61 protein-coding genes and 1 other RNA gene (1 of these 62 running past the window's edge) are annotated in these 57,671 nt (G+C 36.6%); 55 read left to right on the forward strand and 7 right to left on the reverse strand.

Annotated features, from left to right (window positions below):
- Positions 1 to 306: 306 nt before the first annotated feature.
- From BM350_RS09500 to BM350_RS09625, 25 genes are all read left to right on the forward strand, one after another.
- Complete coding sequence (locus BM350_RS09500; RefSeq protein ID WP_090912578.1) at positions 307 to 510, forward strand: DUF2768 domain-containing protein; 204 nt, start codon at positions 307 to 309, stop codon at positions 508 to 510.
- A 21-nt stretch (positions 511 to 531) separates the two neighbouring features.
- Entirely contained in the window at positions 532 to 1,242 is a 711-nt protein-coding gene (locus tag BM350_RS09505) for a hypothetical protein (protein WP_090912576.1), read from the forward strand.
- Positions 1,243 to 1,433: 191 nt separating this feature from the next.
- Positions 1,434 to 2,912 (forward strand): stage IV sporulation protein A, encoded by a 1,479-nt coding sequence (spoIVA, locus tag BM350_RS09510; protein ID WP_090912574.1) that lies wholly within the window; start codon positions 1,434 to 1,436, stop codon positions 2,910 to 2,912.
- Between the two features lie 287 nt (positions 2,913 to 3,199).
- Positions 3,200 to 3,472, forward strand: a complete 273-nt coding sequence (locus BM350_RS09515; protein ID WP_001043860.1) for an HU family DNA-binding protein — start codon at positions 3,200 to 3,202, stop codon at positions 3,470 to 3,472.
- A 123-nt stretch (positions 3,473 to 3,595) separates the two neighbouring features.
- Positions 3,596 to 4,165, forward strand: coding sequence for a GTP cyclohydrolase I FolE (gene folE, locus BM350_RS09520; protein WP_090912572.1), 570 nt, complete (start codon positions 3,596 to 3,598; stop codon positions 4,163 to 4,165).
- 221 nt (positions 4,166 to 4,386) lie between these two features.
- Entirely contained in the window at positions 4,387 to 5,130 is a 744-nt protein-coding gene (locus tag BM350_RS09525; RefSeq protein WP_090912570.1) for a heptaprenyl diphosphate synthase component 1, read from the forward strand.
- A 35-nt stretch (positions 5,131 to 5,165) separates the two neighbouring features.
- Positions 5,166 to 5,873, forward strand: coding sequence for a demethylmenaquinone methyltransferase (locus BM350_RS09530; protein ID WP_090912568.1), 708 nt, complete (start codon positions 5,166 to 5,168; stop codon positions 5,871 to 5,873).
- Positions 5,874 to 6,040: 167 nt separating this feature from the next.
- Positions 6,041 to 7,003: a heptaprenyl diphosphate synthase component II gene (hepT, locus tag BM350_RS09535; RefSeq protein WP_090912566.1), complete on the forward strand. Its 963-nt coding sequence runs from the start codon at positions 6,041 to 6,043 to the stop codon at positions 7,001 to 7,003.
- A gap of 122 nt (positions 7,004 to 7,125) precedes the next feature.
- A complete protein-coding gene (gene ndk, locus BM350_RS09540) occupies positions 7,126 to 7,572 on the forward strand; it encodes a nucleoside-diphosphate kinase (RefSeq protein ID WP_090912563.1) in 447 nt (148 codons plus the stop codon).
- Between the two features lie 724 nt (positions 7,573 to 8,296).
- Positions 8,297 to 9,469, forward strand: coding sequence for a chorismate synthase (gene aroC, locus BM350_RS09550; RefSeq protein ID WP_090912559.1), 1,173 nt, complete (start codon positions 8,297 to 8,299; stop codon positions 9,467 to 9,469).
- A complete protein-coding gene (aroB, locus tag BM350_RS09555; RefSeq protein WP_090912557.1) occupies positions 9,469 to 10,560 on the forward strand; it encodes a 3-dehydroquinate synthase in 1,092 nt (363 codons plus the stop codon). Before aroC ends, aroB begins: the two co-directional genes overlap by 1 nt.
- Entirely contained in the window at positions 10,557 to 10,913 is a 357-nt protein-coding gene (aroH, locus tag BM350_RS09560) for a chorismate mutase (RefSeq protein WP_090912555.1), read from the forward strand. Before aroB ends, aroH begins: the two co-directional genes overlap by 4 nt.
- Positions 10,914 to 10,933: 20 nt before the next feature.
- Entirely contained in the window at positions 10,934 to 12,046 is a 1,113-nt protein-coding gene (gene hisC, locus BM350_RS09565; protein WP_090912552.1) for a histidinol-phosphate transaminase, read from the forward strand.
- A gap of 113 nt (positions 12,047 to 12,159) precedes the next feature.
- A complete protein-coding gene (gene aroA, locus BM350_RS09570; RefSeq protein WP_090912659.1) occupies positions 12,160 to 13,449 on the forward strand; it encodes a 3-phosphoshikimate 1-carboxyvinyltransferase in 1,290 nt (429 codons plus the stop codon).
- Between the two features lie 110 nt (positions 13,450 to 13,559).
- Positions 13,560 to 14,822, forward strand: coding sequence for a tetratricopeptide repeat protein (locus BM350_RS09575; RefSeq protein WP_090912550.1), 1,263 nt, complete (start codon positions 13,560 to 13,562; stop codon positions 14,820 to 14,822).
- 72 nt (positions 14,823 to 14,894) lie between these two features.
- The gene (locus tag BM350_RS09580; protein ID WP_090912547.1) at positions 14,895 to 15,431 is read left to right on the forward strand and encodes a ReoY family proteolytic degradation factor; all 537 of its coding nucleotides are present in this window, start codon (positions 14,895 to 14,897) and stop codon (positions 15,429 to 15,431) included.
- 213 nt (positions 15,432 to 15,644) lie between these two features.
- The gene (locus BM350_RS09585; protein WP_090912545.1) at positions 15,645 to 16,103 is read left to right on the forward strand and encodes a YpiF family protein; all 459 of its coding nucleotides are present in this window, start codon (positions 15,645 to 15,647) and stop codon (positions 16,101 to 16,103) included.
- A gap of 140 nt (positions 16,104 to 16,243) precedes the next feature.
- The gene (gene qcrA / locus BM350_RS09590; protein WP_090912543.1) at positions 16,244 to 16,756 is read left to right on the forward strand and encodes a menaquinol-cytochrome c reductase iron-sulfur subunit; all 513 of its coding nucleotides are present in this window, start codon (positions 16,244 to 16,246) and stop codon (positions 16,754 to 16,756) included.
- On the forward strand, positions 16,757 to 17,431 hold the full coding sequence (qcrB, locus tag BM350_RS09595; RefSeq protein WP_020059592.1) for a menaquinol-cytochrome c reductase cytochrome b subunit: 675 nt from the start codon (positions 16,757 to 16,759) through the stop codon (positions 17,429 to 17,431).
- Positions 17,432 to 17,482: 51 nt separating this feature from the next.
- The gene (locus tag BM350_RS09600) at positions 17,483 to 18,250 is read left to right on the forward strand and encodes a menaquinol-cytochrome c reductase cytochrome b/c subunit (RefSeq protein ID WP_090912541.1); all 768 of its coding nucleotides are present in this window, start codon (positions 17,483 to 17,485) and stop codon (positions 18,248 to 18,250) included.
- Between the two features lie 204 nt (positions 18,251 to 18,454).
- Positions 18,455 to 19,045, forward strand: a complete 591-nt coding sequence (locus BM350_RS09605; protein WP_090912539.1) for a lipoprotein heptaprenylglyceryl N-acetyltransferase LhaT — start codon at positions 18,455 to 18,457, stop codon at positions 19,043 to 19,045.
- A 180-nt stretch (positions 19,046 to 19,225) separates the two neighbouring features.
- On the forward strand, positions 19,226 to 19,912 hold the full coding sequence (locus BM350_RS09610) for a lipoprotein intramolecular transacylase Lit (protein ID WP_090912537.1): 687 nt from the start codon (positions 19,226 to 19,228) through the stop codon (positions 19,910 to 19,912).
- A 146-nt stretch (positions 19,913 to 20,058) separates the two neighbouring features.
- Positions 20,059 to 20,841, forward strand: a complete 783-nt coding sequence (gene ypjB / locus BM350_RS09615; RefSeq protein WP_090912535.1) for a sporulation protein YpjB — start codon at positions 20,059 to 20,061, stop codon at positions 20,839 to 20,841.
- A 120-nt stretch (positions 20,842 to 20,961) separates the two neighbouring features.
- Positions 20,962 to 21,645 (forward strand): zinc metallopeptidase, encoded by a 684-nt coding sequence (locus tag BM350_RS09620; RefSeq protein ID WP_090912533.1) that lies wholly within the window; start codon positions 20,962 to 20,964, stop codon positions 21,643 to 21,645.
- A 97-nt stretch (positions 21,646 to 21,742) separates the two neighbouring features.
- Positions 21,743 to 22,375 carry a uracil-DNA glycosylase gene (locus BM350_RS09625; RefSeq protein WP_170857674.1) on the forward strand — a complete coding sequence of 211 codons (633 nt, stop codon included), beginning with the start codon at positions 21,743 to 21,745 and terminating at the stop codon, positions 22,373 to 22,375.
- A gap of 221 nt (positions 22,376 to 22,596) precedes the next feature.
- Here the strand turns inward: BM350_RS09625 and BM350_RS09630 are convergent, their stop codons facing one another.
- The 3 genes from BM350_RS09630 to BM350_RS09640 form a co-directional block, all read right to left on the reverse strand.
- Positions 22,597 to 23,391: a hypothetical protein gene (locus BM350_RS09630; protein WP_090912531.1), complete on the reverse strand. Its 795-nt coding sequence runs from the start codon at positions 23,389 to 23,391 to the stop codon at positions 22,597 to 22,599.
- A gap of 285 nt (positions 23,392 to 23,676) precedes the next feature.
- Positions 23,677 to 24,327: a hypothetical protein gene (locus tag BM350_RS09635; protein WP_090912529.1), complete on the reverse strand. Its 651-nt coding sequence runs from the start codon at positions 24,325 to 24,327 to the stop codon at positions 23,677 to 23,679.
- A 439-nt stretch (positions 24,328 to 24,766) separates the two neighbouring features.
- Positions 24,767 to 25,648, reverse strand: coding sequence for a YitT family protein (locus tag BM350_RS09640; RefSeq protein WP_090912527.1), 882 nt, complete (start codon positions 25,646 to 25,648; stop codon positions 24,767 to 24,769).
- A 236-nt stretch (positions 25,649 to 25,884) separates the two neighbouring features.
- On the opposite strand from BM350_RS09640, the gene BM350_RS09650 reads away from it, so the two are divergent.
- The 17 genes from BM350_RS09650 (at position 25,885) to BM350_RS09730 (ending at position 41,051) form a co-directional block, all read left to right on the forward strand.
- On the forward strand, positions 25,885 to 26,229 hold the full coding sequence (locus BM350_RS09650; protein ID WP_090912523.1) for a nucleotide pyrophosphohydrolase: 345 nt from the start codon (positions 25,885 to 25,887) through the stop codon (positions 26,227 to 26,229).
- Positions 26,226 to 27,026, forward strand: coding sequence for a 4-hydroxy-tetrahydrodipicolinate reductase (gene dapB, locus BM350_RS09655; protein WP_090912522.1), 801 nt, complete (start codon positions 26,226 to 26,228; stop codon positions 27,024 to 27,026). The genes BM350_RS09650 and dapB overlap by 4 nt, the downstream gene beginning before the upstream one ends.
- Before the next feature lie 14 nt (positions 27,027 to 27,040).
- Entirely contained in the window at positions 27,041 to 27,436 is a 396-nt protein-coding gene (gene mgsA / locus BM350_RS09660) for a methylglyoxal synthase (RefSeq protein ID WP_090912520.1), read from the forward strand.
- Between the two features lie 10 nt (positions 27,437 to 27,446).
- Positions 27,447 to 28,151 (forward strand): bacillithiol biosynthesis deacetylase BshB1, encoded by a 705-nt coding sequence (gene bshB1, locus BM350_RS09665; protein WP_090912518.1) that lies wholly within the window; start codon positions 27,447 to 27,449, stop codon positions 28,149 to 28,151.
- Complete coding sequence (gene bshA, locus BM350_RS09670) at positions 28,148 to 29,293, forward strand: N-acetyl-alpha-D-glucosaminyl L-malate synthase BshA (protein WP_090912516.1); 1,146 nt, start codon at positions 28,148 to 28,150, stop codon at positions 29,291 to 29,293. The genes bshB1 and bshA overlap by 4 nt, the downstream gene beginning before the upstream one ends.
- Positions 29,280 to 30,473 (forward strand): CCA tRNA nucleotidyltransferase, encoded by a 1,194-nt coding sequence (locus BM350_RS09675; RefSeq protein WP_090912514.1) that lies wholly within the window; start codon positions 29,280 to 29,282, stop codon positions 30,471 to 30,473. Before bshA ends, BM350_RS09675 begins: the two co-directional genes overlap by 14 nt.
- Positions 30,458 to 31,438, forward strand: coding sequence for a biotin--[acetyl-CoA-carboxylase] ligase (locus BM350_RS09680; protein ID WP_090912512.1), 981 nt, complete (start codon positions 30,458 to 30,460; stop codon positions 31,436 to 31,438). Before BM350_RS09675 ends, BM350_RS09680 begins: the two co-directional genes overlap by 16 nt.
- A gap of 399 nt (positions 31,439 to 31,837) precedes the next feature.
- Complete coding sequence (gene panB, locus BM350_RS09685) at positions 31,838 to 32,674, forward strand: 3-methyl-2-oxobutanoate hydroxymethyltransferase (protein ID WP_090912510.1); 837 nt, start codon at positions 31,838 to 31,840, stop codon at positions 32,672 to 32,674.
- Positions 32,674 to 33,522: a pantoate--beta-alanine ligase gene (gene panC / locus BM350_RS09690; protein ID WP_090912508.1), complete on the forward strand. Its 849-nt coding sequence runs from the start codon at positions 32,674 to 32,676 to the stop codon at positions 33,520 to 33,522. Before panB ends, panC begins: the two co-directional genes overlap by 1 nt.
- A gap of 12 nt (positions 33,523 to 33,534) precedes the next feature.
- Positions 33,535 to 33,918, forward strand: a complete 384-nt coding sequence (panD, locus tag BM350_RS09695) for an aspartate 1-decarboxylase (RefSeq protein ID WP_090912506.1) — start codon at positions 33,535 to 33,537, stop codon at positions 33,916 to 33,918.
- Positions 33,919 to 34,076: 158 nt separating this feature from the next.
- The gene (dinG, locus tag BM350_RS09700) at positions 34,077 to 36,866 is read left to right on the forward strand and encodes an ATP-dependent DNA helicase DinG (RefSeq protein ID WP_090912504.1); all 2,790 of its coding nucleotides are present in this window, start codon (positions 34,077 to 34,079) and stop codon (positions 36,864 to 36,866) included.
- A 272-nt stretch (positions 36,867 to 37,138) separates the two neighbouring features.
- On the forward strand, positions 37,139 to 37,309 hold the full coding sequence (locus tag BM350_RS09705; protein WP_081904925.1) for a YpmA family protein: 171 nt from the start codon (positions 37,139 to 37,141) through the stop codon (positions 37,307 to 37,309).
- Positions 37,310 to 37,316: 7 nt separating this feature from the next.
- A complete protein-coding gene (locus BM350_RS09710; RefSeq protein WP_090912502.1) occupies positions 37,317 to 37,793 on the forward strand; it encodes a cell wall elongation regulator TseB-like domain-containing protein in 477 nt (158 codons plus the stop codon).
- Positions 37,794 to 37,811: 18 nt separating this feature from the next.
- On the forward strand, positions 37,812 to 38,999 hold the full coding sequence (locus BM350_RS09715; RefSeq protein WP_090912500.1) for a pyridoxal phosphate-dependent aminotransferase: 1,188 nt from the start codon (positions 37,812 to 37,814) through the stop codon (positions 38,997 to 38,999).
- 157 nt (positions 39,000 to 39,156) lie between these two features.
- Positions 39,157 to 39,864, forward strand: coding sequence for a DNA replication protein DnaD (gene dnaD / locus BM350_RS09720; protein WP_090912498.1), 708 nt, complete (start codon positions 39,157 to 39,159; stop codon positions 39,862 to 39,864).
- Positions 39,865 to 39,879: 15 nt separating this feature from the next.
- Positions 39,880 to 40,536, forward strand: coding sequence for an endonuclease III (gene nth, locus BM350_RS09725; RefSeq protein WP_090912496.1), 657 nt, complete (start codon positions 39,880 to 39,882; stop codon positions 40,534 to 40,536).
- Positions 40,533 to 41,051, forward strand: coding sequence for a YpoC family protein (locus BM350_RS09730; RefSeq protein ID WP_090912494.1), 519 nt, complete (start codon positions 40,533 to 40,535; stop codon positions 41,049 to 41,051). Before nth ends, BM350_RS09730 begins: the two co-directional genes overlap by 4 nt.
- A gap of 20 nt (positions 41,052 to 41,071) precedes the next feature.
- Here BM350_RS09730 and BM350_RS09735 read toward each other — a convergent pair whose 3' ends face one another.
- Both BM350_RS09735 and recU read right to left on the reverse strand, forming a co-directional pair.
- Complete coding sequence (locus BM350_RS09735; RefSeq protein ID WP_090912492.1) at positions 41,072 to 43,642, reverse strand: penicillin-binding protein 1A; 2,571 nt, start codon at positions 43,640 to 43,642, stop codon at positions 41,072 to 41,074.
- Positions 43,643 to 43,707: 65 nt separating this feature from the next.
- Positions 43,708 to 44,313, reverse strand: coding sequence for a Holliday junction resolvase RecU (recU, locus tag BM350_RS09740; protein ID WP_090912490.1), 606 nt, complete (start codon positions 44,311 to 44,313; stop codon positions 43,708 to 43,710).
- Positions 44,314 to 44,416: 103 nt separating this feature from the next.
- Here recU and BM350_RS09745 point away from each other — a divergent pair, with 103 nt between their 5' ends.
- The 3 genes from BM350_RS09745 (at position 44,417) to BM350_RS09755 (ending at position 46,517) form a co-directional block, all read left to right on the forward strand.
- On the forward strand, positions 44,417 to 45,418 hold the full coding sequence (locus tag BM350_RS09745) for a DUF2515 domain-containing protein (RefSeq protein ID WP_090912488.1): 1,002 nt from the start codon (positions 44,417 to 44,419) through the stop codon (positions 45,416 to 45,418).
- Between the two features lie 492 nt (positions 45,419 to 45,910).
- Positions 45,911 to 46,153, forward strand: a complete 243-nt coding sequence (locus tag BM350_RS09750; RefSeq protein WP_090912486.1) for a hypothetical protein — start codon at positions 45,911 to 45,913, stop codon at positions 46,151 to 46,153.
- A 13-nt stretch (positions 46,154 to 46,166) separates the two neighbouring features.
- A complete protein-coding gene (locus BM350_RS09755; RefSeq protein WP_090912484.1) occupies positions 46,167 to 46,517 on the forward strand; it encodes a YppE family protein in 351 nt (116 codons plus the stop codon).
- A 25-nt stretch (positions 46,518 to 46,542) separates the two neighbouring features.
- On the opposite strand, the gene BM350_RS09760 is transcribed toward BM350_RS09755, so the two are convergent.
- The gene (locus BM350_RS09760) at positions 46,543 to 46,752 is read right to left on the reverse strand and encodes a YppF family protein (protein ID WP_090912482.1); all 210 of its coding nucleotides are present in this window, start codon (positions 46,750 to 46,752) and stop codon (positions 46,543 to 46,545) included.
- 315 nt (positions 46,753 to 47,067) lie between these two features.
- Between BM350_RS09760 and BM350_RS09765 the strand changes: the two genes are divergently transcribed.
- From BM350_RS09765 to BM350_RS09810, 10 genes are all read left to right on the forward strand, one after another.
- A complete protein-coding gene (locus BM350_RS09765) occupies positions 47,068 to 47,487 on the forward strand; it encodes a YppG family protein (protein WP_090912480.1) in 420 nt (139 codons plus the stop codon).
- A gap of 448 nt (positions 47,488 to 47,935) precedes the next feature.
- Entirely contained in the window at positions 47,936 to 48,409 is a 474-nt protein-coding gene (locus BM350_RS09770; protein WP_090912478.1) for a CotD family spore coat protein, read from the forward strand.
- Between the two features lie 63 nt (positions 48,410 to 48,472).
- Positions 48,473 to 49,027: an SLOG family protein gene (locus BM350_RS09775; protein WP_090912476.1), complete on the forward strand. Its 555-nt coding sequence runs from the start codon at positions 48,473 to 48,475 to the stop codon at positions 49,025 to 49,027.
- 72 nt (positions 49,028 to 49,099) lie between these two features.
- Positions 49,100 to 49,441, forward strand: coding sequence for a cell division regulator GpsB (gene gpsB, locus BM350_RS09780; RefSeq protein ID WP_090912474.1), 342 nt, complete (start codon positions 49,100 to 49,102; stop codon positions 49,439 to 49,441).
- 87 nt (positions 49,442 to 49,528) lie between these two features.
- Positions 49,529 to 49,917, forward strand: an RNA gene (gene rnpB / locus BM350_RS09785) — RNase P RNA component class B.
- 235 nt (positions 49,918 to 50,152) lie between these two features.
- Entirely contained in the window at positions 50,153 to 51,289 is a 1,137-nt protein-coding gene (locus BM350_RS09790) for a THUMP domain-containing class I SAM-dependent RNA methyltransferase (RefSeq protein ID WP_090912472.1), read from the forward strand.
- 63 nt (positions 51,290 to 51,352) lie between these two features.
- Positions 51,353 to 51,538 carry a DUF3921 family protein gene (locus tag BM350_RS09795; protein WP_090912470.1) on the forward strand — a complete coding sequence of 62 codons (186 nt, stop codon included), beginning with the start codon at positions 51,353 to 51,355 and terminating at the stop codon, positions 51,536 to 51,538.
- Positions 51,539 to 51,669: 131 nt separating this feature from the next.
- A complete protein-coding gene (locus BM350_RS09800) occupies positions 51,670 to 53,607 on the forward strand; it encodes an ATP-dependent DNA helicase (protein WP_090912468.1) in 1,938 nt (645 codons plus the stop codon).
- A 93-nt stretch (positions 53,608 to 53,700) separates the two neighbouring features.
- Positions 53,701 to 55,218, forward strand: coding sequence for a carboxypeptidase M32 (locus BM350_RS09805; RefSeq protein ID WP_090912466.1), 1,518 nt, complete (start codon positions 53,701 to 53,703; stop codon positions 55,216 to 55,218).
- A gap of 261 nt (positions 55,219 to 55,479) precedes the next feature.
- The gene (locus BM350_RS09810) at positions 55,480 to 56,313 is read left to right on the forward strand and encodes a DUF2262 domain-containing protein (protein ID WP_090912655.1); all 834 of its coding nucleotides are present in this window, start codon (positions 55,480 to 55,482) and stop codon (positions 56,311 to 56,313) included.
- A 200-nt stretch (positions 56,314 to 56,513) separates the two neighbouring features.
- Here the strand turns inward: BM350_RS09810 and BM350_RS09815 are convergent, their stop codons facing one another.
- Positions 56,514 to 57,671, reverse strand: partial view of a b(o/a)3-type cytochrome-c oxidase subunit 1 gene (locus BM350_RS09815; RefSeq protein ID WP_090912464.1) — the 3' portion only. The gene runs 492 nt beyond the window's last position; the window shows 1,158 of its 1,650 coding nt (coding positions 493-1,650); its start codon lies off the right edge, out of view; the stop codon is at positions 56,514 to 56,516.

The following is a 57,671-nucleotide window of genomic DNA, read 5'->3' on the forward strand; positions in this document are numbered from 1 at the left end:
AAAAAGCGCCTCTATGTCAGAAGCTCCATCCCCCTCTTGTTCTGAGCGAGCCGCTTCCGCTTTTCTTTATAAGTCGCTGTTATGCAGAATACAACATGACCGCTACTTGCTTTCTCTTTTTGTTTTAAACTTTGCATGTGGTAGGAAAAGGCCCTGACCGTTTCTATGCGCAGCTAGATGCTCTTGTCCACCCTAAAAGAAAGGGGTTTTTAACTTGTATATATATAAATGGAATATTTCTATTTGTTTAAAAGTTATAATTTGTTAAAATAATAGAAAAATATATTAAGATAAAGGGGGGTATATATGTCTGTTGGACTTATAAAGATGTGGTTTGCTTTGGGCGCAATGGTTCTTATGTTTATTTCTGTTGTTTTCATTTTGCTAAGTCGCCATAAAATAAAGAATGCATTTTTGAAAGGGTTTACAGCTTTGTTTGCATATGCATGTATGATTGTATCAGGACTTATTATTTTTCTTGTTGTATTTAGCGGACCGATTGAACAATAGAAACTAAAGGACGGATTTTTGATGAAGAAAACGCTACTGATTTTCGTATTGTGTTGTACGAGTATATTATCTGGGTGTCTATACCCGAAAGAAAAGATGCAACAACACGTCATACCATATGAAGACCAATTACAAGCGGTGCAAACAGCAGTTAATACATATAGAGAACAAAATGGTCATATATTGCCTATTAAAACACGTGATATGAATACACCAATCTATCAAAAATATCCGATTGATTTTCAAAAAATTACCCCTAGACTGATGCAAGAACCTCCTGGAAATGCTTTTGAAAGCGGAGGCATTTATCAATATGTATTAGTTGATGTAGAAACAAATCCCACTGTGAAATTAATCGATGTTCGAATAGCTGAGCGAGTTCAAGATTTAAAGTTAAAACTAAAAATCTATCGTGATGAGCATCAATATCCACCGTTTAAAAAAGTAATTACAGATGGTGTGTATGAGCTTGATTATACTAAAATGGGATATAAAGAAATTCCTCAAGTGGAAAGCCCCTATTCTGGTAAAAACTTACCTTTTGTTGTTGATGAGAAAGGTGAGGTGTATATTGATTATCGTATTGATTTATACGATATGTTACAAAAATATGGTGATGAGGTAAAAGAAGGAGAAGATATTCGTCAGTTGCTTGTGAAACATACTCCATTTGTACCGGCATATTCTTTGCCGTATACAGTGAAGAATAAAGAACCAATTTTTTTTAAGTGATAAGTCATGAACCTTTCTTTTAGCGAATAAGTTCTAGAAGAAGGGTTTTTTACTTCTTGAAATATTTGCATCGCAAATAAAAAGTTTTTTTAAAATAGTCATATGAAATTGGGACAAAATCATATGCTGTATTGTCCAAACTACAAGAATAATCATGATTTATTCCCAAAAATTTTGAGGGAGGGAATCACTTGGAAAAGGTTGATATTTTTAAAGATATTGCTGAGCGCACAGGCGGTGATATTTATCTTGGGGTTGTAGGGGCTGTTCGGACAGGGAAATCTACTTTTATTAAGAAATTTATGGAGCTAGTTGTTATTCCAAACATTGAAAATGATTCAGATCGCCAGCGCGCACAAGATGAACTGCCGCAAAGCGCAGCAGGGCGTACAATTATGACGACAGAACCAAAGTTTGTTCCAAACCAAGCGGTTTCTATCCATGTTGAAGAAGGGCTTGATGTAAATATTCGCTTAGTAGATTGTGTAGGCTATACTGTTCCAGGAGCGAAAGGGTATGAAGATGAAAATGGGCCACGCATGATTAATACACCGTGGTATGAAGAACCGATTCCATTTCATGAAGCAGCGGAAATTGGAACGCGCAAAGTAATTCAAGAGCATTCTACAATTGGGGTAGTTATTACAACTGATGGAACAATTGGAGAAATTCCACGCCGCGATTATATTGAAGCAGAGGGACGGGTTGTAAATGAATTAAAAGAAGTAGGAAAACCATTTATTATGATCATTAATACAGTACAGCCATATCATCCCGATACAGAACAACTTCGTCAAAGTTTAGTAGAAGAATATGATATTCCAGTGTTGGCAATGAGTGTAGAAGGATTAAGAGAAGGTGATGTATATAACGTATTACGAGAGGCGTTATATGAATTCCCGGTTCTCGAAGTAAATGTAAATCTCCCAAGTTGGGTAATGGTGTTACATGACAACCACTGGCTTCGTCAAAGCTATCAAGAGGCTGTTCAAGAAACAGTGAAAGATATTAAACGTCTTCGTGATGTTGATCGCGTTGTATGGCAATTTAGTCAATATGAATTCATCGATCGTGCAAGTCTTGCAGGGATTGATATGGGGCAAGGTGTTGCTGAGATTGATTTATATGCACCGGATGAATTGTACGATCAAATTTTAAAAGAAGTGGTAGGTGTTGAAATTCGGGGCCGAGATCATTTGTTAAAATTAATGCTCGACTTAGCTCATGCGAAAACGGAATATGATCAAGTTGCGGATGCACTAAAAATGGTAAAACAAACAGGATACGGTGTTGCAGCACCAGCCCTAGCAGATATGAGCTTGGATGAACCGGAAATTATTCGTCATGGGTCACGATTTGGTGTGAAATTGAAAGCTGTCGCCCCGTCAATTCATATGATTAAAGTTGATGTAGAATCAACATTTGAACCGATTATTGGAACGGAAAAGCAAAGTGAGGAGCTTGTTCGCTATTTAATGCAAGATTTTGAAGACGATCCACTTTCTATTTGGAATTCCGATATTTTTGGGCGGTCACTTAGCTCTATCGTTCGAGAAGGAATTCAGGCAAAATTATCATTAATGCCAGAAAATGCTCGCTATAAATTAAAAGAAACGTTAGAACGAATTATAAATGAAGGATCAGGCGGTTTAATAGCAATTATTTTATAATCAAAAGACTCCTTATTTTGGGGTCTTTTTTCATTTTTCATAGAAAAACAAAATGTCATTATCTAATACTTTATAGTCGATTGTCAAGTTTTATCAGTTTTTCGTATTTTCATGGCAACATTTTCTTTAAAAATATTGAATTATAAAGGAGAATCGTATAATATAGGCCTTGATAATGATTTATCTACATCTTTGTAGTATAGAATTTGTAAAAATTGCCTACAAATGAAGGTAAGACTCATTTTATGATCATTATACAGTCGTATCTTTGGGAGGAGGTGAATGGCATGAACAAAACAGATTTAATCAATGCTGTTGCAGAAGCAAGTTCCCTTTCTAAAAAGGACGCAACAAAAGCAGTTGACGCTGTTTTTGATTCCATCTTAGAAGCTTTAAAGCAAGGTGATAAAGTACAACTTATCGGATTTGGTAACTTCGAAGTTCGTGAGCGTGCGGCTCGTAAAGGACGTAACCCACAAACTGGTGAGGAAATTGAAATCGCGGCAAGCAAAGTACCTGCATTCAAACCTGGTAAAGCGCTAAAAGATGCGGTTAAATAATCCTTACATATTACGGGGAAGAAGAGTTTCCTTACTTGGAAACTCTTCTTTTTGCTTTTAAAAACATATATATGCTAGAATGTGTTCGTAGCATTTTTAGGTTTTATTCGGGAGGGCTAGTGGATGGCAAATGTAAACTTAGAGCAAATCGAACATGCAGTACGCCTTATTTTAGAAGCAATTGGGGACAATCCAAAGCGCGAAGGCGTATTAGATACACCAAAACGTGTTGCGAAGATGTATGCAGAAGTATTTTCTGGTATGCATGAAGATCCGAAAGAACATTTACATAAAGTGTTTGGTGAAGATCATGAAGAACTTGTATTGGTAAAGGACATTCCGTTCTTTTCTATGTGTGAGCATCATCTCGTTCCATTTTATGGCGTTGCTCATGTTGCATATATTCCACGTGGTGGAAAAGTAACTGGATTAAGTAAATTGGCACGTACAGTAGATACAGTCGCACGTCGACCACAACTACAAGAACGAATTACATCAACAGTAGCAGATTCTATTATGGAAGTGTTAGAGCCGCATGGTGTAATGGTTGTTGTAGAAGCGGAACATATGTGTATGACAATGCGCGGTGTGAAAAAACCTGGTGCAAAAACTGTAACAACTGCAGTGCGTGGTACGCTCGAAGCAGACGCAGCAGCACGTGCGGAAATTTTATCTTTTATTAAAACGAATTAGTAGGAAAGCAGGAAACTGCTTTTCTTTTTTTATCTCGCTACTTTAAGAGTAGCAAGACCTCCACTGATGGAAGTTTCACTTTGTAATGATTTTATGCTCAAGATAAGGTGAATGAAAGGTCAATTTTTCACTTTGGTTTGTTTCGTCAAGTTTTTTTTTATAGAAAAATGAATGAATGTGTTATAATAGGTTTTATGAATTAGAGAACAAGGGTGATTTTTGTGGGTGAAATCTACGGAGGGTTTACGGATATAAAAGAGCAGCTATATAAAAAACTACGCCATCCTTATTTTATAAAATATATTGAAGAACCAGTTGTTGATGAAAAAAAAATAGCGTTCTTATATTCCATTTTAAAAAGTGCAAACTTACATAGAAAAGAAATTGAACATTACGTAGTAACGATTATGCTTGTACAAATTGCTTTGGACACGCATGAAAAAGTATCAAATAAAGAGGAGACCGATGCGTTTCATAAGCGGCGCCAATTAACAGTATTGGCAGGGGATTATTACAGCGGATTATATTATTATTTACTTTCAATGAATCATGATATCACATTGATTCGTGCCCTAGCAGAAGGTATTAAAGAGATTAATGAACAAAAAATTATGCTATATCAGCAAACGTATGAAACGATAGAAGAAATGTTAAACAGTGTAGGAATGATTGAATCGGCTCTTTTACAGAAAACGTGTGACCATTTTCAAGTGACGCATGTAAAGTCTGCAATTACTAACATGTTAACAATAGATCGTTTGCAAACTGAGTATCAAATATACATGAAGAAAGAATTGTCACCTGTGTTTGCTGCATTTCAAAAGATTTTATCTTATGATGATGAAATAAAAGTAGAAAACGTATACAGTGAATTGATAAGGAAAATGAGAAGTCAGATCAATACTTTGATCCAAAATAATACAGGGATTGAAACGTTTTTTTCCACATTGAAAGAAGCCACTTGAACATTTTGAATTTACAGTTGGAAGAAGGGTAAAGCATGCAACAATCAAAAGAAGAAAGAGTACATGACGTATTTGAGAAGATATACAATAAATACGATGTAATGAATTCGGTTATTAGCTTTCAAAGACATAAAGCATGGCGCAAAGAAACAATGCGAATTATGGATGTTCAACCGGGCAGCATAGCGCTTGATGTATGTTGTGGAACGGCTGACTGGACGATTGGGCTTGCTGAGGCAGTCGGTTCTAATGGGAAAGTATATGGATTAGATTTTAGTAAAAATATGCTTTCTGTTGGAAAAGAGAAAGTGGCAGCTTTACAATTAGATCAAGTAGAATTACTTCATGGTAATGCAATGGAATTGCCATTTGAGGATAATACGTTTGATTATGTCACAATTGGATTTGGACTCCGAAATGTGCCAGATTATATGCACGTATTAAAAGAAATGACACGTGTTGTAAAACCGGGTGGAAAGGTCATTTGTTTAGAAACATCTCAGCCGACAACGATTGGAATTCGGCAAGGTTACATGATATATTTTAAATATATCATGCCGTTATTTGGAAAGTTATTTGCGAAAAGTTACAAAGAATATTCATGGTTACAAGAATCTGCGAGTACATTTCCAGGGATGAAAGAATTGGCTCGTATGTTTGAAAAAGCTGGATTAGAACAAGTGCGAGTAAAGCCATTTACTTTTGGAGTAGCAGCAATGCACTTAGGATATAAACCGAAGTAAACGAGGGAATGTATTCTTTGTTGATGGAAAGCCCTCAGCAATCGGGCGCACACTAGAAGTTATCTCCCACTTATCTTTTTTATTTTCTTATAATTTTGAGGTGGGAGTCTTATTATTCGTTAGAGCGGGATAAAATAGAAAAGAAGTTTTAGGTTAAGGTGAACGATATGAAGTTACAACTTATGTATTCTTTTTTACGATCGGATATTGATAAAATTGAGAAAGAACTAAAAATAGTTGTTGCTTCTGAGCAACAATTGCTGGAAGAAGCAGCGTTGCAATTGATTGAGGCCGGTGGAAAACGAATTCGACCTGTTTTCGTTCTGCTTGCAGGGAAATTTGGCGATTATAAGCTTGATGTGATTAAGCATGTTGCGGTTGCGTTAGAGCTTATCCATATGGCTTCTCTTGTGCATGATGATGTAATTGATGCCGCTCTTTTAAGAAGAGGAAGTGCGACTGTAAATGCCAATTGGGGTGATCGCATTGCAATGTATACAGGTGACTATCTATTTGCAAAGTCTCTGGAATGCATTACAAATTTAGAAAATCCAGAAGTACATAAAGCATTATCAAATACAATTCTTGAAGTGTGTAAAGGTGAAATTGAGCAAATTAAAGATAAGTATGATTTTGGACAAAATTTACGAACGTATTTACGCCGTATTAAACGGAAAACGGCATTGTTAATTGCAGCTAGCTGTCAATTGGGTGCAATTGCATCTGGAGCTTGCCGTGATACTGTAAATCGTTTGTTTTGGTATGGGTACTTTGTCGGTATGTCATATCAAATTATTGATGATATTTTAGATTTTGTGTCCACAGAAGAAAAGCTTGGAAAGCCAGCGGGTGGAGATTTATTACAAGGTAATATCACACTTCCTGTTTTATATGCAATGGAAGATCGTAAACTTCGTGAGAGAATTGTTTGCGTAAATGAAAATACGTCTTCAGATGAAATGAAAGAAATTATTGAAGCAGTCAAAAATAGTGATGCAATTGATCGAGCTTTTGCATTTAGCGAAAGATATTTACATAAGGCATTAGAAGTTATTAAGCCGTTGCCTCGTGGACAGGCAAAACTGGCGTTGCAAAATGTTGCGAAGTATATTGGAAAACGTAAATTTTAAATGTTTTTCGAAAAAAATAATAATCTCTCCATTTCAAAACTATTGCACAATTCTGATAAGGGTGATACTATGTGTTTGGGGATATACAATCATATACATAATGAGAAGTGGAGAGATTTATTATGGAAAAAACGTTCTTAATGGTAAAACCAGATGGTGTACAGCGTGCAATCATTGGGGAGGTTGTTGCTAGATTTGAAAGAAAGGGCTTTCAATTAGTTGGTGCTAAGCTTATGCAAATCACACCAGAGATTGCTGGAGAGCACTACGCTGAACATAAAGAAAAACCATTCTTCGGCGAATTAGTAGATTTCATTACATCTGGACCTGTTTTTGCAATGGTATGGCAAGGTGAAGGTGTTGTTGAAACAGCTCGTAATATGATGGGAAAAACAAAACCAAGTGAAGCTGCACCTGGTACAATTCGCGGTGATTTTGGACTAACAGTTGGAAAAAATATTATTCACGGTTCAGATTCTCTTGAAAGTGCAGAACGTGAAATTGGTATTTTCTTTAAAAAAGAAGAGCTAATTGAGTACTCTAGAGTAATGAATGAGTGGATTTACTAATTATTTTGAAATAATTTGTAATCGCTTTAAAAATAGTAGCTATAATGGAAAAGGCGCAAGAAAGGATGGTCACATTCCTTCTTGCGCTTTTTTATTTCATTTTGATGTTTCAATATCTTTGTTTAGCTCTGCCTCCTAAGCCCTCATATCTAAGAACCTTCCACACGAGAAGATAAAAAGCACCTTCTGTGTGAAAGAACCTTAGCCAAGGGGCCTAAACAGTCAGCTCCGCTTTTCTTTATAATCCAGCTCCAGCGGCTAGAACAGTCGGTGGCTTCGCGTCTTCCGCCGAGGCAAAAAGCGCCTCTATGTCAGAAGCTCCATCCCCCTCTTGTTCTGAGCGAGCCGCTTCCGCTTTTCTTTATGATCCAGCTCCAGCGGCTAGAACAGTCGGTGGCTTCGCGTCTTCCGCCGAGGCAAAAAGCGCCTCTATGTCAGAAGCTCCATCCCCCTCTTGTTCTGAGCGAGCCGCTTCCGCTTTTCTTTATAAGCCACTGCCATGCAGAACAAAAAGGAACTTGCACTTGTTTTTTCTCTTTTTTTTTAACCTCGCATGTGGCAGAAAAAGGTCATGACCGCTTCTATGCATGGCCAGATGCTCTCGTCCTCCCTAAGAAGAAAGAGAGTTTTTAGGTCGTTTCTTCAATTCGTACTTATATAGTTACGAAACAATAAAGGTTATGATATAGTGTTACATAAATACTGAAGTAAAGGGGAGTAACCGATGCGATATATAACAGCTGGTGAATCTCACGGACCACAACTAACGACAATATTAGAGGGGATTCCGGCAGGTTTATCTTTAGTAGCAAATGATATTAATACGGAGTTAGAAAGAAGACAAAAAGGCTACGGACGTGGACGCCGCATGCAAATTGAAAAAGATCAAGTTCAAATTTTAAGCGGTGTTCGCCATGGATATACAATTGGTGCACCCATTACGCTTGTTGTCGAAAATCGTGATTTTGCACATTGGACAAAAATTATGGGCGCAGAACCGTTAACAGATGAAGAATCAAAAGAAATAAAACGGCAAATTACACGACCACGTCCAGGACATGCAGATTTAAACGGGGCAATTAAATATGGACATCGTGATATGCGAAATGTATTAGAGAGATCTTCTGCTAGAGAAACGACGGTTCGTGTTGCTGCTGGAGCTGTTGCAAAGCGTATTTTAGAAGAATTAGGGATAAAAGTAGCAGGACATGTCATTGAAATTGGAGGAGTAAAAGCAGAAAAGCAGTCGTATACCTCTATTGAAGAACTACAAACGATTACAGAGGCATCTTCTGTTCGTTGTTTAGATGAAGATGCAGGAAAGAAAATGATGCAAGCAATTGATGATGCGAAAGCAAACGGGGATTCTATCGGAGGAATCGTTGAAGTTGTTGTCGAAGGGATGCCGATTGGTGTCGGAAGTTATGTGCATTACGACTGTAAATTAGATGCAAAACTTGCAGCTGCGATCATGAGTATTAATGCATTTAAAGGTGTGGAGATTGGAATTGGTTTTGAAGCAGCTCATAAGCCTGGAAGCCTTGTTCATGACGAGATTTTATGGGACAAGGATCATGGGTATACAAGACGTACAAATAACGCAGGTGGATTAGAGGGCGGTATGACGACTGGGATGCCAGTTATTGTTCGCGGGGTTATGAAACCAATTCCAACTTTGTATAAACCGTTGCAAAGTATAGATATTGATACGAAAGAAGTGTTTCAAGCAAGTATTGAACGTTCAGATAGCTGTGCAGTGCCAGCAGCTAGTGTTGTAGCAGAGGCCGTTGTAGCTTGGGAACTTGCAGCAGCTGTAATCAAACAATTTGGAACGGATCGCATCGATTTAATTCGTGAAAATATAAAGAAACATAACGAATATGCGAGGGAGTTTTAATGGAGACAATACAGATTCAAACAAGTTCTAAACAATATAATGTGTATGTCGGAAATGATGCATTATCACAACTAGCAACGCTTATAGAAAATATGAAACCAGCTGTTTCGAATATTTTACTGATTTCTGATGAAACGGTAGCATCATTTCATTTAGACGAAGTGATAAATACTTTGCAGTTAGAAAAAGACGTATTTTCATTTGTGGTTCCAAGTGGTGAGAAAGAAAAATCGTTTGAAAATTATTATGCTGCTCAAACGTTTGCTCTTGAAAAAGGTTTAGATCGTCATTCGCTTATTCTTGCGCTTGGCGGCGGAATGATTGGGGATTTAGCAGGATTTGTTGCAGCAACGTTTATGAGAGGAATTCGCTTTGTCCAAATACCAACAACTTTACTTGCACATGATAGTGCAGTTGGAGGGAAAGTGGCAATTAATCATCCACTTGGGAAAAATATGATTGGCGCATTTCATCAGCCGGAAGCGGTGATTTATCATACTCCGTTTTTAAATTCGCTTTCAGAAAAAGAATGGCGCTCTGGTTTTGCGGAGGCAATTAAACATTCGCTTATTGGGGATGTAGAATTATATCATTGGCTTCGTAAAGAAGTGAAACAACTGACTGATTTAAGAGATGATAAATTAATCTATACACTGCAACGTGCGATTCCAGTAAAAGCAAAAATTGTTGCAGAGGATGAAACTGAAAAAGGTATTCGTGCTCATTTGAATTTTGGGCATACACTTGGGCATGCACTTGAAAAAGAGATGGGATATGGAAACATAACACATGGTGATGGCGTTGCGATTGGCATGTTATTTGCTATCTTTTTAAGTGAACAAATATATGAAAAAGACCTTCAATATACGGAAATCAAGCGTTGGTTTACGGCATATGGCTATCCAAGTATGCCAAATACACTTGATGTGAACCGCCTTGTTCAAGTAATGAAACAAGACAAAAAAGCGAACGGTGGAACAATTCGTATGGTTGTTATGCAGGAGATTGGGGTAGTAGATGTCGTATCTATTTCAGATGAGACCGTCCGAACGGCTTTAGAAGCATTTCAAAGAGAGGGGGAGTCTATTTGATTCGCGCAATTCGCGGCGCGATTACAGTCAATTGTAATGAAAGCGAACAAATATTGACTGCAACAGAGCGTTTAGTGAAAGAAATAGCAAAGAATAATAGAATTTCGCCTAGTGATATTGTATCTGTACTCATTTCAACAACAGCAGATATAAATGCATGTTTCCCAGCAGCTGCATTAAGACGTATTGAAGGCTGGTCATATGTACCGGTTATGTGCATGCAAGAAATAGAAGTACCAGATGCTCTTGAGAAATGCATTCGTGTTATGATGACGGTTATGACAAATAAACGACAGCATGAAATTCAGCATGTCTATTTAGAGAAAGCGGTACAACTAAGGCCCGATTTATAAAAATGACAGGGGGAATTCGAATGAAAGTAAAAGAGCAATTATTGTCGCTCAAAGCGTATGTGCCAGGGAGAAATATTGAAGAAGTAAAGAGACAATATGGACTATCTAAAATTGTGAAACTAGCGTCAAATGAAAATCCATTTGGATGTTCAAAACGTGTAGATGAAGCGCTGGCATCGTTAGCTGGGCAATATGCGCTCTATCCGGATGGCGGGGCGTATGCTCTTCGTGAAAAATTAGCAGCACATCTTCGTGTAAAAGGAGAACAAATTTTATTTGGTAGCGGCTTAGATGAAGTAATTCAAATGATTAGCCGTGCTCTTTTACAAGAAGGAACAAATGTTGTTATGGCAAAGCCGACATTTTCACAATATCGTCATCATGCCGTAATTGAAAAAGCGGAAGTACGTGAAGTGCCTTTAAAAGATGGTACACATGATTTAGAGGCAATGCTTGTGCAAATTGATGAGCATACGCGAATTGTATGGATTTGTAACCCAAATAATCCGACCGGAACATATGTAGCAGAAAAACAATTACTTTCATTCTTAGAGGCAGTTCCGAAAACAACACTTGTTATTATGGATGAAGCATACTATGAGTATGCTGGAGCGCGAGATTATCCGCAAACATTACCATTCCTAGAGAAATATGAAAATCTTATGGTATTGCGCACATTTTCAAAAGCATACGGATTAGCGTCATTCCGCATTGGTTATGCAGTCGGAAATGAAAAGTTAATGCGTTCGTTAGAAATTGCTAGATTACCATTTAATACGTCATCAATTGCACAGGTAGTTGCGCAAGCTGCTATTGAAGATCGCGCGTTTTTACAAGAGTGTGTGACAGTGAATAATGAAGGATTACAGCAATATTATGATTTTTGTGAGAAGTATCAAGTATTTTATTATCCATCACAGACGAATTTTATCTTTTTAGATCTTGGACTCTCAGGTGATGAAGTATTTGAAAGGTTATTGCAAAAAGGATACATCGTTCGTTCTGGTGGACCACTTGGTTTACCGAATGGTATTCGTATTACAGTTGGAACGAAAGAAGAGAATGCAGAAATTATAGAAGTGCTTACTGAACTTATAGAGGAGAACGTGAAAAAAGAAGAAACATATTCATAAGAAAAGAAACGGCTCCATGATTAGGAGTCGTTTCTTTCATCTTATTTGCGTAAAGAAGAAGGAAAGAAGTACAATAAAGAAACAAATACATAATTGTACATGATATAGAGGTGATAGAGGTGAAACGATTAACAAAGCTTAAGAATGGATTAAACGGAACGATTTTTGTTCCTGGAGATAAGTCTATTTCGCATCGTGCTGTCATGTTTGGGGCGATTGCAGAAGGGGTAACAAGGATTACAAATTTTCTTCAAGGTGAAGATTGCTTAAGTACAATTGCTTGTTTTCAAAAGTTAGGCATCACGATTGAACAAAATGGTACCGATGTCACTGTATATGGAAAAGGATTACAAGGATTAGTAGAACCAACAGAAGTACTAGATGTTGGGAATTCAGGAACGACAATTCGGTTAATGCTTGGTATACTTGCAAATGCACCGTTTCATTGTACAGTTATTGGAGATGCTTCAATTGGAAAACGTCCGATGAAACGTGTTACAGCCCCCCTTCGTCAAATGGGTGCTAAAATCGATGGAAGAGAAGATGGACAGTTTATTCCTCTTTCGATTCGAGGAGGGAATATAAAAGGTATGCATTATTCTTCTCCTGTAGCAAGTGCGCAAGTGAAATCAGCTGTTCTCCTTGCAGGACTACAAGGGAAAGGCGTGACAACTGTGACAGAACCATTACAATCTCGTGATCATACAGAGCGTATGTTACGTGCATTTGGTTGCGATGTTACTGTTGACGGATTAACTGTATCATTACAGGGTGAACAAAAGCTCTCTAGCGCAAATGTTGAGGTGCCAGGAGATATTTCTTCAGCTGCCTTTTTCTTAGCGGCAGGTGCGATTGTACCAAATAGTAAAATTGTCCTGAAAAATGTAGGGTTAAATCCAACAAGAACGGGGATTCTTGATGTACTATCCCAAATGGGTGCCAATTTGTTAATAGATAATATTCGGAATGAAGAGTTTGAACCATGCGGTGATATTACAGTTGAAACCTCACAGCTAAGAGGGATAGAGATTGGTGGTACGCTTATCCCAAGACTCATTGATGAAATTCCAATTATAGCATTGTTAGCAACGCAAGCTGAAGGGATAACTGTAATTAAGGATGCAGAGGAATTAAAAGTAAAAGAAACGAATCGTATTGATACAGTTGTTAATGAATTGAAGAAATTAGGAGCAAATATTGAAGCGACAGAAGATGGTATGATTGTGCGTGGTAAAATGCAATTACACGGAAATATGGTAAATAGTTATGGGGACCATCGGATTGGTATGATGTTAGGAATTGCAGCGTGTATAGCAGATGGAGAAGTTATCATTGAAAATAGTGAGGCGGTAGCTGTGTCATATCCAAATTTCTTTCAACAGTTACACATGCTACAAAGCTAAAAGAATCTTTTCTTTTTGAGAAGGTTCTTTTCGTCATCATCACGGTTGATTACACAGAAGCAGTTGTTTATTATGGAATTTACATAAGTATTTATTTAAAGGAGCGAGTTATGCAAAAGTTTGAACAAGCTGTTACATATATTGAAAATGGGGAAGTAGAGAAAGGGTTACAACTATTAGCAGAACAAGTAAAACAAAGTACGGATGAAGAAAAGTACGATATTGCTCGTTATTACTATACACTAGGATTTATAGATCAAGCGCTAGAAATAACAGAAGATCTACGTTTGCTATATCCAGAAGAAAGTGAATTTACGCTATTTTTAGCAGAGTTATATATTGATTTAGATAAAGAAGATGAAGCGATTGAAGTACTTCACGATATTCCAGAGAATGATGAATTATATGTTCAATCTCTATTACTTGCATCTGATTTATATCAAATGCAAGGTTTTGATGAAGTAGCGGAACAAAAATTATTAAAAGCGAAAGCAATGATGCCAGATGAGCCAGTAGTTGCTTTCGGACTTGGCGAATTGTATAGCAGTAAAGGAGAAGATAGTAAAGCAATTCCATATTATGAATCATTACTTCCAGAACACAAAGTGATGGGCGGTGTCGTTGTTCCGCTTCGTTTAGCTGAAAATTTAAGTGCACTTGGGCAATGGGATGAAGCGATTTCTTACTATGAGGAAGGTTTAGAAGAACAGAAGGACATTCATTCCTTATTTGGATTTGCGTTTACGCTATATCAAGGAGAACAGTATCAAAGAGCAATCAGTGTATGGGAAGAATTAAAAGAGTTAGATCCAGAGTATGCCTCTTTATATATGTATTTGGCGAAATGCTATGAAAAAGAAGGAATGCTTCAGGAGAGTTATGAAACGCTTCAAGAAGGAATAAAAATTGATGAATTATCGATACCGTTTTATGTAGAATTTGCTAACATTGCAGTGAAACTAGGGAGAAGAAATGAAGCGGAAGATGCGCTAAAAAAAGCGTTAGAGCTTGATCCTGCACATCTAGGTGCTACATTGAAATATTCATACATCTTAAAGGAAGAAGAAAGGTATGAAGAGATTATTACTGTTGTAGAAAAAGCTATTGATAACGGAGAAATGGACACGCAATTACTTTGGGATATTGCTTATGCGAAAAAACAATTAGAATTGTATTCAGATGCATTAAAACATTACCAAAGTGCATATACTTCTTTTAAGAATCATCCAGACTTCTTAGAGGAGTACGGCTACTTCTTGTTAGAAGAGGGATTGCGAAAAGAGGCGAAAGAAGTATTTATACGTTTATTACAACTAGATCCAACGCAAACGCATATCGAAGAATTATTATATAATTTAGAAGATTTTTCTTAAGTTGGAAGGAAACTTAATGCTGCTTCTTGAATGTAAAAAGAAAAAAGAAGGGCAGAGGAGGGATTAAGTGCGATGAATACCCCTGTTTCTGTGAACGAAAAGAAAGATTTCGTAAAATGGTTTTTAAATAATTATCAACTGAAACAGCGAGAATGTGTTTGGATTTTAAATTATTTAATGAGTCACGATCAATTAATGGATAAGGTGCATTTTGTAGAGCATGCGAAATATTGTCCGCGTGGGCTGGTGATGTCAGCAAATTGTGTGAAAGATTTACCGTTTCATTTTTATAAACAAAATGTAATGACGACTGATGCGGAAAAATCCTTTCATGATATTCGCTTAAACAGAGATGAAGATATTTATATTCAGCTTAACTTTAAGTCATCTTTTCAAAATGCGAACTATGTTGCGGTGTTAGAAGAAAATCCATATTTACCGAAGAATATCGAAGTAAATGAAAAAGATCGTTTATTAGCAGAGCGATTCTTAGAGGAAAGTGTATATTCATTTCGGAAAGAACGACTTTTGAAACGAATTGACGAGGCACTTGATACTCAAGATGAAGAAGCGTTTCGCAGGTTAACAGGCGAGTTAAAACGCTTATAAATTTCTCTGTGAAAGTTAGTTTTGACAATTTTTAGACTATTCCAAAGAAAAACCGTCTTTTATAGATGGTTTTTCTTTTTTTACCTTTATCTGTATGGTTTAATAGAAATAAAGTAAACTGTTTTGTAATCATATGTTTTCATTTCAATTTTTTAACATATAAGTCATATAGTTTGTTAGAGTAGGAATAAGAGGAAAAGGGGGCTATTGAGTGTGCAATGGGCTGTAGCAGATGTAGTACAATACGAAAAAACAAGAGAATATATTGATACAGGAATTATACCGCTGCTTTCAATTTCATTTGAAAAGGAAATGAAAGCAGCTGCTGTAGAAGGAGAATTTATTTCAGCTTTAACTAGAGAGCTAGAGAGGGAGTATAAAGGTAGAGTATTCTTATTACCAGCATTTACGTATGTAGAAGGAGCGTGTGCAAATGAGAGGCAACGTCTACTTGATTGGACGAACTATTTAAAAGAGAGAGGTTTGCAGCATATTGCGTTAATTACGGGTGACTTTTCTTGGAAAGAATTTGAATACGACTTAACAGAACAATTATTTTGCCTACCAGCACTACCGCTAGAACAGCTCAGTGATCAAGCGAAAAGAGAAATAATTCATGCGCAAATAAAAAATATTATGGAAATATTAACTGAAAAATGGGAAAATAAATAATTAATAGAAGGTTTTAATAATTGGGATTAGTATGATATTGACCAATGTAGTAGGGTATTATATCATGATAGTGTCCTAGTCTTTATCTTTTATTTCAATTTTTCACGGGGGACAATTTCTGATAGAGGGGGGAAATTTTCGTGAGTGAGAGAGAACATAGGGTGTCAAGAAGACAGTTTTTAAACTACACTCTTACCGGTGTAGGAGGATTTATGGCGGCAGGGATTTTAATGCCAATGACGCGTTTTGCGCTTGACCCAGTTCTAAGAAAAGAAGCAGGGGGGGAGATGGTTGCAGTCGCGCAAGTGAAAGATATTACGGCTGAACCGAAACGCTTCGATTTTAAGGTAAAACAAGTTGACGGTTGGTATAAATCAGAAGAACCAAAGTCAGCTTGGGTACACAAAGAGGAAAGCGGAGACATTGTAGCATTCTCTCCAATTTGTAAGCATTTAGGGTGTACAGTAAACTGGAATTCGGACAAGTCACATCCAAATCAATTTTATTGTCCGTGTCACGGGGGGCGTTATACGAAAGACGGAAAGAACGTAAAGGGAACACCACCACTTGCGCCGCTTGATGTGTATGAGTCAAAGGTGAAAGATGGAACGCTTTATTTAGGTAAAGCGAAGCCACAAGGGGGTGCAAAGTAGATGTTAAATAAAATTTATGATTGGGTAGATGAACGGCTTGATATTACGCCTTTGTGGCGCGATATTGCAGACCATGAAGTGCCGGAACATGTAAACCCAGCGCATCACTTTTCTGCCTTTGTTTACTGTTTTGGTGGTCTTACATTTTTTGTAACTGTCATTCAAATTTTATCAGGAATGTTTTTGACAATGTATTATGTACCAGATATTAAAAATGCGTGGGAATCTGTCTATTACTTACAAAATGAAGTGGCATATGGACAAATTGTTCGCGGTATGCATCACTGGGGAGCGAGTCTCGTTATCGTGATGATGTTTTTACATACACTTCGAGTTTTCTTTCAAGGTGCTTATAAAAAGCCTCGTGAATTAAACTGGATTGTCGGAGTTCTTATTTTCTTTGTTATGTTAGGATTAGGTTTTACAGGATATTTATTACCATGGGATATGAAGGCATTATTTGCAACAAAAGTAGGGATTCAAATTGCAGAACAAACACCACTTATTGGACCTTATGTAAAAACGTTGCTTGCCGGCCACTCCGAAATTGTCGGTGCCCAAACATTAACTCGCTTCTTTGCTATTCACGTATTCTTCTTGCCAGCTGCACTTCTAGGATTAATGGCAGTTCACTTCATCATGATTCGCAAACAAGGTATTTCTGGTCCACTATAAGATGTTATTTGATTTAAAGGGAGAACAGAACATAATTAAAGGAGGGAGACTATGCATCGCGGCAAAGGGATGAAGTTTGTCGGAGATTCGCGAGTACCTGCTGTCAGAAAACCGAATATTCCGAAAGATTATTCAGAATATCCAGGCAAAACAGAAGCGTTTTGGCCAAACTTTTTATTAAAAGAGTGGATGGTTGGTGCCGTCTTTTTAATTGGTTATCTTTGTTTGACGGTAGCGCATCCATCGCCACTAGAAAGAATTGCAGATCCTACAGATACAGGATATATACCACTTCCAGATTGGTATTTCTTATTTCTGTATCAATTGTTAAAGTATTCTTATGCATCTGGTCCGTATACGGTCATTGGCGCATTTATTATGCCAGGCATCGCATTTGGCGCATTATTACTTGCTCCATTTCTTGACCGGGGGCCAGAACGCGGTCCGTTTAAACGTCCAGTTGCAACAGGATTTATGCTTTTAGCGTTGGCATCCATCGTTTTCCTAACGTGGGAATCTGTTGCTACGCATGACTGGGCAGCAGCGAAAAAGCAAGGTGCAATTGTAAAAACAGTACAAGTTGATAAGAATGATGACGGTTATAAAATTATGCAAAAAAATACATGTTTAACATGTCACGGTGAAAACTTGCAAGGGGGAGCAGCTGCACCAGCATTGCAAAACTTGACATTAAAGCCAGAAGAAATTGCGAAAATTGCAAAAGATGGAAAAGGTGCAATGCCAAAAGGTGTTTTTAAAGGAACAGATGAAGAGTTGAAGAAACTATCGGCATTTATTGAGAAATATAACAAAAAATAAAGTGAAACTTCCATTAGTGGGGGTCTTACTGTTCAAAATAGAAAAACTGACTACAACTTTGTAGTCAGTTTTTCTATTTTGAGCAAGGAATTTGCTATAATAAAGTAAAACTTTTATCAGTGTGGGATTGTAGCCCGATGCATTCTTGTTACGATTCATGCATCAAAGTGATGTTCATTTTTGGAAAGTTGAGGTATTTACATTTTGGCGTTTATATATTTGTTATTAAGACAACGTTCTTTTCTATGGCTTTTGCTTATTATTAATATTTTGGGGACGATTTACGGATACATTTGGTATAAAAGCCAATTGATAGAAACGCCGGCTATTTTTTGGCCGTTTGTTCCAGATAGTCCGACTGCAAGTTTGTTTTTTGTTTTTGTATTAATTGCGTTTATACAAAAGAAAAATTGGGGTCTAATGGAAGCGTTAGCAGTTGTGACATTGGTCAAATATGGGATTTGGGCAGTTGTAGTAAATGTATTAACTCTTATTATAACCGGTTATATTGGAATAGAAGGATATACACTCATTGTTTTTCATCTTGCAATGGCTGTACAAGGACTTTTATACGCACCATTTTATCGAATGAAATATTGGCATTTTATTATTGCAGTTATATGGACATTGCATAATGATGTTGTGGATTATTTATGGGGACAAATGCCGAAATATAGTGTCATGTATATGTATGACCGACAAATTGGCTATTTTACATTTTGGCTTAGTATCGTTGTTTTAGCTACTACATATTATTTTTGTCTAAGAGAGAAAAGACTAACGTTTTCTTTATAAAGTGAAACTTCCATCAGTGGGGGTCGGGTTATCCCCCACTGATGGTTAGTTGAACCAATCGGGCTTTTATGGGCAGTTACCCCTCCCAACTATCTTCTTTGTTTCCCTTTGTATCTTGAGGTGGGGTTCTTACTGCCCGTTAAAGCGGGATAAATAAAAAATAGGGAATGGGGAAGATGAATGAGTTCACATAGCGTATATTCAAAAATTTGGAATGGAGTCTTATTATGCATTGTTCCTTTTTGTATCGCCTTTTGTATTTTTTCAATAGCAGTCATGTGTGTTGTATATGGGAAAGAAATTTATTACATAGAGATTGATATGTTAAATATTCCTGAAACAGCAAGTATGACAAAAGAAGTAATTATTCAAAATTATAATGCGCTTATTACTTATTTTTCTCCTTTTTATAATAAACCATTACATTTCCCAACTTTAGATATGTCCGAGAAGGGAAGAATTCATTTTGTTGATGTGAAAAATATTCTTGTTGCAATTCAATATGCTATGTATATAAGTATTTGTATCTCTTTTAGCGGGGGAGTCTATCTTATACGGAAACAAAAAGAAAAGTTTTTGTTGTATGCAGGGGTTCTTACAATTGTATTTCCAATCGTACTCATACTCCCAATCGCAATCAATTTTGAAAAGAGTTTTGTATTTTTTCATAAACTTCTCTTCCAAAACGATTATTGGTTGTTTGATCCAGAGACTGATCCGATTATTCGTATGTTACCAGAGCAATTCTTTATGCATGCTGCCTGTATCATTTTATTACTTATTTTGTTTGGGAGTGCTTGTTGTTATTTTCTATATCGTTTTTTTATGAAAAAGAGAGGATTGCATGTAGGAGGTTACAACAGCTAAAATAAAATTACCAAAAATCGGTGGGGAATATTGTATATTAACTTTTATTTGATAACATAAACCTCTCACTTTAATCGGGATAGGTTCAAGGTCTATTCTTGTCCACTAGTTCATATATTGAACTAGAAGCTATAGGGGGGACAAGAATGAAAAAAGTATTAGCTGGAATCATAGCGTTTATGTTTATATTGTTTCCTATTCGGATATATGCAGCTACATGGAATGAGCTAAATGGATTATTAGATGACTCGCTCCTATTTGTAAAACAAGAAGAGTATGACAAAGCGACGCAACTGTTAACATATTTTTCAAAGCAATTTTTAACGGTCAATCAAAAAAAGAAAATAGCACCGGAGCATATTCGCGTGATTTCTCTTGCTTATGATAGAGCATTACAATCATTAGAAGGACAAGGAACTGATAAACAAATTAAAATAGATGATGTGCTCGCACTTCGTCTTGTGTTAGATGCTGAAATATCAGAATATCAGCCGCTTTGGATGGAACGGGAAGAAAATATAATGAGTACATTTGGAAAAATGGAAAATGCAATGCAAAAGGAAGAACATGATCGTTTTCAACAAGCATTAAATGTATTTTTGCACGAATTTGATATTATTTATCCAAGTTTAATGCTTGCCTTACCGGAGGAACAGTTGCAACGTGTGAATTCTCATTTGTCGTATCTAGACGAATTTCGTCATATGATGATCCGAAATAAGAGCGGCCAAACACAAGTGAAGATTATAAAAGATGACATGAAGAAAATTTTTCGCACGGCGAAAAAGGATGAGATAGATTCTTCGCTTATATGGTTTATGACTGTAACAGGAGGTATTATTATTTTTACATTAACGTATGTTGGTTGGAGAAAATATAAAGGAGAAAAAGAGAAACAAAAAAGTACACTGCATTCAAAAAATAGATAAGTTTGTTTTCAAACGAAGTGAAATATAGAAACGATGTTGTAAGGTTTCTTTGTTGACAATGTTATGGGAAGAAAATAGAATGGTTATTACTATACAACAAAATTTTATGGGAGGTTCATGATGGGTTTTTACTTGATTTACTTTGCTATCATCATGATCATACCGATGTATGCACAATCTAGAGTACGCAGCGCATATAGTAAATACTCACAAGTGTATTCAACTTCTGGTATGACCGGAGCGGAAGTGGCTCGTAAGATTTTAGATGAGAATGGTTTGTACAATGTAGCGGTAGAAGAAACGCCAGGGCATTTATCGGACCACTATGACCCAAGATCGAAAACAGTTCGTTTATCGACGAACAACTATTATAGTCATTCTGTTGCTGGTACAGCGGTAGCTGCACACGAAGTTGGGCATGCGATTCAAGATGCAAAAGATTATAACTTTATGCGTTTCCGTCATGCACTTGTTCCTGTCGCAAATTTTGGCTCAAACATGTCGTGGGTTTTTATTATGATTGGTATGTTTGCGCATATGGCAAATTTGTTGTTATTAGGAATTATTTTGATAGCAGGCGGGGTATTATTCCAGCTTGTTACATTACCAGTTGAATTTGATGCATCAAAACGGGCAATGAAGCAAATTGAAGCGCTTGGTATTGTAACAACGGACGAATATGGTCAAGCTCGTAAAGTATTAAATGCAGCAGCTCTTACGTATGTCGCAGCAGCGGCCGTTGCAGTATTTGAACTGCTTCGTCTTGTATTAATTTATACAGGAATGCAACGTAATGATGATTAAAGGCTATCGAATTTGATAGCCTTTTTATTTTGTATTTTTGTTTTCATGATTATAACAGGATAAAAGATGAAAGTATAACATGAAAGAGGTGATAAACATGAAATATCCAGAGCTATTAGTAAAGCAAGCGAGAGAGCGAATGTCTCCCTATCCTGTTGAAGGCTTTGTATATGGACAGGGGCCACAAAATCCAAAAATGATGCTTGTGGGAGAAGCACCGGGCGAAACAGAAATTTATAACGGGATACCTTTTAGCGGAAGAGCTGGTAAGCAGCTTATGGATTTTTTAAAACGGATTGGTGTAACAAGAGAAGAAGTATACATTACGAGTGCAGTGCGTAGCCGGCCATATAAATGGGGGGAGAAACGAGAACGGAACGGAGAAATCGTGAAGCGTAAATATAATCGTACGCCAAATCAGCAGGAAATACTTGCTCATGCTTCGATTTTAGATTACGAAATTGAGCATATTTATGCACCTATTATTGTTACACTAGGAAACATTGCACTGAAACGTTTAGCTGGTTCAGACAAAAAGGTGTCAGAGATGCATGGTCAAATATTTACGCAACCTGTTCGGCGACTAGCAGATCCTAATAGCACAACCTATACGTGGACAGAGAAAACCTATACAATTTTCCCGACATTTCACCCCGCTTCCATTTTTTATAATCGCAGTTTATTGGATTTGATTTATGAGGATTTAGAAAAGTTGAGGGAGCATATTTAGTTTGATTTTTCGATATCTAAGTCGCTGCTATCGAAATACAATAGAATTTACATTCATTTTCTCCTTTTTTTAAAACATGGCATGTGGCAGGAAAAGGCTCTAGCCGCTTCTATGCACGGCCAGATGCTCTCTCCCCCTAAAAAGAGAGGGGGTGTGTTGGTTTTTTTATTGGCATTTATATGTTAAGTTGCCTTCTTTATAGTTATTCTATTGTTTCATAATCAAATATTATTGTTTTCTTTCTTTTCTTGTAAGTTTAGGATTTTTTTGGAATGTGGTATGTTGACATGCCTTGAAGCCATGGATTGTCTTCTTTGTTTTCTTGTAAGTTTAGGTTTCTTTTGAGGATGTACTATTTTTGAATGTCCTGAAGTAATGAATTGTTTTTTGAAATCAAAATAAAAATACAAATGTGTACTTAGAGCCAGGAAAACAATTGAAATAAATGAAAGGATAATGATCAGCACGATCGCCATAGATTTTTGGCTTAAAAAACCAATACTAACTTGACCGATAATATAGCCTAAACTTGAAAAGAGTACTATTTTAGGAACTTTTACATCTTCATCAGTTATTCTCCTTAAGCGGGCTGTAGAATATTTAATCCAGAATAACTCGGATTTATAAACAACTAAACCATATGCTATCAGCGATAGGATGAAAAATAAAGGTGATTCTAGTTCTACGAATTCGTAAGCTAATTTTTGAACAGCTATAAAGCTGCACAATGAAATACTAGATGCAACAAATCCGGAATATAGTAAATGTTGCAATTGAGGCTGCCGAGGCTTATAAAACAAAATCCAAATTCCCCATAGATTACATATTACATAAAACGGAAGAGCCGTGTAAGAGTATATACTGTACGGCGGAAATATGAATAGAATGATGAGTAGCAAAAAATTCATAAAAAACCATACGAAGGCCCCGATAATATTTCTTATATCATATGGTATCAATATTCGTATACAATCATCTATGTTGTTGCCGTTATATTTGTCCATTATGCACCTCATGAAAAATTAAAAGATTTTATCTAATTCTTATCCACTTCTTCATCTAACCAGTTTGCCAATAACCCTTTCCAAAACAGATTTTCCTTCGGTGTGAGAGAAATGAAATTTGCAAGCCTCAATACTAGACTCAGCTTATGAAAAAGGCTGAGTCTTCTGACAAATGGAGTCATCGATAATGGCTAACTATGGGTTGGCGCTTTTATTCTACCGAAGGGATTTGTTTATCTCTCTTTTTATACACTTTTTCATTTGCAAATATGTGTAAGGGATTTTGCTCAACTCAAGTTAAGAATTAAAGGAATCTAACTTGTTTTGTTGCTTTTTTAGGTCAAAATAAAAATAAAGATATACACCATATATACCAAACACAACAGCCAGGAAAGAAAAGACTAAAATTAAGAGGATTGCTAAACCATTTTGCGATAATGAACCTATACATATCTGTCCAATAATATATCCTAGTCCTGAAAAATAAACAATTGGAGAAATTTTTATGTTGTTTGTTTCCTCATTGTTTAATCGTCTTAAAAAACTTGTTATCCCAAGAGAGATTAGTTTATAAATTGTAAAAATGTAAAGCGAAAAAGTAACAATAAAAAAAAGTGGTGTTTCAATCTTAATAAAAGTATAAGCAAACTTTTGAATCACTATAAAACTTCCGAAAGAAAAAGTTGCTCCCATGAATCCATTATATAATATATGTACTAATCTTAACTCATGTGGTTTATAAAAAAATAACCAAATACCCCATATATTAGATATCAAAAGAAAAGGTAAAATTACATATAAATATATGGTAAAGGTCGGAGGAAATAAAAATGGTGTTAAGATCATAAAGTTAATAACAACCCACACCATAATGACACTTGATCTAACACTAAAGGGCATCAATGTTTGAATAATTTGTTCTGTGCTTTTTCCGTGATATTTTTCCATATTCATCTCCCAAGAAAATTAAAAGATTTTATTTAATATAATTTCGATTCCAGATTTAATTCGACCTTTTACCGAATCCTGTTTGCTATCATGATTCCAATCATTGTTTCATGATTAACATACTAGTTAATACATATATTTCTTTACTTGATAACATAAGAGTCTCAGTAGTCAAATAGTCCCACTCCCTAACTTAATATATAATCTCTAGGAAATATAATACAATAAAAAAATAGTTCAATATAGTAATAATTAGTTTTTGAAGTCATAAGAATTCTAAAAGTACGACGGGTAAAGTAACTCAATGAAGGCTTTTTAGGATAACAAAAAACAAAATTTTTCTTTTAAAATTCAAAAAGACAAGAAGAGCTCTCATATTCGAAAGCTTTTCTTGTCTTTTGTTTAGAAAAAAATGAGTGATTTCGAAGAATCTTCTTCATTAATTATGTAACGGGTTTTTATTCTCATCCAGCGTAAATCCTTCACCAACTACGTCATGTACGTCACTTACTGCAACGAAAGCATGAGGATCAACAGATGTAATAATACTTTTCAGTTTTACAATTTCATTTTTTGCAACCACGCAATATAAAACGTGTCGTTCCATTTTTGTATATGTACCGATTCCTTTTAAGAAAGTTGCTCCGCGGTCCATCTCTGATAAAATTTTTTCGGCAATTTCATCATTTTTCTCAGATATAATTGTTGCTCCTTTTGCAGCGTAGGCTCCTTCTTGCATAAAATCAATGACTTTTGCACCGATAAAGACAGCAACTAATGTATACATTCCTTCTCGGTATGATAAATATGTAAGGATTGATAAGATAATGACAACGGCATCAAACATAAACATCGTTTTTCCCATACTCCAGCCGATATATTTATGTGCTAACCGTGCAATAATATCAACACCACCTGTTGTGCCGCCATACTTGAAAATAATCCCTAATCCAACCCCGATAAATAAACCAGCAAACAAAGCGGCAAGTGTCATATCATTTTGTAAGTTTAAATGTAAATTTAACGCATCATAACGCTGGAAAACCCAAAGAAATAATGAAACACTAAATGTCCCAATTAATGTGTACAAAAATGTTGCACGACCGAGCATTTTCCAACCGATAAAAAAGATTGGTATATTTAAGAGTAAGTTTGTATAGGAAGGATCCAGTGAAAATAGAAAGTAAAGCAGCAATGTAATCCCAGTAAAACCGCCTTCTGCTAAATGGTTTTCAATATTAATATTGACGATGCCAAATGAGAAAATAGCAGAACCAACTAGAATGAAAAGAATGTTTTTCATTTTTAAATTTAATTTCATGCGAATCCCCCTAGTATGTAGTAATGATCTTAGCTTGTTCTTATGGATAGTATACGTAATATATAGAAAAATTGGCAAGAAAACTTCACACATAGTAAGCATGGAGAAAGAGGGAATCGTCCTTTCAAAGTCAGAAGGGAATCAGTATCCTCAAAAATGCGATAAATAAGCGATAACATTTGTCAAATCGTTATGAATTGGCTAACATGATAATGGAAGGATTAGAGGTGAATAACATGGAACAAAAAACAATGAAAGATATGCAAAAGGAAGTAGATGCATATATTGGTCAATTTAAAGAAGGATACTTTAGTCCGCTGGCGATGCTAGCTCGTTTGACAGAAGAGATGGGAGAGCTTGCGAGAGAAATTAATCATTATTATGGTGAAAAGCCAAAGAAAAGCACAGAAAAAGAGCGTACAATTGAAGAAGAGCTTGGCGATGTGTTATTTGTGATGATTTGCATGGCAAATAGTTTAAACATTGATTTAGAAACGGCTCATAATATAGTTATGGAAAAGTTTAATACGCGTGATAAAGATCGCTGGACGCGTAAAGAAGAGGGAGAGAAAGAGAAATGAAAGAGATTAAAGTAATTATTGCAGGGCCAAGAGGACGTATGGGACAAGAGGCGGTACTTCTTATGGAAAGAACACCGCATTTCAATTTAGTTGCTGCTGTTGATTATAAACATGGTGGAAAGAAAATTTCTGATATTGCTGGATTACCTAACATAGATGCTCCAATTTATACAGATTTACATACTTGTTTAGATGAAGTAGAAGCCGATGTTTTACTAGATTTAACAACACCGGAAATTGGAAAAAAACATGTAACACTTGCAGTAGAGCGAGGCATTCGTTCTGTTATCGGAACAACAGGTTTTACAGAAGAAGAATTACAACATTTAACAGAAAATGCAAAAGAAAAACAAGTTGGTACGATCATTGCGCCAAACTTTGCAGTTGGAGCTGTTTTAATGATGAAATTCTCGCAAATGGCAGCGAAATATTTCCAAGATGTTGAGGTTATTGAATTACATCACGACCAAAAATTAGATGCTCCGTCTGGCACAGCTGTGAAAACAGTGGATTTAATTCGTCAAAATCGTGAGCCAAAACAGCAAGGGCATCCAAATGAAACAGAACAACTAGAAGGTGCACGCGGTGCAAATGTTGATGGTATCCATATTCATAGCGTACGTTTACCAGGATTAATTGCGCATCAAGAAGTACTATTTGGCGGAGATGGACAAATGTTAACAATTCGCCATGATTCCTTTAACCGTGCATCATTTATGTCAGGAGTAAAACTTTCTATTGAAACAGTGATGAACTTAGATCATCTTGTATATGGTTTAGAAAATATTATTGACTAAAGGAGAAAGTGAAGATGAAGATTGCCTTAATTGCCCATGATAAAAAGAAAAATGATATGGTCTCGTTTACGTATGCCTACCAGCCTATTTTAGAGAAACATATGTTGTTTGCAACAGGAACGACAGGTCTTCGAATTATGGAGGCGACAGGTATGTCTGTGACAAGATATCAATCCGGTCCGCTTGGTGGAGATCAAGAAATTGGTGCAATGATTGCAAAAAACGATTTAGACATGGTGATCTTCTTCCGTGATCCATTGACATCACAACCGCATGAACCCGATGTAAATGCACTTCTTCGCTTGTGTGATGTATACTCCATTCCACTTGCTACGAATATGGCAAGTGCGGAGCTTTTAATGCATGCATTAGAGCGAGGCGATTTAGATTATCGAAAGCTACGAAAATGAGGGGAATAACATGAACGGATTACATATATTAGCTTTTGGTGCCCATGCCGATGACGTTGAAATCGGCATGGCAGGTACGATTGTAAAATATACGAAACAAGGGTATGAAGTTGGAATTTGTGATTTAACAGAGGCGGATCTTTCTTCTAACGGAACAGTGGAGCTTAGAAAACAAGAAGCGATAGAAGCAGCTCGCATACTTGGTGTACAGAAGCGTATGAACCTAGCGATACCAGATCGAGGCCTTTATATGAAGGAAGAGTATATTCAAGAGATTGTGAAGATCATCCGTACATATAAACCGCAGCTTGTGTTCGTACCATTTTATGAAGATCGTCATCCGGATCATGCAAACTGTGCAAAACTTGTAGAAGAAGCTATATTTTCAGCAGGAATTCGTAAATATATGCCGGAAATTGCGCCGCATCGGGTACAATCACTCTATTTCTACATGATTAATGGTTTTCATAAACCGGATTTTTGTATCGATACTAGTTCTTATATTTCTGATAAGATTGCTGCGCTAGAAGCGTATGAAAGTCAGTTTACAAAAGGACCGGACGGTGTGATTACTCCGTTGACGGAAGGATATGTAGAGACAGTTGTAGCACGGGAGAAAATGTTTGGAAAAGAAGTTGGCGTGAAGTATGCAGAAGGGTTTATGAGCAAAAGACCAATTCTATTAGATGAAGATTTAATAGGGGGAGAAAAATGAAATTAAAAATAGGGATTACTTGTTATCCTTCTGTTGGCGGTTCTGGAGTGGTTGGGACGGAATTAGGAAAATTATTAGCGGAGCGCGGACATGAAATTCATTTTATTACATCAGGATTACCATTTCGTTTAAATAAAGTGTATCCGAATATTTATTTTCATGAAGTGACAGTGAATCAATATTCTGTTTTTCAATACCCTCCGTATGACTTAGCGTTAGCAAGTAAAATGGCAGAAGTAGCGCAGAGAGAAAAGCTGGATGTACTGCATGTACACTATGCAATTCCACATGCAGTTTGCGCATATTTGGCGAAGCAAATGATTGGCGAGAATATTAAAATTGTAACAACATTGCATGGAACAGACATCACTGTATTAGGGTCTGATCCTTCTCTAAATAATTTAATTCGTTTTGGAATTGAACAATCGGATGTTGTGACGGCCGTATCACACTCACTTATTGAAGAAACGTATGAATTAATAGGCACGCAAAAAGAAATTGAAACAGTTTATAATTTTATTGATGAGCGTGTGTATTTTCAGCGAGATATGTCACAGTTACGAAAAGAATATGGAATACAAGAAGACGAAAAAGTACTCATTCATATTTCGAACTTTCGTAAGGTAAAGCGTGTTCATGATGTTGTGAAATCATTTGCCCTCATTGTAAAACAAGTAAAAACAAAATTATTACTTGTTGGTGACGGTCCTGAGTTTTGTACGATTGTTCATCTTGTGAAGCAGTTAGGAATTGAGGACAGGGTCTTATTTCTAGGAAAACAAGATAATGTAGCAGAGCTTCTGGCAATGAGCGACCTCATGCTGCTGTTGTCTGAAAAAGAAAGTTTTGGACTCGTATTACTGGAAGCAATGGCGTGCGGTGTCCCTTGTATTGGTACACGTATTGGCGGAATTCCTGAAGTCATTCAACACGGAGAAACGGGATATACATGTGAAATAGGAGATATAGAAGGCGCCTCGCAGCAAGCAATACAGCTTCTTCAAGATGATGCATTACATGCTAAAATGGCCAAGCGTTCCATGCAAGTGGCGTATGAGCAATTTGGCTCAGAAAAGATTGTTTCGCAATATGAAGCAATTTATTATGACATATTAAGGGATGACAAACATGAAACGATTTAAACAAGCGTCTTCAATTATTAAGACGTTAACACAAAACGGCTTTGAAGCGTATTTTGTAGGTGGGAGCGTGCGCGATTCTATCATTGGTAGACCAATTGGTGATATCGATATTGCGACATCAGCTTTGCCAGAAGATGTAATGCGTCTATTTCCACGTCATGTTCCTGTTGGAATTGAACACGGGACAGTTATTGTTTTACAAGAAGACATTCCATATGAAGTAACAACATTTCGAACAGAAGGAGATTATGAAGATTTCAGGCGTCCTAGCAGTGTGCAATTTGTTCGTTCGTTAGATGAGGACTTACAGCGCCGTGATTTTACAATGAATGCAATTGCTATGAAAGAAACGGGAGAAATAGTTGATTTATTTGGTGGACAAGAAGCGATTGTGAAGAAGGAAATTGCAACTGTCGGGAATCCAGTAGACCGTTTTCAAGAGGATGCCTTGCGAATGATGCGCGGCATTCGCTTTGTTAGTACACTAGGTTTTACAATAGAAGAAGGAACAAAACAAGCCACTATAGAATACGGACATTTACTGGAACATATCGCAATTGAAAGAATTGCAGTTGAATTTGAAAAGTTACTTGTCGGTACACATTGTGCAAAAGCGCTTCAGTTATTGGTAGAAACAAAATTATATGAGCACTTACCTTATTTACAAATGTGCGGGGACTTCATCTCAAAAGCAGCGAAACATGATTGGAGCTTTTTTAAAAATGACATTGAAGCATGGGCGTTCTTTCTATATTGCGTTAGGGAAGAACATCCATCTGTTTTTTTGCGACAATGGAAATTTTCGAATAAAAAAATAAAGGAAATTGTATCTGTTTTATTATATGTAAAAGCGCGAGAAAAACAAGAGTGGGATGCATGTTTATTATATAAAGCTGGGAAAGATGTTGCCGTTATGGCAGAGCGCGTATATGAAGGAATCATGAATACATATTTAAATTCGAATGTTGAGCATATAGGGAAAGTATATGATGATTTACCAATTTGTAATCGTCAACAATTGCAAGTCAGCGGGAATGATTTATTATCATGGTCAAAGGAACAGGCGGGACCGTGGGTTGCTAATGCATTGCAAAAAATTGAAGAAGAAGTCGTATATGGACGATTAAAAAATGAGAAAGAGTGTATAAAGGAGTGGCTGCATAGATGCAATCTGCTATAAGAAAACAGTTATTGCAAATCTTTTCTGAAGCTAATGGTGAATTTCTATCGGGACAAACGATTAGCGAGAAGCTTGGATGCTCAAGAACAGCCGTATGGAAACATATGGAGGTTCTTAGGGAAGAAGGATATGAGTTAGAGGCTGTACGACGCCTAGGTTATCGCATTGCAAGTAAACCGGACAAAGTAACGGCAAATGAAATTCAGCTTGGTTTACAAACAGAGTTTTTAGGCAGAACGGTATACTTTGAAGAGTCGGTAACATCTACACAGCAAATCGCAGCTCGTCTTGCTTATGAAGGAGCGGCTGAAGGAACGATTGTTGTTGCAGAGGAGCAAACAGCAGGTCGTGGCCGATTAAGCAGAAAATGGCATTCACCAAAAGGGACAGGAATTTGGATGAGCGTTATTTTACGCCCAACAGTTCCGATTCATCAAGCACCGCAATTAACATTGTTAGCTGCTGTTAGCGTAGCGCAGGCAATTGAAAAATGCACAAATCTTTCCGTCGGCATTAAATGGCCGAATGATATTTTAATTAATGGGAAGAAAGTTGTTGGCATTTTAACAGAAATGCAAGCAGATCCTGATAAAATTAATGCTGTTATTATTGGAATTGGCATTAATGTGAATCAAAAGCAAGAGCATTTTGCTGAAGATATCCAGCACATTGCCACCTCTTTAGCAATTGAATCCGGAAAAACGATTGTACGAGCTGAACTTATGCAGCAAATTTTCTTACAGATGGAAAAGCTATATAAAGAATATTTAGAACGTGGTTTTTCAGTTATTAAGCTTCTTTGGGAGAGTTACGCTGTGAGTATCGGAAAAGAAATTACAGCGCGTACGATGACAAATATAATTATGGGAATTGCAAAAGGGATTACGGCTGATGGTGTCCTTATACTTGAAGATCAAGACGGGGTCGTACATCATATTCATTCCGCTGATATTGAAGTAAAGTAAAACGTTGAGCAGCTATTTTTCACTTCTTTTCTTTGGTGATTATGAAAAACGAAGTCTCATTGTTCATTAAATTAGCATCAATATATAGCCCTTTGCTTAAAAAGAAGCGAAGGGCTATTGTATGTGAAAAAATGATTTTCTTTTTTAGAAAAGTATAGCAATTATGTTTTGCTATTTGTTATAATAAGGGCGAATATGGGCAGTATCAATAGGAACTGCACCGCTATGTGGGAAAATCAAAATAAACATGTGGTTCTGCCTTGATCCAAAATAGGACTGGGACAGAGGGATGAATATTGCCGAATGATACTACCCTTCTGCCTTTTTACGGTCAGAAGGGTTTTTTATATGTTTTTTCATCCGGCCATCTCCTCTCTCCAGGTACAGGAGGAGAAATTTGTGAAAACTGTGACGGATTTTTTGAAAATGAAAGAACAAAATGAGCCTATTGCGATGGTAACTGCGTATGATTATCCATCAGCAAAGTTTGCTGAAGAAGCAGAAGTTGATATGATTTTAGTTGGAGACTCGCTTGGAATGGTTGTGCTCGGCTATGACTCAACAATTCCAGTAACAGTTGATGATATGATTCATCATACAAAAGCAGTGCGCCGCGGTGCAAAAAATACATTTGTTGTAACGGATATGCCATTTATGTCTTATCACGTTTCACTGCAAGAAACGATGCATAACGCACGCCGCATTGTACAAGAAAGCGGGGCGCACGCTGTAAAAGTTGAAGGCGCAGATGAAGTTGTATCAATCATTCGTTTCCTTACGAATGCAGGTATTCCAGTTGTAGCTCATCTCGGATTAACTCCGCAATCTGTCGGTGTGCTAGGTGGCTACAAAGTGCAAGGGAAAGATGCAGAAAGTGCGAAAAAATTGCTTGAAGATGCGAAAAAATGTGAAGAGGCAGGAGCAATTGCCCTTGTATTAGAGTGTGTACCGATGCAATTAGCGGAACTTGTAACAAATCAACTATTGATTCCGACTATCGGTATTGGTGCTGGTAATAAAACAGATGGTCAAGTTCTTGTCTATCACGATCTTATTACGTATGGTGTGAATCGTGTTCCGAAATTTGTGAAGCAATATACGTCTGTACAAGAAGAAATTGTAAGAGGAATTGGACAATATGTTCATGAAGTGAAGCTGAGACAATTTCCAGAGAAAGCACATTCGTTTACGATGAAAGAAGAAGAATGCTTAGCGTTATACGGAGGAAAACAGTAATGAATATTCTTACAACAGTGCAAGAGATGCAGCAAATCGCAAGTGAGCTTCGTGCGAGCGGAAAAAAGGTTGGATTCGTTCCAACGATGGGATATTTGCATGAAGGGCATTTGACGTTACTGAGACAAGCGAAAAAAGAAAATGATATTGTCATGTTAAGTATATTTGTAAATCCGTTGCAATTTGGGCCGAATGAAGATTTGGACCGTTATCCGCGTGATATTGAGCGTGATGAGCGTTTAGCGCGTGAAGTAGAAGTAGATTATTTATTTTATCCAAGTGTCAAAGAAATGTATCCCACGCAGCGAACAACGAATATTGAAGTCATGAAGCGCACGGATGTTTTATGCGGAAAGCAGCGACCTGGTCATTTTGCTGGCGTTGTAACGGTATTGATGAAACTTTTCAATATTACAATGCCAAATCGTGCGTATTTTGGGATGAAAGACGCACAGCAAGTAGCAGTTATTGAGGGATTTGTTGCTGATTATAATATTCCTGTTACAATTGTGCCAGTTGATATTGTAAGGGAAGAAGATGGATTAGCACGCAGTTCTCGTAACGTCTACTTATCAGAAAGGGAACGCCAAGAAGCACCGCATTTATATAAAAGTTTATGTATAGCGAAAGAGCAAATCGCTAAAGGAGAGCGTAGTCCAGAAAAGATTACGCGCTTTATTAAAGAATATATTGAAATGAATACGCATGGTGTTGTCGATTATGCTGATATATATGCGTATCCAGATTTAACTGAGGCCCAGCAAATAAACGGACGCACGATCATTGCAATCGCTGTAAAGTTTGAAAATGCACGACTAATTGATAATATAACATTTACGGTTCAATAAGGGGGAGCAACTATGTTTCGTACAATGATGAGAGCGAAGTTACACCGTGCTACAGTAACGGAAGCAAATTTAAATTATGTAGGAAGTATTACAATTGATGAAGATTTAATGGATGCAGTAGGGATTGTGGAAAATGAGAAAGTACAAATTGTGAACAATAATAATGGTGCACGTTTAGAAACATATGTTATAAAAGGAGAACGCGGTACGGGTGTTATTTGTTTAAATGGTGCAGCTGCCCGCCTTGTTCAACCGGGAGATAAAGTTATTATTATTTGTTACGGACTAGTTTCAGAAGAGAAGGTACTAACACATATCCCGAAAATTGCTGTTTTAGATGATAATAATCAAATTGTGGAAATGCTTGGAGCGGAAAAAGCAGGCACGATTTTATAATGTATAAGAAAAGCTATCTCTGCAAAAGGGATAGCTTTTCTTATGGGAAAGCAAAATCATTTCATTTTTCGTATCTTTCCATTAAGATGAGGGAAAACGTGGTATAGTAACACTATAGAAATTTTGTTGTGCAAAGGTAAGAAATTGAGGTGTCATTGATGAATAAGCGTTATGTCGTAGTCGATTTAGAAACGACAGGGAATGCCTGGAAAGATGGGAAAGATAGAATTACTCAAATTGCAGCAGTTGTTGTAGAGGATGGAGAAATTCTTGAAATTTTCTCTTCTTTTGTAAACCCCGAACGGGACATTCCACCATTTATTACAGAATTGACGGGGATTGATGAAACACTTGTGAGACAAGCTCCGTTATTCCGAGATGTGGCGCCGATGATTATTGAACTATTACAAGGTGCGTACTTTGTTGCGCATAACGTTCATTTTGATTGGAATTTTTTAAAAGAAGAATTACGGCAAGCTGGATTCTCAGAAGTAACATGCTCGAAAATTGATACAGTTGAACTGGCACATATTTTATTGCCCACAGCTGACAGTTATAAATTACGTGATTTAGCAAAAAGATATGGTTTCGACCATGATCAGCCCCATCGTGCTGATAGTGATGCAATGGTGACAGCAGAGATATTTTTACAATTACTTTTTAAAATGGAAAGCTTGCCACTCGTTACGTTGCAATCGCTATATGAATTAAGTGATATGTTTCAAAGTAACATTGGAGATATTATGTCTGCATGTATTTTGAATAAAATGATACATGGGTCAGATGATGAGAAACAATATGACATTTATAGAAATATTGCTTTAGGTAAACGTAATTATACATTGCAAATTGGAGATGATTCTCCTACTGATTTTTCTTCTTTTCTAACTGAAACGATGCAGCGTTTGAGGGAAGTAATGCCGTCTTTTGAAAAAAGAGAAGGGCAGCAAATTATGATAAATGAGGTTTACGAAGCGCTTCGAGACTCCCGTTTTTCGTTAATTGAAGCGGGAACAGGTACGGGAAAAACATTAGCATATTTACTTCCTAGTATTTTTTATGCGAAAGAAAAAGAACAGCCAGTAGTCATAAGCACACAAACTGTACAGTTGCAGCAACAAATTTTAGCAAAGGAAATTCCATTGCTGAAAACAATACTTCCGTTTCCGTTTGAAGTAGCAATGTTAAAAGGAAGAAAGCATTATTTGTGTCTACATAAATTTGAGCATGCATTGGGTGAAATTGAAAACAATTATGATAATGCATTAACGAAAGCGAAAATTTTAGTATGGCTCCTTGATACAGAAACAGGAGATCGAGATGAGTTGAATATTCCAGCTGGCGGGAAGCTATTGTGGGAGCGAATTTGCAGTGATGCTCATAGTCCAAGTAGGATGCAAAGTGCGTGGTTTAGCCGCTGTTTTTATCAACGTGCAAAAAACAAAGCATTGTTTGCAGATGTTGTAGTCACAAATCACACTTTGTTATTTCAAGATTTTGTAAGTAAAGAACCATTGCTTGCTTCATGTGAACATATTATTTTTGATGAAGCGCACCATCTTGAAGAAACGGCAAGTAGGGCGTTAGGAGAGCAATTTTCTTGCATGTATTTTCAACTCGTTTTATCACGATTTGGTACGTTAGAAACACCTAATGTGTTAACTAAAGTGTATGACATGATGAAACAATCGCAAATTGCTGTACGCTCTACTTTTCAAACGATTAATCATATGTTAAAAGAAATAAAATTTGATGCAGATGAGCTCTTTCATATGCTGCGTACGTTTATATTTCAAAAAACAAAGCAGGAACATGCCACTGGAAATATACCGCTTATGTATCGTTATCATGCGAATAAAGAAAGAGGAAAGCTTTGGCGTAGTATTGTTGAATTAACAGACCGTTTTGTACACCAGTTAGGGCGAGTACTTACGTTATTGGAAAAACAAGGTGAGATGTTGCAAAAGCAAAGTGAATGGGACATGCATATGATTACGGGAGAGTTTGTGCACCTTACTGAAGTGCTTTCTAAAATGACCCAATCTTTACGGACGCTTATTTTAGAAGAAACGAGTCATGTGACATGGATGGAGGCTGAAACGAAAGGAACCATTCATTCGACTATTCTATACGCACAGCCAGTTCATATTAGTGATTTATTTGCTGATCAATTTTTGGCACGAAAACGAAGCGTTATTTTTACTTCAGCCACTTTAACTGTAAATGATACGTTTGATTATATAGAAGCAGAGCTTGGGTTAGTGGACTTTACACCAAATACAGTAACGATTCCATCACCATTTCATTATGAAGAGAAAGTAAAGTTAATGGTTTCAACAGATGTTCCTCATATTAAACATGTAAGTGAAGAAGAGTATGTAAGAGCAGTTTCTAAACATATTATGAAGATTGCGAAAACTACAAATGGCCGAATGCTTGTTTTATTTACATCATATGAAATGTTAAAAGAGGTATTTGAAGTGTTGAAGAAGGCAGATGAATTAGAAGAATTTCTTTTACTAACACAAAGTGTTCATAACCGTAGTCGCAGCCGAATGATTAGAAAGTTTCAAGAGTTTGAAAAGGCCATTTTATTAGGGACAAGCAGTTTTTGGGAAGGGATTGACATACCAGGAGAAGCGTTAAGTTGTCTTGTCATTGTGCGGCTTCCGTTCACATCACCGCATCAGCCAATGATGCAAGCGAAAAGTGAACGATTAAAAGAAAAGGGAGAAGATCCATTTACACAGTTGGCTCTTCCGCAAGCAATTCTTCGTTTTAAACAGGGGTTCGGACGTCTTATTCGTACAACAGCGGATACAGGAACAGTGTTTGTGTTAGATCGTCGTCTTACTGCATCTTTTTATGGAAGACGATTTCTTCAGTCGATTCCAAGCATTCCATTGTATGAAGGACCATTAGACGAATTAATCGAAAAAATGGAGTAAGAGTGAAATTTTCATCATGGGATAAAGTGATTAGTAAAAGTTAACGCCTGAAGCAAATTTGCTTCAGGCGTAACATGTGGGTAGGAGGAATTTTTATTTTTTCTTACATTAGATGTAGAAATACAATGGTTTTCTACTTCAAACCTTTTTTTGAAGAACATGTCCTGCTATAATAGATGGGTGACGAAGCAGGGTTTGTAAAGAATGTACCCTTATTGTAACCGCAATGCGTTCTTCTATAATTAGAAATTTTGTGTAACGGAGGAGTTTTCATGGAGAAGAAAATTGAAGTATTATCAACGACGCGTCTGACATACTCGTCGGATTTATATAAGGTTGTTGATAGTTTAAATCGAACACTAAAAGAAAAAGATCTCATGTTCGGATTAGCATTAGACGAGAATGAAAAAGAGACAGCAATATTTACGATTTACAGAACGTAGTGATACAATGAAAAAGTGGATTTTGGCAATTTTTATTGTAATCGTTGCAGTTGTTTTATACGGGGGGCACATTTATAATACGACTATGGAGAAGAAAATTCCGAAAGAATCGAAAACAGTTGAGATTGCAAAGGAAAAAGCAAAACTCACAAAAGTGACAAAAATCGATTATTATAACGGTCAAACTCCATATGAAGTTGTACAAGGTGTGAATGAAAAAGGAGAACAATATATCGTTTGGGTGCCTGAGAAAAAAGGAGATATTCTAGTGCAAAAAGCAAGCGAAGGTATCTCTGAAAAAGAAGCATTGCAAATTGTTGCGAAAGAACGAAAGCCAAAGCAATTTGTCAAAGCAAAATTAGGCGCTGAAAACAATGTTCCATTATGGGAAGTTACATATATTGATGATGAAAATCGTTATACTTACTATTATCTTGCATTTCAAGATGGTAAGTTTTTAAAGCGATATAGTATTGAAAAATAAGTGCAGGGGGAACTCAGGATGAGATTAGCAAAGCGAGTAGCTGCTCTAACACCATCTTCAACGTTAGAAATTACAGCAAAGGCACAAGCGTTAAAAGCGGAAGGACATGATGTGATTGGCTTAGGAGCAGGGGAGCCTGACTTTAATACGCCGGCACATATTATAGATGCTGCTTATAAAGCAATGTTAGAAGGTTATACAAAATATACACCAACAGGTGGATTAGCTGCGCTAAAACAAGAAATTATTAAAAAATTCGAGCGTGACCAAGGCTTATCTTATGAACCATCTCAAATTATTGTTTGTAACGGTGCAAAACACGCTTTATATACATTGTTTCAAGTATTACTTGATGAAGGTGATGAAGTTATTATTCCGACTCCGTATTGGGTAAGCTATCCAGAGCAAGTGAAGCTTGCAGGTGGTGAGCCGATATATGTAGATGGTTTGGAAGAAAATCATTACAAAATTACACCGGAGCAATTACGTCAAGTAATTACGGAGAAAACGAAAGCTGTAATTATTAACTCACCTAGCAACCCAACAGGGATGATTTATAGTAAAGAAGAGTTGCAGCAGCTTGGCCAAGTATGCTTAGAGCACGACATTTTAATCGTTTCTGATGAAATTTATGAGAAATTAATTTATGGCGAGGCAGAGTATACATCAATTGCTCAGCTTTCTAACGAATTACAAGAACAGACGCTGATTATTAACGGCGTATCAAAATCGCATTCGATGACAGGATGGCGCATTGGCTATGCAGCAGGTAATAAAGAACTCATTAAGGCAATGACGAACTTAGCAAGTCACAGTACGTCAAACCCTACTTCAATTGCGCAGTACGGAACGATTGCTGCTTATGCTGGAGATCAACAACCTGTAGAAATGATGCGCAGAGCATTTGAAGAGCGATTAAATATCGTGTATGATAAGTTGATTCAAATTCCTGGGTTCTCTTGTATTAAACCACAAGGAGCGTTCTATTTGTTCCCAAATGTAAAAGAAGCAGTCGCATTAGCTGGTTATGAGACAGTTGATGAATGGGCAAAAGCATTGTTAGAAGAAGAAAAAGTTGCTCTCGTTCCAGGAACAGGATTCGGAGCACCGAACAACGTTCGTTTATCATATGCAACTTCACTTGAACAATTGGAGAAAGCATTAGAACGTATCCATACATTTATGAATAACAAAATGAAAGGCTAAGTGTAGTTCTTTCATTTCAATTTCTGCCAACTGTTTACTTGATAAGAGTAGGCAGTTCAAATGATACCTCCCTATATGAAAGGGAGGTTTTTTTGACGAATTGTGTCAAAAAGAAATATAAGAAGGTGTGTTATACTAGAAAGCGAGGTGTTTAAGTATGAAGAAGAAAATCATGTTGCAGTGGTTTGAACAAGGTAGTATTGCAATTCCAAAATTATTAATGATGCATTACAAAAAACTTGGTTTAAATGAAATTGAGTTTATGGTACTGTTGCATGTCCATACATTTTTAGAATCGGGAAACTCTTTCCCCACACCAGGAGAAATTGCAGAGCGGATGACCATTACACAAACAAAGTGTATGGAAATTATTCAAACGTTAATTCAAAAAGGTTTTTTAGCGTTAGAAGGAGGACGGAAATCTGCGGAAATGATTTGTGAAAGTTACTCACTACAGCCTCTTTGGGAAAAAATATTACATTTTTTAATGAATGAAAACATTGAAGAGGAAGAGCGAGAACAAAAACAGTTACAAATAAACTTATATACAGTATTTGAGCATGAATTTGGCAGACCCTTATCTCCATTTGAGTGTGAGACGTTAGCGATGTGGCAAGATCAAGATCATCATGATCCACTTTTAATTCAAATTGCCCTTCGTGAAGCCGTTATGAGCGGAAAATTGAACTTTCGTTATATTGATCGTATATTATTTGAGTGGAAGAAGAGCGGAATTAAAACGGTGGATCAAGCACAGAATCAAGGGCGGAAATTTAGAGAAAATCAACAGCGGAATCAGCAAGTATCACGTCAAGAAACGAAGTATACTGGAAAAGTGCCATTTTATAATTGGCTAGAGCAGTAATGGTAGGAGGAAATAATGCTAAATAAAACACAAATTAGACATTGTCTTGATGTAATGGGAGAGATGTACCCAGAAGCGCATTGTGAACTGAATCATGACAACGCATTTGAACTTGTTATTGCGGTTGCCCTATCTGCACAGTGCACAGATGTTCTTGTAAATAAAGTAACAAAAAGTTTATTTCAGAAATATAAAACACCAGAAGATTATTTAAAGGTATCTTTAGAAGAATTGCAGCAAGATATTCGCTCTATTGGTTTGTACAGAAATAAAGCAAAAAATATTCAAAAGCTATGTCGTATGCTGATCGATGAATATGACGGAGAGGTGCCGCAAGATAGAGATGAATTAACGAAGTTACCAGGTGTAGGAAGAAAAACAGCAAACGTTGTTGTCTCTGTTGCATTTGGAGTTCCAGCAATTGCAGTTGATACGCACGTAGAGCGCGTTAGTAAACGACTTGCCTTTTGTAAATGGAAAGATTCTGTACTAGAAGTAGAGAAGACGCTCATGAAGAAAGTCCCGATGGAAGAGTGGGGCGTGACACATCATCGCATGATTTTCTTTGGACGTTATCATTGTAAAGCTCAGCGTCCTCAGTGCGAAGAATGCAAGTTGCTAGATTTATGTCGTGAAGGTAAGAAGCGCATGAGAGAGAAGGAAAAGAAATGAAGAAAGTACTTGAAATACCGAATCATTTTCAGTGCATCCCTTTCTTTGAAGAAGAGACTGTAATTGAATACAATGCAGAGAAATCATTTGGAGAGCTTTTAGAAGAGACGTGTTTTTTCTTTGATATTGAGCAGGGATATAAGCAGCCATGGAATGAGATAGAACTGAGCATTCCTACTGTATTAGGTTTATGGAAAGAACAAAAAGAAGAGATTTCTATGTTATTTCGAAATCGAAACAAAAAAGAAGCGAAAGATCCGATGGTGCGATTTGCAGGACATCTTTTATCTATTTTACACTGGATGAATGGAACACCTGTTGTCAGTTTACAGGATATGAAGGAACAAATAGAAAGGCTAGAACAAAAGCCAGTTAACTTTATGGAGCGTTTTTTGTTTATTATGAAACAGCCAGATCATTATCATTCTTTTATTCAACTGACACAGTTATATGAAGAATTGGAAAAATTATATGTAAGAGTACTCATTATGCAAAAGAAGCCATCTTCTCGGTAGAGAAAATGGCTTCTTTTTTATTAATGTGTAGGTGATGGATTCGGACTCGGATTTGGGTTTGGGTTCGGGTTCGGGTTCGGAGGATTTGGAGTGGTTCCTCCGCCCGGTGTGGTATTTCCGTTATTTTGATTTTGGTTTTGATCTTGATTTTGTTTATCTTGTTCAGCTTTCTTCTTAGCATCATCTTCAGCTTTTTTCCTAGCGTCATCTTCAGCTTTCTTAGCATCATCTTCAGCTTTTTTCCTAGCGTCATCTTCAGCCTTCTTCTTAGCTGCGTCATCCTCAGTTTGTTTCTTAGCGTCACCACCAGGCACTACTACTGTTGCAGTTGTTGCGTCACTAGAACTACCGCTCTTTTTCGCAACAAGAGTGATGGTATAAGTAACACCAGGTTTTACGCCGCTAATTGTTGCGCTCGTACCACTCATTTTTGGACTGCCACTAGACCCGTCACTACCTTTATAGCTTAGAGAGTATGATACGTCTGAATCAGATGAAGCAGACCAACTTAATGCAATAGCCTGCGATGCAGCATCATATGATGCATTTAGTCCAGCTGGTGCATCTACATTAATTTTTGGAACATCATCTTTTTTCGCACCTTTAACATAAAGTTCGTTATTAATCCGTTCTACACTACTTGGCATTTCAAAGCGAGCTGTATCGCTTCCAAATTCACTCATCATCGCTTTAAACATACGCTGTGCGATTGGTGATGAATTTTTGTCAATATAACCTTCGCCCTTTTTGTTATATCCAGTCCATACAGCCATTGTATACTGTGGTGTATAGCCTGCAAACCAACTATCGGGACTTGCGGAAGCAGGGAAATCATACTTAAGTAAATCTTTAGCGTCATAGTTCGTTGTTCCTGTTTTACCAGCAACGTCTAATGAAGGAATATTTGCTGCTTTACCAGTACCATTATTCACAACACTACGCATCATATCAGTAACCATATATGCCGTAGAATCTTTCATCACTCGTTTTCCTTTTGGTGTAAAGTTTACTTCTTTTCCATCAGGATAGACGACTTTTGTGATGAAGTGTGGTTTATGGTATACACCGCCACTTGCGAATGATGCATATGCACCAGCAATATCAAGAGGGGATGCATAATTACTTCCGATTGCTGTTGATTCAACTACACCATCTTTTCCAAATTTTATACCAAGTCCTTCAGCAAAACCTTTTGCTTTATCTAAACCGACATCTTTAGCCGTTTTTACAGCAGGTACGTTACGAGACTGTGCTAATGCATCACGCATTGACATCATGCCTTTATGACCGTTGTCAAAATTTCGAACCTCTTGTCCTCCTGAATATTTATAAGGTGAATCGTCAACTTGATGATATGTGGACCATTGCTTATATTCAATAGCAGGACCATAGTCAAAAATTGGCTTCATTGTAGAACCTACTTGACGTTCTGAGTCAACAGCCAAATTGTGACCTTTAAATGTTGCTTTATTTTCACCGCGTCCGCCGCCCAGTGCACGAACTTCACCAGTTTCTGTATCCATAAATACGAATGCCCCCTGGAATTTTTCATCCGGGTAGTTAATGATTTCTTCTGTGTTCAACATTTTATCCGCAAAATCTTGTGCTTTTGGATCTAATGTTGTATAGATACTAAGGCCATCAGAACCAATGTTCACATCTTTATCTTCTGCTTCAAGTTCTTTTATGGCAGCATCAAAATATCCTTGATAAGGCATTTGCGTTGCTTCTTGAGACGGCTTAAGACCGTCTGTTACCGGAATTTTCTTTGCATCTTCCATCTCTTGTTTTGTAATATAGCCATGTCTATTCATTAAATATAATACAGTGTTGCGTCGTTCTGTAGCAGCTTTCACATTTTGTGGCTTTGTAGGATCATAATTATTAGGACCTTGTGGTAATCCCGCCAGCATCGCTGCTTCGTTTAATTTTAAATCTTTTAAATCTTTCCCGTAATAATTTTGCGCAGCAGCTGCAATTCCGTAAGAACGGTTACCTAAGTTAATTTTGTTTAAGTACATTTCTAAAATTTCATGTTTTGAATATTGCTGCTCTAGTTTGTAAGCTAAATACCATTCTTGTACTTTACGCTTCGTTGTTTTTTGCATTGTTAAGAAATAGTTTTTAATAACTTGCTGTGTAATGGTACTACCACCTTGAGAACCAAAATCACCTGTTACGTTTTCAAAGATCGCTTTGGCAGTCCGCTTAAAATCAATCCCATTGTGCTCGTAAAAGCGTGAATCCTCTGTAGCTAGGAAGGCACTTTCTACTACTTTTGGAATTTGATCATATGTGATATTTGTTCGCTTCTCAGCACCATATTCATATATGAATTTTCCGTCTTTATCATAAAATTTTGTTGATAATGGATTTACAAGTTTTGCTTTATCTAGTTTTGGAGCATCTTTTACCATAACAAAGAAAGCAGAAACTCCCGCTACTAGTGTCACAATACCGATTAATAAGCAAGCGATTAGAAATTTACGTAGAAAAGAACTCTTTTTCTTTGGTTGCTCTTTTTTAGAATGTTCTTTTTTCTGTTTTTGAACTTGTTTTCGTTCTTCACGAGAACGATAATTTTCTGACATTATACTTTCTCCTACCTTTCATTTTCTCCCCAAAAGTCGAAAAATGAGCCTTATTGTTGACTCTATCATGAAAAATAAAGTGTGTCTAGTGTATGGATATAATCAATGCGAGGGTGATAACCGCATTGTAATAAATATCCATATTCTTCTATTTCTTCTTTTGTAATGGATTTACGCCCACCAGCTTCTTGTCGATCCCAAAATGTAATGATATGTTTTGCTTCCAATAAATAAAATTCATCGTAAAGAGTAAATTTAATAATAACAAATGCAATTCCGCTATGAGCTAATACTTCCTTCATATGCTTGATTTGATGAAGGTGAAAGTTTTGCAAAGGAAAGCTCGTTTTATTTCTCGTTTCTTTCGCTTCAAAATCAATGTACTTGCCTTTGTATACACCGTTGTAATCAGTTGTAGAAGGTTGTTTAAAGTACGCTTCTTTAATTACGGCAGCGCTTCGTTTTGGATAATCGACCTTTACGATTTGAAGAGGGGTCGGCTTTTTATGCACACAAGCAATATTGTGAGTTAAATAGTATTGATTTGTTTCATTCAGCTCCTCTTCAAGGGACATTCCCCTGTTACTATAAGTATGTTTTCTGATAGGTGACAGGTTGTGAGTTGGTTGAGTTTGCGTATACTTTCTTCCGTTTGGGTAACGAATGGTCATAATTTGTCCACTCCAAATTGCATAGAATCACTTACAAAGGTGATTATATCAAAAAAAATAAAAAATAGGTTATTTTTTTAAATAGATACGAGGTGAGATTATTTTGTGTGCACAAAGTACATATGAAAAAATAAAACGAGAAAGGAAGGTTTCTGCTTATACGAATGAAGAAAAAGAGCTTGTCAGCCATATTCAGCAACAGACGATTCTTGCGAATGCTGATAACATTTCACGTACGAAAGCTTATCAGAGGTATTATGAATGTAATAAAGAAATTCGTTGGTCGTTTTTAGCTAGTATGGTGTCTCGAAATGCAGGTTGGAATATGACAGATTTAGAAGGAAAATATTATCCAAAAGTTTTATCTAAGGAGATACGTAAACAATTATTTCTTACATATGAACGTGCCAATTGGCTTATTTTTTTAGATGCGTACCCACAGTTGTTATTGTACGAATATAGTAAACGAATGAAAAAGTCCTTGTTTCATTTATTACAAATGTTTTCTGTTTCGGTATTTATGGAAGGGGAATGGTCTCGCTTTTGGCATCAAAAAAATGAAGAAAGACTTATGACAGCTCTTATTATTAATGAACAATGTATCATTCAAAAACCTATAATTGAGCATCCTTTTTATCAAAAGCACATTTTTCAAACATTAATGTTTAAATTTCAGGAGTTATTTCATTTTAGTGCAGTAATATTTCCGACAATAACTGGGGAATTATACGGTTTTTCTGTACATCAATTTGAAACATTAACAAAGAGAATTGAGTTAGGAAAACGATTAGCATGGTTGTTGTTTCATCCAACTTATAAGGAATTCTTTTATACATTTTCTTCTCAAACAGCTCACACGGGATCAAGATTCGATTATGAACAATATTTTGTTTTATCTAAGGAACAAAATACGCCGCAGCTTCGTGATGTATTTTCTGTTGTTTTTCATCACCGTAAGGCAGAGAAAGATTGGTTTCAGACAGGAGTTGATGTAGAAAAGCTGTTTTTATTTGAAGAACCGAAAGAAGAAGTTGAAATGACAGAATGGTTTTTACATAAACAGAAGCAATTACATTTCTTTGCCTCATTAAATAGCCTCTTTTAGCATGGGATATTTAGAAAAGAGAGAGCAGAATGTCTGTATTTCAATAAAGTAAGGTTATGATATAATAAAAAAATCCCGCTTTGTGGAAAGCGGGATTTAAACCAACTGTAAGGGCCCGGTTGATAAGAAGTGTGAGCGGGAAGGAAACCAAACCACCCATAAGAGCCCGATTGGTTCAACTAACCATCAGTGAGAAAAACGTTCACTGATGGAAGTTTCACTTTATGTCGCAGGGAAATTTGGACCGTCTAATTTTGGATTTCCTGTTTCTGGTTTGTTTTGTTTGTTTTGAGGTTGTTTTTTATTGTTTTCATTTTTGTTTTTAGCCAATGTCGACACCTCCCTTTCGTATTGTTGCCACTTTCATAAACTTCATACAAAAAATCACTTTCTTTGCCGAATTACAACTAGTTTTGTCAAGCACGCAGGAGTAAAAACAGGGCTGGCGAATTAACATGACAAAGAAAAAGCAAAGAGGGAGGCGTATTGAAGATGAAAATGGTTCAGAAAGAAGATGTAATGAAAAAGATGGATCAGATGTTAAATACTCTTGATTTGCTTGAAATGAACGTGTCGCTTAGGGTTGATCATGCGCTTAAGGATAAAAGAGAATTTATAGTTAATAAAGTAGAGGTAATGGAAATGCATATGAAGCATATGGAAACGAAATTATTGAATCATAAAGAGAAAGGTAACTGGGTACAAACGTTTCAAGTAGTAGCCGTTAGTATATAAGTGGGTGAGAATAGTGGAAGATATAATATTGATTGAATTAACAAAAAAACTAATTGAGTATAATGACGAAACCATTATAAAAAAAAGAGTAAGTGAAGAATGTGAACTTGACTTTTATCAGGATATAAAGCCATTCGTATCTATAGTGGATCAAAACTTAGAAGAGTGGAAACAACTCGCTTCGGATTGGTTGCAGCGTACAAAGCCTAAATACATACATGTACAGCAAATTGAACAAGTATGTACAAATTTACAAAATAATTCTTTACAGTGCTTTGCCAAGAAAATGAATGGAAAACGTTTTTTTGAAACGCATCAAGCAATTCATTATACATTACAAAATATTTTAGAACAATGTAAGTAATAAGAGGGGAAAGCCCCTCTTATTTTTATGCTTCTGTTATAATATCTTTTTCTGTTTCGTAAGTTGGTTTTGTAGCCCCTATTGCTTCTAATTCACGTATTACACTTCTATACTGTGATAAACAAATTCTCCCTTGTAGGTAAGAATGTCTTGCAAAATCAAGTAACTCATTTAAATCTTCAGGTTCATACCCCTTTTTTACGATGAATTCTTGTTTTAAGTCCCCTAATACCATGTTGATTCCTCCCCCATAAGAATCTTTTCTATTTAATGGTAGCATACAAACGCTTACTTTTTTATTTTTCGAAAATTTAAATTTCTTCAAAATTATGGTTTGTATTACATTATCTCGCTATTCGTAGTAGTAAGCACCGTATTTCAAACTTTTAGTGAAAGAAAAAAGTAGAGGATAACTGCTAACGTGTTGAGATCCTCTCAGTGGTAGATAACGCACTTCCCATCAAATTTTTCAACTTATAGGATAATTACACATTTTCTTTTTGACTTCATATTCTAACTATATAGAAAACCGTTAGAGGAGGGAGAATGCATGTTTCAACATTCTAACATGTATCAGAATGAGCAAGACCCATACTTACGCTATAACATGTATCAGAATGAACAAGACCCATACTTACGTTATAATATGTATCCTTTTATGCCTTACTATATGAATTACAATAATTATTTTCAACCTTTTCAACTTCCGCATATGAATCAGCCGATGTTTTATCCGCCGAAACAACCTATTCAATCTTCTTTTCATCCACATACACCATATCCAATGATGAATAAACAAAACTATACAAAACAACAGCCAAGTCAATTTTCTAGTTTGATGTCGCAGTTTAAAACATCTGACGGAAACTATGATATTAATAAAATGATGGGTACTGCAGGCCAAGTGATGAATACAATGAACCAAATTACCGGTATCGTTAAACAAGTAGGGGGCTTTTTTATGAAATGAAATGAATCTGTCATAGACGCTTTTTCCATGAAAGGTTAGTTGAACAAATAGAGCTCATACGGGGAGTTTTTTTGAGTCCTTTATATAGGAAGATATGTGTAAAAGGTTAAAGGAGAATGTTTTAAAACATTTTAATATACGGAGATTAACAAATGTAAAATTTTGCATATGAAATGTCGTAAAAAATAGTTGTTCGGACCTCTTATCCATTTTACAATGATAGTAGCATTAAAAATATATTGTATGGAGAGGGCGAATGTGAAGAAAGTTATTTTACTTTTGTTTTTTGTCATGATTACATTAACTGTTTTTATTTTCACAAACTTCAAACAATTTTTATAGACAAATTTCCAGTATACAAATAGGTGTTTGTAACAAACGGCTTTTACTCTTTTCACATATTGTAAAATGTAAGGTTATTTTCAATTTGTGAGAGGGGAGAAACACTATGTATCATTGTCATCCTTGTTTTGGAGGACTAAGCCCAGTTACAACAGCACCTCCAGTTGTGTGTCCGACAAAATGTTGTGAAACACACACATTTTCAAAAACGGTTGTACCTTATATCCATCCAACGCATACGAAACACGTTCACCATCAAGTAGTACAGGCGCAACATTATTTCCCACAAACACACTCTAACGTGAATGTTATACAACCTGCTCCTCCAACTGTTGTTGGCGGGTTTGGCGGACCTGGCCCGGGAGTTGGCGGATTTGGTGGACCTGGTCCTGGAGTTGGCGGGTTTGGCGGACCTGGTCCTGGAGTTGGCGGATTTGGTGGACCTGGCCCAGGAGTTGGCGGGTTCGGCGGATGTGCCCCATGCGGTCCACAAGTATCGCCATTTGGTCCGAATGTGAGCCCAGCTGTATCACCAGCACCTAACATGGGACCGAATGTAGGTGGCATGTTTAAAAAGTAAGTGCTATGCTAGAACTAGCAAATTGCTAGTTCTTTTTTTTGAAAGGAAAAGGGGCGTTTTATATTGAAAGTTGTAGCTGTTACAGGATATAAACCATTTGAACTGGGTCTTTTTTCAAATGAACATCCTGGTGTGGAATACATAAAAAAAGTGGTGCAAAAAAGATTACTTTCTTTGTTAGAAGAAGGATTAGAATGGGTAATTATTAGTGGGCAATTAGGAGTAGAGTTATGGACAGCCGAAGTAGTCTTTGATTTGCAATTGGAATATCCAGATTTAAAATTAGCTATATTTACCCCTTTTTTAGAGCAGGAAGAAAATTGGAAAGAAAATAATAGGGAATATTACGAATTCATTCTTTCGCAAGCGGATCATGTAGATAGTATAACAAAGCGAAAGTATGAAAGCCCAGAGCAATTCCGTTTAAAAAATCAATTTTTTATTGAAAAAAGTGATGCCCTGCTTGCTATGTATGATGAGGAAAAACCAGGAAGCCCTAAATATATGGTGGAAATAGGAAGAAAAAAAGCAGAAACACAAAATTATCAATGTTATTTCATACTTTTTTCTGATTTACAAGATATAATAGAAGAAGAGCAGTGGAATAAAGATATATGATTGACAAAATGGACTGTTTCTGAAAAAATTTAAGTAATGAAAGTTTTGGTAAAGAGACTTGAGGTGGAATGAATGATTTCTGATAAAATTAAGTTAACAGCAAAAGATATTTTAGAAAAAGAGTTTAAAACGGGAATGCGAGGATATCAACAAGAAGAAGTTGATAAGTTTTTAGATCTAATTATTAAGGACTATGAAGCATTTCATAAGGAAGTTGAGCAATTAAAGCAACAGAATGCTCGTTTACAACAAGAATTGGAAGAACAAAAACAAAAAGCATTGAGTGTACAAGTACAACCAACGCCATCTCCAATTTCTACTCCACAACCAGTATATAACAATACAAATACAGACATTTTAAAACGTCTGTCGAATTTGGAGAAAGCTGTATTTGGAAGTAAATTGTACGAGTAATGGAAGAGAATAAATAAGTTCGCAGCATTTTCCGTATAAAAAACGTTGCAAAATATTTAGGTTTCCACTATACTAAGTCATGTCATAACGTTTGGGTAATCGCTGCAACGTTTTGTTGTAGAGGAAAGTCCATGCTCGCACGACCTGAGATGGTCGTAGTGTTCGTGCCTAGCGAAGTCATAAGCTAGGGTAATTTGGCGTAAAGCTGGATTAACGGCAGGGAAAAAACCTAAGTCCATGGGATATGGTTTGACTACCTTTAAAGTGCCACAGTGACGAAGTCCCGGAAGAAATGACGGGAGTGGAACGAGGTAAACCCCACGAGCGAGAAACCCAAATATTGGTAGGGGAACTTTTCCTAAGGAAATGAACGATGGGAAAGGACAGATGCAATTGCTCTGTAGATAGATGATTGCCACCAGAGTACGAGGCGTGGGCCGTTTGCAGTACAAAGGTACAGAACATGGCTTACAGAACGTTATGAACCAATCATGAGTTTGTTCAGCTCTCCTTTGTAAGAGGAGAGCTTTTTATTTGTATGAAGTGTTCTAATATGAGTTAAAATGGTAAAGAAGTTTTATCCGCTCAAATAGGCGGTATTTTTTTGTATTTTATGAAACCTTCTATATGAACCCGATTGGTTCAACTAACTTTTCGTGAGAAGAGCGTTCACGAAAAGTAGTTTTACTTTACTTAATGAGGAGAATGAAGATGGGAAAAGTTACTTTAATTGCAACTGCTGCAATGGGGATTGAAGCGCTTGTTGCAAGGGAAGTTCGCAATCTTGGTTATGAATGCCAGGTAGATAATGGAAAAGTAATATTTGAAGCAGACGAAAAGGCTATTTGTCGCAGTAATCTATGGCTCCGTACAGCGGATCGTGTGAAAATTAAAGTTGGTGAATTTAAGGCCACAACATTTGATGAGTTATTTGAAAAAACGAAGGCGTTAAATTGGGGCGATTATATTCCGGAAAATGGAGAATTCCCTGTTATCGGTAAATCGATCAAGTCTACATTATTTAGTGTACCGGACTGTCAAAGTATCGTAAAAAAAGCAGTCGTTGAAAAATTGAAAAGTACATATAGACGTACAACATGGTTCGAAGAGAACGGTCCGCTATTTCGAATTGAAGTCGCATTATTAAAAGATGTGGCAACGTTGACAATTGATGCAAGTGGTGTTGGGCTTCATAAGCGTGGATACCGCGTTGGACAAGGGGATGCACCGTTAAAAGAAACGTTGGCAGCTTCGTTAGTTATGCTAACAAACTGGAAGCCAGATCGCCCATTTGTAGATCCTTTTTGCGGTTCTGGAACAATTCCACTGGAAGCAGCGTTAATTGGTCAAAATATTGCTCCAGGCTTTAACCGTGACTTTGCTTCTGATGGTTGGGGTTGGGTTGGTAAAGACAACTGGCGCATAGCTCGTGAAGAAGTAGAAGACTTAGCAAACTACGATCAACCACTTCAAATTATCGGATCAGACATTGATCATCGTATGGTACAAGTTGCTCAGGATAATGCTGATGAAGTAGGACTTGGTGATCTTATTACATTTAAGCAAATGCAGGTAAAAGATTTTACAACAAAAGAGGAATATGGTTACGTTGTGACGAATCCTCCATACGGAGAGCGTTTAAGTGAAAAGCCGCTTGTTGAAAAAATGTATGCGGAGATGGGACAGGCATTTAGGCCGCTAGATACTTGGTCTTTATATGTATTAACAAGCCATCCGGAGTTTGAGAAATGGTACGGTAAAGATGCATCAAAGAAACGAAAGTTATTTAATGGATTTATTCGTACTGATTACTATCAGTATTTTGGTAAACGTCCGCCGCGCGATTAGTATAAAACTTCTTTAGAACGCATATACTTGCTATTATGCGATAATCTAAAGGAGGAAGCGCTAATGGATGGTTTGCAATTTTCTATGATTCAAAAGGCTATTCATCGAACGCATGATGAATTAGAAAAAGAAGTAAACCTTCACGGCGTAGCGGATCATGAATTCCAAAGAGCACGTGAAGAGTTTTTATCAGCTTTATCACATGAAACTTTAATTGATAAACAGTATTTAAAATCATTGATAGGGTGAAAAGTTTTCCTGCATCTAGGAAAACTTTTTTCAATCATTTGTTATGTAAGCAACAAGAAAACAGCAACTGCTCTTTTTATGAGTGGTTGCTCTATCTTTTTATATAGAAATTATGTAGTTGGAGGAATAGCATGTTTACGAAGCAGAAGCTGCCATTTGAAGTGGGGAAACAAGATAATTTTTTCGACAAGTTAAATGAATGGATTGGAGACGTTTTTTACGACGTTTTACCAGAAAAGGGATTTGAAGAGCGTGACGAGCAAATTTTTATGGCGTTTCAATTAGAACGAGCATTTCAAGAGAAGAAAGTAATGTTTGCTGAAGCGGGTGTTGGAACAGGAAAAACAATTGTATACCTTCTGTATGCAATTTGTTATGCGCGCTATACAGGGAAACCAGCTATTATTGCTTGTGCAGACGAAACGTTAATTGAACAGCTAGTAAAAGAAGAAGGGGACATTGCGAAATTATCAGAAGCATTAGGGTTATCAGTTGATGTACGGCTAGCTAAATCAATGGATAATTATTTATGTTTACGTAAACTTGAAGATGTAATGAGTGGACGAGCTCCGGAAGTAATTGAAGATTTATATTATGAATTGCCACAATTTGTATTTGATCATGGAACGATGCAAAACTTTACTCATTACGGCGATCGAAAAGAATTTCCGCTATTAAACGATGAAGAATGGTCTAAAGTATCGTGGGATTATTTCCAAGATTGTTTTACATGTGAATCCCGTCATCGCTGCGGACAAACATTATCTCGTGAACATTATCGTAAAGCAGCAGATTTAATTATTTGTTCGCAAGATTTCTATATGGATCATATTTGGACATATGAAGCACGTAAACGTGAAGGGCAAATGCCATTGTTGCCAGAAAGTAGCTGCGTTGTCTTTGATGAAGGTCATCTTGTAGAATATGCAGCGCAAAAAGCATTGACATATCGCTTAAAACAAACGATGATGGAACAACTTTTAACAAGATTACTGCAAAATGATGTTCGCGAAGAGTTTGCTTATTTAGTAGAAGAAACAATTTGGCAAACAGAGCAGTTTTTTGAAACGCTCAAAGAAAGTAAGAAGGAAATTGCTGGTTCTGATCGTTTAGAAATTCAATTAACAGAAAAAGTCATGAAAGAAGCAAAACGTCTATATGCAAAAATCTCTGAAGTCGGCGATGCGCTAGTTTTTGAAAGTGAAATGTACACAGTAAACACATATGATTTAAATATTGTTGATGAGCATTTAGATGTATTAGAGCACTCATTACGTTTGTTTATGCATGAGAAAAATGTAATTACGTGGGGAGAAGAAAGCGATGGCGACTTTACGCTTGTGATTATGCCGCGTGCTGTAGAGGAAGTACTACAAGAAAAAGTATTCTCCAAAAAAATTCCGTACATCTTCTCGTCTGCAACATTATCAGAAAATAATTCATTTGCATTTACTGCAAATAGTTTAGGGGTAAAAGATTATTTATCATTTTCAGTTGCTTCTCCGTTCGAATATGAAGAGCAGATGAAAGTGTACTTACCAACATATGCAAAAGAGAACGAATGGGAAAAAAAATGTCAGTATGCATTAGAAGAAATCCAAAAAACAAATGGACGCACATTGATTTTATTCCGTACAAAACAAGAGTTATTAGCGTTTAAAGAATATGTAGGGAAAGAACAAATGTCAGTACCGTTTTTATATGAAGGAGATCAAGAGATTAGTCAGCTTGTTTCTCGTTTCCAAAATGAAGAAGAAACGGTATTATGTGCAGTTCATTTATGGGAAGGTCTAGACATTCCAGGTTCTTCACTATCTCACGTTATGATTTGGTCGCTGCCGTTCCCTCCAAATGATCCTGTATTTGAAGCGAAGCGTAAGCACGTAAATGATCCGTTCTGGGAGGTTGATGTACCGTATATGATTTTACGTCTTCGTCAAGGAATTGGTCGTTTAATCCGTACGAGTGAAGATAAGGGTACGATTTCGTTATTCTTGTCAGATAATGAAAATGAAAAAGTGATAGAGGCTGTGAAAAAAGTACTTCCAGTAGAAGGTACAGTGCTATAGCTTGGCGATTGCCAAGCTTTTTTTCTATTTGAAAAGGGATTTCTATGTTTATGTCGAAATAAGGTTGAGGTAGAAAAAGGAGGTTTTTATAATATGACGATTACTACATATGAAGTAGAAAAAGAATTTTTAGCATATGTGAAAAAGATAGAAAATTATGGGGAAGCGTTAAGTCTAATATTTTGGGATTTACGAACAGGGGCACCAAAGAAAGGTGTCGATCAGCGCTCCGAAGTAATTGGGATGCTTTCATCGGAAGTATTCGCATTATCAACTTCTGATGAAATGGGTAATTATTTAAATGAATTAGAGACTCAAATTTCTGAAAATAAAATTTGTGAAACTACAAAAAAAATTGTAGAAGAGTGCCGTAAAGAATATGATCGAAATAAAAAAATTCCACAGGGTGAATATGAAGCTTATGTGAAATTAGAAGCAAAAGCAGAGAGTGTATGGGAAGAAGCACGTGAAAACTCTGATTTTGAAATGTTCCGTCCATATTTAGAAAAAATTGTTGAATATAAAAAGAAATTCATTTCATATTGGGGTTATGATACATACAAATACAATACATTATTAGATATATATGAACCAGGTGTTACAGTAGAAGTATTAGATCGTGTGTTTGGACAACTGCGTGAGCGTATTGTTCCGCTTGTGAAAAAAATTTCTGAGTCTAAAAAAGAGTTAAAAACAAATGGTTTATTTGAGCATTTTTCAAAAGAACAACAAAAGAATTTTACTGTAGAGTTATTAAAGCAATTAAACTATAATTTTGAAGCTGGCCGTCTTGACGAAACGGTACATCCTTTTGAAGTTACATTAAATAGAGGTGATGTTCGTATTACGACTCGTTATGATGAGAATGACTTCCGCATGGCAGTTTTCGGAACGATTCATGAATGTGGGCATGCTGTATATGAACAAAATATTTCGGAAAAATTGGAAGGAACGCCACTTTGTGAAGGGACATCGATGGGGATTCACGAGTCACAGTCTCTATTTTTCGAAAACTTTATTGGCCGGAATAAATCATTCTGGAAGAAAAATTATGATCTATTGAAACAATTTAGTAATGGCCAATTTGAAGATGTATCAGTAGATGAATTCTACGATGCAATCAATGAGTCAAAACCTTCCTTTATTCGAATTGAGGCGGATGAACTTACATATCCACTCCATGTTATGGTGCGTTATGAATTGGAGAAAGAATTGTTTGATGGCGCATTACAAGTAAAAGACTTACCAGCAGCATGGAATGACAAGATGGAGAATTATTTAGGTATTCGCCCGGCAAATGATGCACAAGGTGTATTGCAAGATGTTCACTGGTCTGGTGGCTCATTTGGATATTTCCCATCCTATGCACTTGGCTATATGTATGCAGCGCAATTTAAACATAAGATGTTAGAAGAGATTCCGAACTTTGATGCATTACTAGAGGAAGGGAACGTGACACCAATTCGTGAATGGTTAACAAAAAACATTCACCAATATGGAAAGATGAAGAAGCCTTTAGAAATTTTACAAGATGTAACGGGTGAAGGATTGAATGCGAACTATTTAGCGGATTATTTAGAGGCGAAGTATAAAGAGATTTATGAGTTATAAAAAGGAAAAGGAGCTGCATATATGTGGCTCCTTTTTATGAATTAACATTTTACTGTATGTGCGTTGCTTTGAGTTTCTTAGAATGATTTATTCGACCTCATGTTCATCAAGTTAAAAAATAAAAAGATAGTAAAATAAATAACGGGTTCTTTAACGTACAGGGAACCAGTTTACATATATCGAATATGCTTCTAAATGTACAATTAAAATAAAACAGGAAAACTCGTAAAGTACTTTCGATACGATTTGTGCTTGAGCGTGATGAAGGGATTGTGTGATAAATTGAGTAAATCAAGTGAAAAAAGTAGATTTGAGAAAAAATTCACAGAAAATGTTATCGAGGTGGCAGCTGTCACAGGGGCATCGGGAATTGGTGCGGGAAAAGCAGGTAGCGACATTTTATGGACTGCGTCAATTAATTTGATTGCATGGAAAGATTTATATAACAATGAAACTGTTATAAAAGAAGAGCTACGACTTGAATGGTTAGTTGATGATGAAGAATTGAAACAATCAAGAGAAGTTTTAAAAGAGAATGCAGTTGTGAGATTACAGGTGCGTAGAGCAGAAAATTCGATGATGCTTGTCAAGGTTCTGGAAACACTATATAGAGATGATGAGTTGGAGATAATATTACAAGATTCGATGAAGCCGGTTTACTATAATGATGAGATGTTCGGCGAATTTTTCCTAAATAAAAGAGTTAAAGTTTTTGAAAAGAGAATTTCTTGGGCTGGTGAAGAATGTAATTTGTATTTTGATTGGGATGAAGACCAGAATAATATGAAGTCTGCGTTGGAAACAGCATATGTACTTTTCAAGGAGCAAGATGAATGGAACAAGAAAATTAAAATGTATGCTTCAGAAGAACTAGTGGAATTAGCAAATGATTGGCTACAGGATTATGATGAGGAAGAGAGCAATGAGATTACAAGAGAAATGTTTATGGATTTAATGAAACTAGACAGCATAAGTGTTTATCCGGAAGGTGATTTTGAGATGTTCTTCTTTGATGGAGATATGTTTTTGGGGCATTGTATCATTGTAGATGGAAATATTAATGGGATTCTCAATTCGGCTGATATTGCAGGATAAATGTGTGAAGTGAATGATTGGTGAGAAATAAAAAAATGAATGACTTATTATTTGTAGTTGAGTTAATTCATAATCAGGTACATTTTTTCTAAATAGAAGCAAATTTTTTAACATAAGATGAATTCGATTTAAGTCTGCAGGTGCATGGATGAAATCGTTACGCTTGAAATGAAGCAGAGGGGTACCCCTCTGCTTTTTACTTACCACAATTTAAACCCTTTCGAACCAGGCGGGGCATTTTGGATCATATCTATAAACGGAATCGTGTACGCGAATAAAATAAGCAGTGCTGTAATGCCGAGCCATAGTTTCCAATTCTCGAAGATAATTGGTGGTTGATCAGATGCATCAGATACTTCTGCAACCGGAAATTCAGTATGGCCTTTTGGAGCGAAGAAAGCAAGGTCTAAGAAAATAATGATAGCTAAAATAATGCCGACAAATAAAATCGTGCCGCCAACTGCTTGGGCAATTTGATATGGTATCCATTCAACTGCTTGCGGTGCATTGCCGTATGTGGAAAAAGAAGAGCGACGCGGAGCTCCTAATAATCCAGCAAAGTGCATCCCAGCGGACATAAATAGCATTCCAAGTGTCCATACGCAAGTTTGAATCATCGCAAGGCGATTCATTTCTTTTGTCATAACACGTCCTGTTAAGTGGGGGATCAGCCAATAGCCAATGCCGAAGAATGTTAGTACGACAGATGTGGCCAACGTTAAATGAAAATGTCCTGTTATCCAAATTGTATTGTGAACCACTTGGTTTAATTGATGACTTGCATTCACTAGCCCGCCTGCTCCTGCTGGAATAAACATAAGCATTCCAACGAACGGTGCAAAGAACCTTGCATCGGACCATGGAAGCATACGTAGCCAGCCGAATAGGCCAGTTGCTCCTTTTGAACGTCCATATTGTTCAAATGATGCAAATAGAGAGAATGCAGTCATTAATGATGGGATGATAACCATGAATGTTAAGACAACTTGTAAGTATTTCCACCCTGGGTCAATACCTGGTTCTGTTAATTGGTGATGGAATCCAACTGGAACGGAAAACAATAAGAATAAAATAAATGATAAACGAGCGAGAGAATCACTAAAAATTTTTCCACCAATAATTTTTGGGATAATGACATACCATGCCATGTAGGCAGGAAGAAGCCAAAAATAGACGAGTGGATGGCCGAAGTACCAGAATAATGTTCGGCTAACAAGAACATCAATTTTATCAACAATGCCTAAGCTCCAAGGAATGAATTGTACGAGTGCTGTTGCAGCGACGCCAAGAGTTGCAACGAGCCAAAGTAGCATTGTAATAACGGCCATAAAGCTTAGTAAGGGACCAACTTTTCCTTT

This window comes from Bacillus sp. 103mf (assembly GCF_900116295.1).
In the GTDB taxonomy this organism is placed as follows: Bacteria; Bacillota; Bacilli; order Bacillales; family Bacillaceae_G; genus Bacillus_A; species Bacillus_A bruguierae.

Coding starts and splice junctions, on each gene's coding strand:
- BM350_RS09765 (WP_090912480.1), top strand. CDS start 47,068: ATGTTTCAACATTCTAACATGTATCAGAATGAGCAAGACCCATACTTA.
- BM350_RS09795 (WP_090912470.1), top strand. CDS start 51,353: ATGGATGGTTTGCAATTTTCTATGATTCAAAAGGCTATTCATCGAACG.
- BM350_RS09710 (WP_090912502.1), top strand. CDS start 37,317: ATGAAAAAGTGGATTTTGGCAATTTTTATTGTAATCGTTGCAGTTGTT.
- panD (WP_090912506.1), top strand. CDS start 33,535: ATGTTTCGTACAATGATGAGAGCGAAGTTACACCGTGCTACAGTAACG.
- gpsB (WP_090912474.1), top strand. CDS start 49,100: ATGATTTCTGATAAAATTAAGTTAACAGCAAAAGATATTTTAGAAAAA.
- BM350_RS09715 (WP_090912500.1), top strand. CDS start 37,812: ATGAGATTAGCAAAGCGAGTAGCTGCTCTAACACCATCTTCAACGTTA.
- BM350_RS09770 (WP_090912478.1), top strand. CDS start 47,936: ATGTATCATTGTCATCCTTGTTTTGGAGGACTAAGCCCAGTTACAACA.
- recU (WP_090912490.1), bottom strand. CDS start 44,313: ATGACCATTCGTTACCCAAACGGAAGAAAGTATACGCAAACTCAACCA.
- BM350_RS09530 (WP_090912568.1), top strand. CDS start 5,166: ATGCAACAATCAAAAGAAGAAAGAGTACATGACGTATTTGAGAAGATA.
- dnaD (WP_090912498.1), top strand. CDS start 39,157: ATGAAGAAGAAAATCATGTTGCAGTGGTTTGAACAAGGTAGTATTGCA.
- BM350_RS09750 (WP_090912486.1), top strand. CDS start 45,911: ATGAAAATGGTTCAGAAAGAAGATGTAATGAAAAAGATGGATCAGATG.
- BM350_RS09635 (WP_090912529.1), bottom strand. CDS start 24,327: ATGGAAAAATATCACGGAAAAAGCACAGAACAAATTATTCAAACATTG.
- BM350_RS09505 (WP_090912576.1), top strand. CDS start 532: ATGAAGAAAACGCTACTGATTTTCGTATTGTGTTGTACGAGTATATTA.
- BM350_RS09790 (WP_090912472.1), top strand. CDS start 50,153: ATGGGAAAAGTTACTTTAATTGCAACTGCTGCAATGGGGATTGAAGCG.
- BM350_RS09675 (WP_090912514.1), top strand. CDS start 29,280: ATGAAACGATTTAAACAAGCGTCTTCAATTATTAAGACGTTAACACAA.
- BM350_RS09640 (WP_090912527.1), bottom strand. CDS start 25,648: ATGAAATTAAATTTAAAAATGAAAAACATTCTTTTCATTCTAGTTGGT.
- panC (WP_090912508.1), top strand. CDS start 32,674: ATGAATATTCTTACAACAGTGCAAGAGATGCAGCAAATCGCAAGTGAG.
- qcrB (WP_020059592.1), top strand. CDS start 16,757: ATGTTAAATAAAATTTATGATTGGGTAGATGAACGGCTTGATATTACG.
- BM350_RS09805 (WP_090912466.1), top strand. CDS start 53,701: ATGACGATTACTACATATGAAGTAGAAAAAGAATTTTTAGCATATGTG.
- BM350_RS09500 (WP_090912578.1), top strand. CDS start 307: ATGTCTGTTGGACTTATAAAGATGTGGTTTGCTTTGGGCGCAATGGTT.
- aroC (WP_090912559.1), top strand. CDS start 8,297: ATGCGATATATAACAGCTGGTGAATCTCACGGACCACAACTAACGACA.
- hisC (WP_090912552.1), top strand. CDS start 10,934: ATGAAAGTAAAAGAGCAATTATTGTCGCTCAAAGCGTATGTGCCAGGG.
- BM350_RS09760 (WP_090912482.1), bottom strand. CDS start 46,752: ATGGTATTAGGGGACTTAAAACAAGAATTCATCGTAAAAAAGGGGTAT.
- nth (WP_090912496.1), top strand. CDS start 39,880: ATGCTAAATAAAACACAAATTAGACATTGTCTTGATGTAATGGGAGAG.
- BM350_RS09580 (WP_090912547.1), top strand. CDS start 14,895: ATGAATACCCCTGTTTCTGTGAACGAAAAGAAAGATTTCGTAAAATGG.
- BM350_RS09650 (WP_090912523.1), top strand. CDS start 25,885: ATGGAACAAAAAACAATGAAAGATATGCAAAAGGAAGTAGATGCATAT.
- bshA (WP_090912516.1), top strand. CDS start 28,148: ATGAAATTAAAAATAGGGATTACTTGTTATCCTTCTGTTGGCGGTTCT.
- BM350_RS09705 (WP_081904925.1), top strand. CDS start 37,139: ATGGAGAAGAAAATTGAAGTATTATCAACGACGCGTCTGACATACTCG.
- BM350_RS09575 (WP_090912550.1), top strand. CDS start 13,560: ATGCAAAAGTTTGAACAAGCTGTTACATATATTGAAAATGGGGAAGTA.
- folE (WP_090912572.1), top strand. CDS start 3,596: ATGGCAAATGTAAACTTAGAGCAAATCGAACATGCAGTACGCCTTATT.
- hepT (WP_090912566.1), top strand. CDS start 6,041: ATGAAGTTACAACTTATGTATTCTTTTTTACGATCGGATATTGATAAA.
- BM350_RS09515 (WP_001043860.1), top strand. CDS start 3,200: ATGAACAAAACAGATTTAATCAATGCTGTTGCAGAAGCAAGTTCCCTT.
- ndk (WP_090912563.1), top strand. CDS start 7,126: ATGGAAAAAACGTTCTTAATGGTAAAACCAGATGGTGTACAGCGTGCA.
- bshB1 (WP_090912518.1), top strand. CDS start 27,447: ATGAACGGATTACATATATTAGCTTTTGGTGCCCATGCCGATGACGTT.
- BM350_RS09680 (WP_090912512.1), top strand. CDS start 30,458: ATGCAATCTGCTATAAGAAAACAGTTATTGCAAATCTTTTCTGAAGCT.
- dinG (WP_090912504.1), top strand. CDS start 34,077: ATGAATAAGCGTTATGTCGTAGTCGATTTAGAAACGACAGGGAATGCC.
- BM350_RS09610 (WP_090912537.1), top strand. CDS start 19,226: ATGAGTTCACATAGCGTATATTCAAAAATTTGGAATGGAGTCTTATTA.
- BM350_RS09630 (WP_090912531.1), bottom strand. CDS start 23,391: ATGAGGTGCATAATGGACAAATATAACGGCAACAACATAGATGATTGT.
- mgsA (WP_090912520.1), top strand. CDS start 27,041: ATGAAGATTGCCTTAATTGCCCATGATAAAAAGAAAAATGATATGGTC.
- aroB (WP_090912557.1), top strand. CDS start 9,469: ATGGAGACAATACAGATTCAAACAAGTTCTAAACAATATAATGTGTAT.
- ypjB (WP_090912535.1), top strand. CDS start 20,059: ATGAAAAAAGTATTAGCTGGAATCATAGCGTTTATGTTTATATTGTTT.
- BM350_RS09625 (WP_170857674.1), top strand. CDS start 21,743: ATGAAATATCCAGAGCTATTAGTAAAGCAAGCGAGAGAGCGAATGTCT.
- BM350_RS09735 (WP_090912492.1), bottom strand. CDS start 43,642: ATGTCAGAAAATTATCGTTCTCGTGAAGAACGAAAACAAGTTCAAAAA.
- BM350_RS09810 (WP_090912655.1), top strand. CDS start 55,480: ATGAAGGGATTGTGTGATAAATTGAGTAAATCAAGTGAAAAAAGTAGA.
- BM350_RS09800 (WP_090912468.1), top strand. CDS start 51,670: ATGTTTACGAAGCAGAAGCTGCCATTTGAAGTGGGGAAACAAGATAAT.
- BM350_RS09730 (WP_090912494.1), top strand. CDS start 40,533: ATGAAGAAAGTACTTGAAATACCGAATCATTTTCAGTGCATCCCTTTC.
- dapB (WP_090912522.1), top strand. CDS start 26,226: ATGAAAGAGATTAAAGTAATTATTGCAGGGCCAAGAGGACGTATGGGA.
- BM350_RS09600 (WP_090912541.1), top strand. CDS start 17,483: ATGCATCGCGGCAAAGGGATGAAGTTTGTCGGAGATTCGCGAGTACCT.
- BM350_RS09620 (WP_090912533.1), top strand. CDS start 20,962: ATGGGTTTTTACTTGATTTACTTTGCTATCATCATGATCATACCGATG.